This window comes from Chryseobacterium phocaeense, assembly GCF_900169075.1.
Taxonomy (GTDB): domain Bacteria; phylum Bacteroidota; class Bacteroidia; order Flavobacteriales; family Weeksellaceae; genus Chryseobacterium; species Chryseobacterium phocaeense.
The window spans coordinates 346,030-403,700 of sequence record NZ_LT827014.1; the positions used below are offsets into that span (position 1 = coordinate 346,030).

The window sequence follows — 57,671 nt, forward strand, 5'->3', positions numbered from 1 at the left end:
TGCAGATTTACTACAATACCACCATCATCGAAACCGGGGAAAACGGGCAGCACTGTACCGCCATAAGTTCGGAAGGAACTGAATTTACCGCATCGAAGATCATTATCTGTGGTGGTCATGAATTCAAAACATTATATCCTAAAGTATTTGACGAGAGCGATTTAGAAGTGAGTAAGCTGCAGATGCTGCAGACGAAGCCGCAGGGTATTTATTCGCTTCAGGGAAATATCCTTACCGGGCTTTCCATCAGAAGATATGAGTCATTCAGTGAATGTGCTTCCTATCAGAAAATCAAATCATCAGAAGACCCGAAATCATTTGAGAAAAAGTTCGGGGTACATATTTTATTCAAACAGGCCCTTGACGGCTCTGTTATCCTGGGAGATTCCCATGAATATGCGGATGCTAAAAATGCAGATGATCTGGGCTATGACCTGAATATGGAAATCGATGAATTCATGATCCATGAAGCTAAGAAAATCATTGATCTTCCAACCTATGAAATCCAGAGAAGATGGTTCGGGGTGTATTCCCAGTGCAAAACGAAAGATATTTTTGAGCACAGCCCTTCCGCGAATATCCACATTGTAACGGGTATCGGAGGGAAAGGAATGACGGGAAGCGGTGGCTTTTCAAAATTTAATATAGATAAAATTTACGCATAAAAATTCAATGAAGAATATAGAATTACTGGTTCTGGATATGGCCGGAACAACAATTAATGAAGATAATGTAGTGTATAAAACTTTAACGGCTGCTGTTAATAACCACGGCTACCAGGTGACGTTGGATAAGGTTCTTTCCAGCTGTGCGGGGATGGAGAAGCTGGAAGCCATCACCAGCCTGCTGAAGGAAATCAACGGCAATGAAGCAGATGCTCCCGTTATTTTCCAAGACTTTTCAGAACAGCTAAAGGAAGCTTACCGGGGTCTTGATGTAAAACCTATCAATGGGACTGAAAATTTTCTGCTGAAAATGAAATCCATGAACAAAATAGTGGTCCTGAATACTGGTTATACATCCGAAATCGCCCGTCAGCTTTTAGATAAATTACAGTGGAAGGAATCTATCCATTTTGATGCACTGATTACGGCTGATGATGTTTCTGAAAGCCGTCCAAGTCCTGAAATGATCTATCTTGCCATGAAGAAATTCAATATCAGTGAACCTGGTAACGTTTTAAAAGCCGGTGATTCTGTTATAGATATTGAAGAGGGAAAAAATGCAGGCTGCGGACTTACGGTTGCGGTTCTTTCCGGCGCACAAAACAGGACTGAACTGGAAACCGCACATCCGGATTATATTTTTAATACAATTTCTGAGGCTGAAGATATACTTTAAACTCTTCTTTCAAATTATACTTACTTTATTTCAGCCTCATTTTTTAATTTTTAAAAATCAGTCACCTTAATGTCGTGATGTTTAGTTCTACTGTAAATTAAGACTGCAAATGAACCACTAATGGCACTAATATATTCACAAATATCACCAATATTAGTCGTGTAATTCGTGAATACATTAGTGCTATTTGTTTTTTAAAACATATAATGATTTAATTATCAATTAATTAACTTTAAATTCACATATGTTTACAAATAGTAAATTAATTTTACAACAGTTAAAAATAAATTACTATTTGTAAATATTCTTTTTTAAATCATTTATCCCCATGAAAACAAAACTCTTCTCAATGGCCGTTCTTGTGAGCTGTTTATTTAGTGCTCAGAAGAAAAAAGTTCTTTTTATCGGTATCGACGGATGCCGGGCAGATGTTATGATGTCCAGCAACATTCCAAACATCCAAAGTCTTGTTAACCAATCCATTTACTCGATAGATGGACTCTGTGCAGCCACTACATGGAGCGGAAACGGATGGAGCACCATGCTTACAGGCGTATGGCATACCAAGCACAACGTTCAGGACAATAGCTTTACGAGTCCGAACTATGCAAACTATCCTGATTTTTTAACCCGGGCAGAAACGTACAACCCGAACTTAAAGACCATTTCTCTGGCTCACTGGGCACCCATTAACGACAAAATAGTACAGAATGCAGATGTGCAAACCAACCTGGATTCAGACCTGGCGGTTAAAAATGCAGCCGTTTCTGCGCTCCAGACTGACAATCCTGATATTCTTTTTGTAGATTTTGATGATGTAGACCACGCCGGACATTCCTACGGCTTTGCCTCTACTGTTCCGCAGTATGTTTCTGCGATCCAGACAACCGATTCATATATTGGTGCAATCGTGTCTGCCATGAAAAACAGACCAACCTATAACAATGAAGACTGGCTTGTGGTTTTAACGACGGATCATGGTGCCATTCAAAGTTCCCATGGCGGCGGAAACCTTTCTGAACGTAATATTTTCACAGTATATTCCAATCCGGGATTCACGCCACAGCAAATCAGCAAAACGGTTCTGGAATCCAGTAAAACCTTTAACCAGCTGAGCTTTCCGGCAGGCACTTACGCAAAACCGGCCAACCAGACGCCATTCAATTTCGGAGCCAATCAGGACTTCACCGTTGAATTCTGGGTGAAACCTAATGCCTCCTACTCCAGCGACCCCGTAATGATCAGCAATAAGAACTGGGCCAACGGAAAAAATAAAGGTTTTGTGATTTCTGGATATTCCGGGCAGACTTTTAAACTGAATATCGGAGATGGAACCAACAGAATTGATCTTGTTGGCGGAAAAGTGGAAACCAATAAATGGAAGCATATTGCGGTGAGCTTCGATCGTGATGGGCTTGTTACCTTGTATGAAGACGGAGTTCCGGTAACATTCGCTAAAATGAATACGATCGGAAACATTGACTCCGGCCTGCCTCTGACGATCAACCAGGATGGAACCAATACCTACGGTGAAAATCTTGCGGCAGCATACAAAGACATCAGGATCTGGAAATCCTCCCTTCCTAATTCTGTAATTGTGAACTGGGCGAATCAAAATATTACTTCTTCACATCCATATTATGCGCAGCTACTGGCTGACTGGAAATGTAATGGAACCTCAGGAAACACGGTAGCAGATTCAGGCCCGAATGCGAATAACCTTGCAATAACTGGATCTCCTGCTTATGCTGCCGGAACAACGAACACATTTAAAATTTATGATTATACCTCAACCACAAGAGAAACGGACCATCTTCCGACGGTTCTCAACTGGATGTGTATTCCTGTACAGGCATCATGGGGTATTGACGGGGTAAACAGAATTCCTGTATGTACCAACGGAAGCTTATCTGCCAAAGAAACCATTAAAACAGCTGATGATTTTAAGATTTATCCCAATCCGGCTTCTGAGACTTTACATATACAGTATCAGTCTGATGAAAAGGAAGTTAAAGCAGAAATCATTGATGGTAAGGGACTCACGGTTTCAGTAAAGAATCTAAAATCAGGTAACGGATCATTTAACGAAAAAATGGATATCCGCGGGCTTCCGGCAGGAGTGTATTTCCTTAAAATGACGGGAAGTAATAAGTCTCAGACTAAATCCTTCATCAGGAAATAAGACAGTAAAGCAATTAGATTTAATTTTTTGATATTAGAACAAGGATATTTTCATCCGAGTTCTAATATCTTTTTTTTTAACCATTAAGTTCCAGGAGCATTTGTGTATCACAGCGGGCATACGCTGAATCTGAAACGGGCATATGCTTAAAACCTAATTTTTCATACAGTTTAATTGCAGGAACCAGTACGGAATTGGCTTCCAGGAAAATGCTTTCCGCCTCTAATTCCCGGGCTTTATCTACCAGCGCCTGCCCTACCAGATAACCAATCTTCTTTCCCTGCGCCTTAGGACTTACCGCCATTTTTGACAGTTCAAACTTCAGAGGTTCATCAGACAGTTTCACCAAAGCGCAGGTTCCTACGGGCTCATTATTTAAAAGGGCAAAGACAATGTGTCCTCCTTTATGGATAATATGTTCTTCCGGGTGGTCCAGCAGTTTATAATCACCTTCCTCCATCCTGAAAAAAGTTTTGATCCATTCCTCATTTAATGCTTTGAAAGCTTCTTTATACTGGGGATCATAGTTTATAATTTGTACTTCATTATTCATTTCATTCATCCTTATAAGGTTTAATTTACGTTACTATATATTTTCCAGAGGTTTCTCCACGTTCTTCATGTTCTCCACTTAAAGCGAAGCTCATCTTAATATTCTTAAAACCTTAAAACTCCTTAATGTTTCAAAACCAAATAAATAATATTAAGACTAAAGTGCCCTTCTGTTTTCAATATGAGCCTCCTAAAATCATTAAAGTGTTCAAAATTTTTGCAATTTTCAGGTCAATTCCCCGAAATCCTGTTTTTCACCAGTTTTGCTAATTTTTCAAGATCACTTTCCACCCTGTCCGTCCATTCCAGGGCATAATTCAACCGCATACAGTTCTGGTACTGGTTATACTGTGAAAACATTCTCCCCGGCGCAAAACTTATGTTGTGGCTCATCGCCTCGTCATACAGGTCTTCCGTACAGATCCTTTTATCCAGTTCCAGCCAGAGCATAAATCCTCCTTTGGGTTCTGAAATTTTGGTATTATCCGGGAAATACTGGGTAACCGACTTCTGGATCTGGAGATAATTGGCATACAGCTTTTTCCGGAATGTCCTCAGGTGATGGTCATAGCGCCCGTGCTCAAGAAAATCCGCAATCACATCTGAATACAGTGAAGGGCTGCAGACGGTCTGTACCAGCTTCTGCCGGATCACTTTTTCCTTGAACTTTCCGGGAGCCACCCATCCTACACGGTAACCCGGCGCCAGTGCTTTTGACACAGATCCTATCCACATTACAAGCCCGGCTTCATCATAGAATTTACACGGTTTAGGTCTTTCCGCTCCGAAATACAGGTTGCCATAAATATCATCCTCAATCAGAGGAACATTGTATTCAGTGATCAGTCTTACCAGTTCTTTTTTCTTATCATCCGGCATCTGGAATCCCAGCGGGTTATTGAAATTCGTTACAAAACAGCAGGCAGAAAGAGAGGGCAGCGCTTTTTTCAGTGCGTCAAGATCTACCCCGTAAATAGGGTGGGTGGGAATTTCCACCACTTTCAGCCCCAATTGCTGGATGGCCTGAAGTACTCCAAAATAAACAGGGCTTTCCACTGCTACGGAATCTCCGGGTTTCGTTACCGCCATAAGGCAGGTATACACCGCATTCATCGCTCCTGAGGTGATCACCAGATCATCTTCTGAGATTTTTCCTTCCAGCACCATAGCCCATTTGGCCGCTTCCCGGCGGAGGTACTCATTTCCCTGTACCGGCTCATAATCTGTGCCGCTGTCATTTTTTCTTTTGATCACATTGATCATGCATTTCTTCAGCTTAGCGAGAGGAAGGAAACTCTTTCCCGGAATTCCCAGTGCAAACTGGGTAACATCCGTCCCGTCAATGGTTCCGAATACTTTAGTGATGAGATCTTCAGGGGTATTTTTCTTTTCCGCCAGTTTGATCTGGGCTACAGATGGCAGGGCCAGTTTTCTTTGTGAGGTCTGACTTACAAAATACCCGTATTTCGGGCGTGATTCCACCAGAGAACGGCTTTCCAGCTCCATATAGGCCTGCTTTACCGTGTTCAGGCTTACATTGTACAGTTTCTGGGCACTTCTCAACGATGGCAGCCTGTCGCCAAACTGCAGCGTATCGCTTTTAATCTGTTCTGTAACAGATTTTGCTATTTTAAGGTAGAGAACATCTTTTGACATACAGCATTGGTTTTAAGTAAATGTACAATTTTATGGAGACCTTATCCAATAGTCTGCCAGCCTACCATTCTGCTGATACTGCTTTTCAGCTGCTCTGTATTCCGGAAATTGGCGGTATTGTTTTTTCTGAAATATTTTTCTGCCTGAAAAGTAAAATTCTGTTTTTCAGTATCTGTCAGTCTGTTTTTTCCATGGATTTTAAATGAAATTTCTCCCTTTTCATTAATTACCAGGCTGGCAAAAGCCAAGACTTTATTTTTCTTTTTAGCCAATAAGAAAGGCAGACCGAAATCCTGGTTTAATCCCGACAGATTCTGAGACTGCAGAAAGATGTTTTTTAAGGACAGCATATCTGAAATATAAACTTCAGCATATTGAAGCTGTTCGTGGTTTTGAACGGTAGTTTCCATAATACTCTGTTTTAGCAGAACAAAATTATGGAGTATTCCGGTCAGGATACAGATACAGAAGTTATATTTATTATGGGTACAGGGAAACTATTCCATCCCTAAAAAGATTTATCTATCAATTTCACCATGCAGAATTTTGAATGTATTAAATTCTCTACATCTGAATTATTAGCAAAAAAAATTCTTTTAGTTCTGGTAAGACATATTTTCAGTAATATTTTAAAGTATGTATAAACCGTCAATAGCGATAAGTAACACTTTTGGAAATTTAAGTTTCTGAATAATAATGTAAAAACAAAATTAAACTTAACAAAAAAGTATATGAAATCAATTTTCAATTAACAAAAATTTAACAGAAAAATTATCCGGACAGTTTTCTTACCTCTACTTTTATACAAAACTCACAAAAACATGAAATACATCGATTCATTATCCGCTTAAATTAAGATAATTACGATCAATTCATTTGTTTTAAAATCATTCCAAAGTAATAAAAAAGTACTGATCCTGTTTTATAAAAATTTTTCCAGTCCATCTTTCTTTGTATTAATCTAACTAAACATTTTTTTTAATCAGGCTAAAGATACCCACCCCAGAAACAAAAATTAAAAGTAACAATTATAAAAAATCCGAAATCTATGAGAAAACATTTTACTACGATCAGTATGCTTATTTTATCCTCCTGGGGCTATTCACAGGTAGGAATAAATAACTCAAATCCGCACGCTACTTTTGATATTACCGCCAAAACAACGGACGGAAGTAAGCCAGAAGGATTCTTACCTCCCCGTTTAAGCGGAGATGAGATTAAAGCAGGAGATGCCTTATATACCTCACAGCAGACCGGCACAATAGTGTATGCTACGGCTGCCGTTTCTGCTTCTTCCACAAAGACGGTCAATATAACCAGTGCAGGATATTATTATTACGACGGAAATCTATGGCAGAAAATATCAACAGGAGGCGCCTATACTGCGAATAACGGATTAACATTATCCGGAGCCAGTCTTTCATTGGGAGGACAACTGACCGGAAATACAACTATTAATCAGAATGGCAGCCAGATTATTTTTTCCGGACAGGGCAGTATGGGTATTGGAGCTACTAGTCCGGATAATTCTGCAAGATTGGATGTTTCCAGCACAACGCAGGGGTTTTTGCCTCCAAGAATGACTACCACAGAGCGGGATGCTATTTCCAGCCCGGCTGCCGGACTGATTGTTTATAATACCACGGAGAACTGTATTAATTACAGAGGAAGTAATAACTGGCAGAGTTTATGCGGAGTGCAGCCGGTAGTGGTGACTGCTCTTACCTGTGGTTCTGCTGTAACATCCGGAACTTTAACCTCAGGATCTCCGGCTTCAGGGGTTTCGTCTTCGGTTCCCTACACCGGTGGAAATGGAGCCGCTTATGCAAGTCAGTCTGTTACTTCAACAGGCGTAACAGGTTTAACCGCAACACTTTCAGCCGGAACTCTGAATAATGGTAACGGAAATGTGACCTATACAATAACCGGGACAGCTGCGTCATCAGGAACTGCAAGTTTTGCCATCAGCCTAGGAGGCCAAGGCTGTACGCTGAATATTCCAGTCAGTGAATCGGCACCAGTTGTAACAAATCTTAATTGTGGATCTGCTACAACAACCGGAACTTTAACATCTGGATCTGCAGCTTCGGGTGTTTCCTCTTCGGTTCCCTACACAGGAGGGAACACAGGCACCTACACAAGCCAATCCTTCAGCTCAACAGGAGTAACAGGTTTAACCGCAACACTTTCAGCTGGAAATCTGAATAACGGTAATGGAAATGTGACCTACAGCATTACGGGAATACCTGCTTCGGCTGGAACCGCAGCTTTTGTTATTAGTTTAGGAGGAAAAAGCTGCACTCTGAATATCCCTGTAAATGCCGCACCACATGTAACAGCTCTTAATTGCGGTTCTGCAACAAGATCGGGAACTTTAACATCTGGATCTGCAGCTTCGGGTGTTTCCTCTTCGGTTCCCTACACAGGAGGAAATGGAATTGCCTATGCGGGACAATCTTTCAACTCAACAGGAGTAACAGGCTTAACAGCTACGCTTTCAGCTGGAACTCTGAATAACGGTAACGGAAATGTAAACTATATCATAAGCGGAACACCCACTTCGTCAGGAACTGCAAGTTTTGTAATTAGCTTAGGCGGACAAAACTGTCAATTGAATATTCCTGTAAATGCACCATCTCCGCTTGTAACGGCTCTTAATTGTGGATCTGCAATAACATCAGGAACTCTAACATCTGGATCTGCAGCTTCAGGAGTTTCTTCTTCAGTTCCTTACACAGGAGGAAATGGAATTGCCTATGCGGGACAGTCTGTCAACTCAACAGGGATAACAGGCTTAACAGCTACAATTTCAGCTGGAACTCTGAATAACGGTAACGGAAATGTAACTTATACCATAACCGGAACACCATCCTCTTCGGGAACCGCTCATTTTCAAATAAGTTTAGGTGGTAAAAGCTGCCAACTGGACGTTCCTGTAAATGCTCCGCCACGTGTAACAGCTTTTAATTGTGGATCTGCAATAACATCAGGAACGTTAACATCAGGATCAGACGCTTCAGGAGTGTCATCCACTGTTTCTTATACAGGAGGAAACGGCGCTCCATATGTAGGACAGTCCATCAATTCAACGGGGGTAACAGGTTTGACAGCAGTACTTTCAGGAGGAACTTTAAATAGCGGTAACGGAAATGTAAGCTATATTATAACCGGAACTCCAACCTCTTCAGGAACTGCTCATTTTCAAATAAGCTTAGGTGGACAAAGCTGCCAACTGAATATACCTGTAAATATGCCACCACCTTTTGTAACAGCTCTTAATTGCGATTCTGCTACAACAACTGGACAGCTACACACTAACTCGCAATACAATGCTTCTTCCGGAATGACATTTACAGTTCCGTATACGGGAGGTAATACTGGTGCTTATGGAAGTGAATCCGTTTCTGCTTATGGAGCTGATTCGACTTTAATAGCAACACGACCAGCAGGTACACTTGCAAATGGTAACGGAAGTGTAACTTACACGATAACAGGGCAAACTTATAATGTCGGAGGAACCCTAGCTTTTAATATTAATTTAGGAGGGAAATCATGTACTGTATCATTGTTTGTTAGCCCTTTTTAACAATTTCATTTATTTTAAAATTTCCCTTTAAACAATTTTACCTCGTGCGCTAGCCACGAGGTAATATAATTAAATAACATTGCTTGTTTCTTTTATACTGTTTGGAAAATAACCGATGATTTCCAGGCATAAAACAAAAAACTCTCCATTGAATTCAATAGAGAGTTTTTTTCGCAAAGTGCGGATGAAGGGACTCGAACCCCCACGCCTCGCGGCACCAGATCCTAAGTCTGGCGTGGCTACCAATTACACCACATCCGCAGAATTTTAATAAAAGAACTGTTTTCTTTTTGTGGCTACAAATATATAACTTTTCGCCGGAAAACAAAATAAATCTCAGCAAACATGCCTTAATAAACAAATTTAAACCTTTTAAACTAAAAAACTCTCTATTTAAAAAACAGAGAGTTTTAGTACCCCAGACGGGACTTGAACCCGTACGTCCTTACGGACACAGGATTTTAAGTCCTGCGTGTCTACCAGTTCCACCACCAGGGCATGGTGTGGAGCGAAAAACGGGATTCGAACCCGCGACCCCAACCTTGGCAAGGTTGTGCTCTACCAGCTGAGCTATTTTCGCATAGTGCGGATGAAGGGACTCGAACCCCCACGCCTCACGGCACCAGATCCTAAGTCTGGCGTGGCTACCAATTACACCACATCCGCTGGTTTGTTTATTTTAAAGATCTCGCTTCGTTTTTGTGAGTGCAAATATAGGACTTTTTCCCTTCTCTCCAAACTTTTCAGAGAAAAAAATTAAAATTGTCACATTTTTTTTCCGCCCGCCCTGATATTACATTTCATTTTCTTACTTTTACAACGTTAATAATTACAATATGGAATTACAAGGAACGGTAAAGAAACTTTTTGATGCTCAGACATTTGCAAGCGGCTTTCAAAAAAGAGAAATGGTTATTCTAACTCAGGAACAGTATCCACAGCCTATAAACATAGAATTTTTGTCTGATAAAATCAGTTTATTAGATAATCTTAAAGAAGGTGAAACGGTAAAAGTAGGCATCAACATCAGAGGAAGAGAATGGGTGTCTCCACAGGGCGAAACCAAATATTTTAACTCTATTACAGGATGGAGAATAGAAAAAGTTTCAGATATGGCATCTGAGCCTACACAGGCTTCTCCTTCCCAATCTGCATCACCGGTTTCCAATGAAAATCCTTTTGCGGGTGACGATGATGATGATTTGCCTTTCTAATTAAACAATAAGATCAAATATAAATCCTGCTTATTCAAGTGGGATTTTTTTTCAAAAAATGGTCCGATTAGACGAAAACGAGATTTCATTTCCCGATCCTGAGCTTTACGATGGGCATGACGGTCTGATTGCATTCGGAGGCGATCTGTCTGTAGAACGGATCTGGTTCGCTTATCAGCTGGGTATTTTTCCGTGGTTTAATCCCGGAGAAGAAATATTATGGTGGTCACCGGACCCCAGATTTGTTCTGTTTCCTGATGAGCTGAAAGTTTCAAAATCGATGCGTAAAATTCTGAATAAAGGAATTTTCACTTTTTCAGAGAACAAAAGCTTTAGGGAAGTGATCCTGAACTGTCAGCAGACCAGCAGAAAAGGACAGACGGGAACGTGGCTTTCCGATGAACTCATGGAATCTTTTATCAGGCTTCACGAATACGGTCTGGCCAAAAGTATTGAAGTATGGCAGAACGGTGAACTGGTCGGCGGTTTTTATGGGCTGATGATCGGGAATGTATTCTGCGGCGAAAGCATGTTTGCAAAAGTGAGCAATGCTTCCAAAGCAGGTTTTATTCATTTCGTGGAAACCAACAGAGAAAACCTGAATCTTATTGACTGCCAGTCGCATACGGAGCATCTTGAAAGCCTAGGGGCAAAAATGATTCCTAAAAAAGAATTTTTAAAAATCTTACACCAAAACAATGAACGCAGATAAAGAAAAATGGATCCTCCTGATTGTCCTGACTGTAATTTGGGGATCTTCATTTATTTTAATCAAAAAATCGCTGGAGCATTTTAATCCCTATCAGGTGGGAGCCCTCCGGGTTTTGATTGCCGGAATTATTCTGATGCCGGTTGCCATTTCAAAATATAAACTGTTTCCGAAAGAACACCTGAAGTGGCTTATCCTGGCTGCTTTTACAGGAAATTTCATTCCTATGTTCCTGTTTCCAATTGCGGAAACCGAAGTGAGCAGCAGTATTGCGGGAATCATTAACTCTATGATGCCTATTTTCGTGATTATTGTGGGGGCGCTGGTCTGGAAATTTGATACAACAAAGAAACAGATCATTGGAACGATGATCAGCTTTGCAGGGGTCTGCCTGCTGGCTTTCGGGGGCGACGGTGAAGGAGGAAAATTCAAGCTGATCCCGATCCTGCTTCTGTTACTGGCCACATTATGCTATGCCGTGAGTACCACCACCGTAAAATCAAAGCTGATGGGAGTTTCCTCTACCATTTTATCCGCGTTTGTATTTTCTTTTGTCCTGTTTCTCCCGTCTATTATCTCTTTGGCTTTTACCGGTTTTTTTTCAACCTTCAGTTTTAATGAAGACCATATGATGGGACTGATGTTTGTAAGCCTTTTATCAATTTTCGGAACGGGGCTGGCGATGACGCTAAATTACAGGCTTCTGAAGGTCTCTACTCCTTTATTCGCTTCTACCGTAACCCTTTTGATGCCGATTGTGGCTATTATCTGGGGCTTTCTGGATGGTGAAAAACTGAGCATTATGCAGTTTGTGGGGGCGGCTGTTATAATCGGCGGGCTGATCTTTTTGAGATCTAAACCGAACGCTGTTAAAAAATAAACCCTTTTTTTTGAGGTTAAAATAAAAATCCTGCATAATTATTTAAACCATTAAGAATTTTTAAGGGGATAAGAAAAGTTAAGATGAATCTTTGATTGTAAGACTTTCTGAAACTTCTTTCTTATTCTTTTTTTGACGCAAAGTTTTATTGAAAAAACCTTTTATTGGAGGCAGCAAAGGTACGGCTTAGCCGTTACTAAGCTTATGGAAAAAACAGACACCTCATCAAATCAATGAAATTTCTTCTTTGCCTCCTTAAAATTTCCGGGATCAAAGTTAGACTTTGTGTCAAAATAAATATGCTTTGAGCTTAAAAATAAAATCCTGCATGGCTGCAGGATTTATTATTATGATTGTTAATTATTTTAAAACCATTAAGAATTTTTAAGAGGATAAGGAAAGTTAAGACTAATCTTCGATTGTAAGACTTTCTGGAAACTTCGTTCTTCCAGCTTCCCTCTTCCAGCTCCTTAAGAATTCTTCTTTTTCACTTTTGCTTTGACTTTTTTCACCTCATCTTTAATGAACGGATACTTTTTCTGCATATCTGTGGCCAGTGATGAATCAATACTTAAGGCTTTCTGAAGGGATTCGGTTCCTTTTTCCTGGTTTCTCAGGTTAAAATAGCAATTGCTCAGCTGATAATACAGCTCCGCCCTGTCGTGTACCTTAATGGCTTTATCCAGAATAGTCACCGCTTCTTCATATTCCCCGAGAAGCATCAATACTTCCGAGTAGGCATACCAGTTATAAAATCTTGAAGGTTCAGCATCTACCAGCTTTTTCAGGCAGCCTAAGCTTTCTTCAAATTTCCCTGAATCTATGAAGAGAAACGCCAGTCTTTTCTGATAGTCAAGATTGCTGTCATTCAGCTGGGTGGCTTCTTTTGCAAAATGCAGGGCCTCTTTCATACCTCCCATTTCTTCATACAGATAAGACTGCTCCATCATGGCCAGATAAAACTGAGGATCTTCCCGCAGCGATTTCTGGAATGAATTGAGTGCCATAATCGACTGTTTCTGCGCTTTATAGCATAATCCTATTTTATAAAATGTAAATGCTTTGGTATATTCCAGCTCCAGCATTTCCTCATATACTTCCACCGCCTTCTGATATTGGCCCAGGGCTTCATAACAGGCCGCTTTATTGGCATATACGCCTACTGATTTTGAATTGATGGCCAAAAGATAGTCATATCCTTTGATGGCTTCTTCAAAATTCTTTCTGTTGAAATAAAACTGTCCATACTCAAACCATGCGGTTTCGGAGTAGGCAAATTCATCCAGGTATTCATTAAGAAAGGCAATAGCCTCCTCGCTCTTATTCAGATCGCTGAAGCATATCATACAGTTTTCCAGTGAATATTCGTCTGTAGGATCTTCTTTCAGGGCTTTTCTGTAGTGTTTAAGAGCGTTAAATGGGTCTCCCAGGTTGACAAATTCGTCCGCAATAAAGTTGTGAAGGAAGTTTTCTTCTTCTTTCAGTTCCAGGGCTTTTTTGCAGATGTCAATGGCTTTTCTGGGGTTTCCCAGGTTCGAATAATACTTCGCATAGCAGACCAGAAAGTCTGTGTTTTCCATGGATGAACCTTTGAGTTCGTCTATGAGTTCTTTTGCGGTATTATAGTCTTCCCATTCCAGCAGGATTTCAAGTCTTTTGATTTTGATATCCAGTGAATTGGGATGGAGCTTCAGGCCATAATTAACAGCATTGTCTGCGTAGTTAAAATCTCCCAGCTCCAGATAATAAACAATAATGTCTTCCAGCTCTTCGGTATCGAAGTAGAATTCATCATTATTTTCCATCATTTCCTCGAACTTTTTTACAAGTTCATTTCCAAAATACTCTTCCAATAGTGTCTTCTCTGTCAGCCTGATGTCTGAATATGCTTTACAAACCCCGGCAAACTTTTTAATTAATAATAACTTCTGAAACTGAAATTCAAATGTTTATGCAAAGTTGCAACTTTTTTTTGAATTAATTTTTCATAATTTTCTATATTAAAGATAGTAAAAAAAGAAAACAGATAAAAGAATTGTGGATAAAAACCCGGAATTGTGGTTAAATTGTTATGATAAGTCTTTTTAAGCCGGAAATTCATCATTCCTGAACGGTTCTGTTTCTTTATTATTTTTATGTTAAAATTCATTCATCTTTATTTCACAAAAAAAGAACGGAGCATTTCTGTTCCGTTCCTATATATTTAGATTAAGCTTTTAATTTTTGCGATGATATCGTCTCCAAGCTGATCTGCTTCTTCCTGTGAATGGGCTTCGGTATAGATCCTGATGATGGGCTCCGTATTGGATTTTCTAAGGTGGACCCAGTTCTTTTCAAAATCTATTTTCACTCCATCAACGGTAGAAACCTGCTCGCTCCGGTATTCCTGTTCCATTCTGGCTAAAATAGCATCCACATCAATCTCGGGAGTGAGTTCTATTTTCTTTTTTCCCATAAAGTATTCCGGATATCCGGCTCTTAATTCGGATACGGTTTTGTTTTCTTTGGCCAGATGCGTTAAAAACAGGGCAGCCCCTACTAAAGAATCTCTTCCGTAGTGAAGGTCAGGATAGATGATTCCTCCGTTTCCTTCCCCTCCGATCACTACATTTTTCTCTTTCATTAAATTTACCACATTCACCTCTCCTACAGCGCTTGCAAAATACTCTGAACCATGGCTCTGTGCCACATCTCTCAGGGCACGGCTTGAGGAGAGATTGGAAACTGCCGCTCCTTTTTTATGCTTTAACAGATAATCTGCCACGGCAACCAGTGTATATTCTTCCCCGAACATTTCTCCTTTCTCGTCAATCAGGGCCAGTCTGTCCACATCCGGATCTACCACGATTCCCAGGTCTGCATTTTCTTTTTTCACCAGTTCACAGATATCACCCAGATGCTCTTTTAAAGGCTCAGGGTTGTGCGGGAAGTGTCCGTTCGGTTCACAGTATAATTTTACGGTTTCGCAGCCTAGTTTATCCAGAAGCATCGGAATTGCGATTCCTCCTGTAGAATTTACCGCATCCAGAACCACTTTAAATTTTTTAGCTTTAATGGCATCCACATCCACCATCGGCAGGTCAAGAATCTGCTGAATATGAATATCGAATGCGTCATTTCTGGTTTCATATGTTCCAAGATCATCAACCTCTGCGTAGTTGAAGTCTTCACTTTCAGCAAGAGCCAATACTTTTGCCCCGTCCTCTCCATTGATAAATTCTCCTTTACCATTCAATAATTTCAGAGCATTCCACTGTTTTGGATTGTGAGAAGCAGTAAGGATAATTCCTCCGTCTGCGTTGAGTTCCGGAACCATCACTTCCACGGTTGGAGTTGTGGAAAGTCCTAAATCTACTACATTAATTCCCAGTCCCTGTAAAGTAGCGGTAACCAGAGAAGATACCATTTCGCCTGAAATTCTGGCATCTCTTCCTATAACAAGGGTTAAATTCTTTTTATTTTGTGTATTCTGTAGCCAGGTTCCAAATGCGGATGCGAATTTCACCACATCCAGAGGGGTCAGGTTATCATTTACTTTTCCCCCGATAGTTCCTCTGATCCCGGAAATTGATTTAATTAACGACATTCTATACTATATTTTAAATTGGTTGTATTCCGGGCAAAGATACTTAAAAGACTTTATACCCTGATGCGGGCTTTAGGAAATTAAGGCGAAGTCCGGAAGATGGAAGAATGGAGATGGAAGTTACTATCAGTCTGATTATTTCTTCTGGTTATTGTAAATTAATTGATCAATCAAGGTTATAAAAGATATAGAATATGCCTTTTTACAACGACAATATCTTCCCTCTTCCCACCTCAGGCTTCCCTACTTTTACAATATGGGAATTTTTTTCTGCACCCTGTCATAATTCCTTTCCACCACTTTTGGAGGCGGAAAACGGTAGCCTATATAAAGCAGCCCGTAGATATTGTTATTCTGGACCGTCTGGTTTCTTGTTTCGTTATAGGTGGTGGCATTGACGTTGAATTTTCCTCCAAACAGAATCCTGTCTGTATTATATCCGATGTGAAGTCCTGTTGTAAACCTGAAGGTGAAATACTGAGTATTTTCTTTGTTCATTTTTGAACCATCCCTGCTAATATCCCAGCTGCTGGAAAACAGTCCTCCAACTCCCAGCGATACATTGGGAGCAATATTTACTCTCTTTTTGGCACCAATTACCCAATTGTAAAAATAGCCCATGCTACCTGCGAAACTGTATTGGGTTTCCTTGCTTTTCTGTCCGTTCAGCATATCCCTGAATATGGAAAGGTCATAATCTAAAATTGGCACCCAACTTCCCCGGCTTTGTTTCTGCCACTCCCCCTGGGTGTAAATACTTTTGAGGGAGAAATTATCTTTCAGCACATAAGCGGTAGATCCACCGAAACTTTGTATCCTGAGATCAGGAAACTGAAGATACGGATCTATTCCCTCTCTCCAGCCCGGATAGAGTTCGCTCATATTTTCCACATAAAACCCTTTTACATTTTTGTAGTAAACGGTCTGGATAAATTTTTTAGGAAAAAAACGGAATCTCAGGTCTGTGTAAGAACTGCTGCCCTTCAGTGCATCGTCATTATTCCCCGGAAGAAAGCTCGGAGTAAATGAAAGGGTGGCACTTATGATCCTGTAATCTATAGAAAAAGAAGCCCTGGTTTTGTTGTTGATGGTAAAAATGGTTTCCAGTGGTTTGTCTTCCGGGCCTTCTGTATATATATAATTTTCAATATTGGTATCCAGATTCACCCGGACCATAACCTGATCTGCGTAAGATTTGATTTTGGCGGAATCAGTCTGGGCTTTTACCAGAACGGCTGTAAGAGAACACAAAAAGACGATGGCGGATTTCGGTCTCAATTGAAGTAGTTTTAGTTTTCAGGGATGAAATTACTACAATTTTTCCAATTATAAGCCTAAAAAAGGATCATGAGCAGCCGCAATCTTTGTCGCAGTTGGTTCTTTTCGAACTGAATTTTTTCGGTGCAAAATTCTTCCTGAGCACTTTAAACAAAGAGTAGCAGGCAAATGCAACGATCAGCACAATGATGACGTACTGAAAAATCAATGAAGTATCCATTATTTTAAAATCTGATAAGCTATCAACGACACAAAATATGCCAAACCGGTCATCATTACTACCTGAAAGCCGGTCCATTTCCAGCTTTTGGTTTCTCTGTAGACTACTGCCAGTGTGGAAACACACTGCATTGCAAATGCGTAAAATAAAAGTACTGAAATCCCGGTAGCAAAGCTGAACACCTTTTCACCGTTGGGCTTCACATCTCTTCTCATTTTGTCAATCACTTTCACTTCCGGAGCATCATCTTCCAGGCTGTACAGGGTAGACATGGTTCCTACAAAAACTTCTCTCGCCACAAAGCTGGTTAGGATTCCCACTCCCATTTTCCAATCGTAACCCAGAGGTTCGATAAGAGGCTCTATTCCTTTACCCATCTTAGCGAGATAAGAATGATCCAGCTCCACATTGGTAGCTACAAACTGATCCGGGTTCTGTTTAGGCCCGAAATAGCTCAGAAACCAGATGATGATACTTACGATAAAAATAATCTTTCCTGCTCCTGTAATGAAATCCCAGACTTTCCCCAGAACCATCTTCAGATCATATCCGAAAAGCGGCTTTTTATAGGTTGGAAGGTCCATTACCAGATAGGTTTTTCCTTCATTTTTGATAAATCTTTTCAGAATAGCTGCTGAAAATAATGCGACAAGGAAACCGAGAAGATACATTCCCATCAGCACCAGTGCTTTATATTTAATTCCAAGGAAGGTTCCTTCTGAAATAATAAGCCCGATAATGATGCTGTACACCGGAAGCCTTGCCGAGCAGGTCATAAAAGGGGTTACAAGTATCGTCAGAAGCCTTTCTCTTAAGTTCTCAATATTTCTTGTGGAAATCACGGCTGGAATAGCACAGGCCGTTCCTGATACCAGCGGCACAATACTTTTTCCATTCAGTCCGAACGGGCGCAGCAGCCTGTCCATGAGGAAAACAACCCTTGCCATATATCCTGAATCCTCCAATAAATAAAGGAAATATAATAAAATCCCGATCTGCGGTGCAAAGACTACAATTCCCCCGACACCGGGAACAATTCCATTCGAGATCAAAGAATTGATGGGTCCTTCCGGCAAATGTTCCGCAGTAAATGCTGCCAGCCATGAGAAAAGGTCTTCAATCCAGGTCATCGGATATTCTGCCAGGAAGAATACACTCTGGAAAATAACCAGTAGAATAGCCAGGAACACCACGTAGCCCCAGAATTTGTGAACCAGGACTTTGTCCAGCTTTTCGGTCAGAAGTTCCTTAAACTGGGCTTTTTTAGAGATCACATCTGCCAGTATTTTATCTACTTTCTGGTATCTTCTTACGGTTTCCTGCACCTGAAGTCTTTTGGGAACCAGACTTTTGGAATCCGGTTCATTCATCATATCCTTAATGGATTCTATCCTTCCCAGGTCTGTTCCCAGAGAAAGGCTCATCCAGGCTTTATATTCATTGTCCAGACCTTTATGGGCCGCCAATTTCTGAATAAAATCTTTATGTTCGTTCGGAGTTTCGAAAGAGTTTTTGTCTGCCTTCACAAAACTGTTCTTGAGGACAGCTTCTTTGATCTGATCTATTCCCACATGCTCTTTGGCATTGGTTTGAATGATCTGAATTCCCAAGGCATCAGAAAACTTCTGAATATCAATAGTGATTCCGCGTCTTTCTGCCTGGTCGATCTGGTTCACCACCAGAATCATTGGAACTCCCAGATCCTGTATCTGCTGAAACAAAAGCAATCCTCTCTTTAAACTGAGAGCTTCCAGAATATAGATGACGCCGGCATAATTTTTTTGTTCGTCAATAAGAAATTTAGAAAAAATAGCTTCATCCTCAGAGCTTGGGTATACGCTGTATGAACCCGGAAGATCGATCACCTCAACCTCTTCGTTCTTATAGGTATAATTCCCGGAATGGCTGGCAACGGTAACTCCTGCATAATTTCCGGTTTTCTGCTTTTTGTTGCACAGTGCATTGAAAACCGTAGACTTTCCTACATTAGGATTTCCGACTAAAAGGACCTGTTTTTTCTTATTTTCCTGCATTAATTCAATTCTTCAACAATGATATAATTTCCTTCTTCTTCACGTAAAGCAATGCGGCTTTTTTCCTCCCCAAACTCTACATACATAGGACCATTGAACGGGGCCTGGTATAAGATCCTGAAAATGGTTTCCGGCAGAAGCCCCATTTCAATAATCTTATTGGGCATTTTAAGGTGATCATTATCATAACCCAAAATTTTCCCCATTTTGTTTTTTGGGAATCCGCTTAATTTATGTAAGTCCTTCTCTTTCAAAGCCTGCTTTTTTTTGTAAACGCAAATATACGCTATTTAAATTTAATCTAAATAACAACAGGTATGAAAGAAATCAACCCGAATACATGTCTGTATCCGGGTTGATTCTGAATATAATTTAGTAGATATGAATGCTTATTTTTTCTTTTTGTCCTGACTGGTTTCTGCCGAAATTTCTATCGGGTTGTCATTGGCACTGTAAAAGTCTTTGTATTGTTTTTCCTGTTTTTTAACCATATCTCCTACGGTACCATCCATTCCAGGAACTGTTTTAGAGAGCATTTCCTGCGTCATCATGGGTCTGATAGAAGCGAAAGGATCTTTTTTGAAATCATTGAATGTTCTTTCGAATTTCTCTCTTGGAAGTTCATTTACTTTTCCTCCTTTTGCCTGCATCAGGTTTTCGATATAAGAATATTCTGTATAATCTTTTACTTTTTTATTCCCCTGCAGCACCCATGAATAGTTCTTCTGGTCATCTTCAATTTTCACGATCAGCCCCGGAAGTCCAAAGAATTTGTACGGTCCATCCTGAAACGGAAGGTCTGTACTGAACCATGCAGTCCATTTTCTTCCTCCAAATTCAGTGGTTGCCTTTTGGGTGTTATATTCTCCTATCTTTTGCTTGTCGTTAAGGATATTCCAGTTAAATTTCAGGTCTTCGCTGTAGCCAATATTGCTTGGGGTAAAACCGTTTGCGATTTTATCTACATACTGAACTTTCATACCTGGATACGACTTGTAGATTCTGGCAGAAATTTTCGGGCTTTTCAATGTTTTTGAAAGGTCTTTCATCATTCCCGCCTTCTGCATGGCTTCTATTTCAATTTTCATGATAGAATCCTGTGCAATGACCGTATAATCCTGGTACACAGATCTGTTTTTGTCTGTAATATCAAGAATGGTAATTACTTTATCTAGTTTGGTAGAATCTTTTTTCGGTTTAAAAGTCAATTCGTAAAAGAAACGGTTTGCTGTTTCTTTTGAATCTTTAGAATCCTGCGCCGATGCAAAGGCAAAAAGGGCGATAAAGAATACAGAAAATAGTTTTTTCATTGTAATACTGTTTATATAATTAGTTCCTGATTGATGAAATATGTTACAGTTTTTTTTCAAAATTTTATTTATTCGTTTATAAACTACTGATGATCAGGATTCTATTTTATTTCAATCGTTAAGAGGATGGGAGATGGAGACTGGAAGTTACCAGCCCCACTACTATCAAATATTGTCTCAGAGTTTTGATAAACTTTTTTATACCGTTAAAGTTCTTCCTGAACAACTATAACTTCCATCTTCGTACTTCACACTTCCCGACTATATCCTTCTCCCGGATTCAGATTAATTTATGATTCTCTTAAAACATTTTCTTTTGTAAAAGGCTTACCTTTAAGTGCTAAAAAACAAAAATAATATGGACACTTTATCACAATTCAAAGATGAACTTGAAACGGAGTACCAGACGACCCGAAAGTTTTTCGAAATCTATCCGGATGGACTGAACGACTATGCTCCTCACGAAAAAAGCATGAAAATGATGCATCTTGCGACCCACATTGCGGAGATCTTCGGGTGGGCGGATACGATGCTGAAAACTTCCGACCTTGATTTTGCCAAAGGGGATTTCCAGCCCAAGCATCTTTCTACGAAAGAAGATCTTCTTGGGGTGCTTGATGAAAATTACAAAAACTCACAGCTGGCACTTGATCATGCGAAGGAAGAGAACCTTAACGATTTCTGGGCGTTAAAGAACGATGGTCATGAATTGGCCAAATGGACCAAATACGGCTCTATCCGCCATTCATTAAACCAGATCACGCATCACCGCGCACAGCTTGGGGTTTATTACAGAATAAACGATATTCCGCTTCCCGGAAGCTATGGCCCTTCTGCAGACCATCAGGGCTTTTAGAGAAACAGATTATTCCTAAAATAAAAAAACCAATCCGCGGATTGGTTTTTTTATTTTATTTAAAGTTGAATTTTACGGTAAACATCACTTGGCTTGGGCGGAGCTGATATCTTGTATAGGTTATGTTGGTCGTATTGATATCATAGGTTTCGAATACCTTCTTATTGGCAATGTTCATCCATTTAAGCTCGAAATCAATTTTCTTCTTAGCCCATGTAAACTGATAGGAAACGTCATAGAAGCCGTTGTGATATTTCTGATCTCCTGCATTGGTATTCACCTGATCCCAGTTGAATCCAATGGTGTGGTCTTCCACAGGATAGAAGAATGCAGCCAGATTATGGGTAAATCCTGTTCTCACAGCATTGGAGTTAATACCTCCGGTACTGGTTTGCTTTGTTCTGGAAATACTTGCATTATAATCTATACTCATCCAGCTGAAATAAGAGTTGTTCAGTTTAATTCCATAAGACTGGCCAATGTTCTTGTTGGTGTAAGCGTCATTATTCAGGAATGCATCAGATTTTGTTGTATTGTTGCTATAGCTAAGGGAAGCATTGGTTTTAAGTTTTGGGAAATATTTTCCGACTTCCATACTATAGCCATTACTTAAAATGTGGTTATCCTTTTCTATATATTTCATGATGCTGTACCCCGGTCCGTTGATGGTAGGATTAGCGATCAGGTTTCTTTTAGCATCGGAAAATCTGTAGTTGATATTAAAGAACAGATTATTCAGCGGGTTTCTGTATTCTATTCTTGTCCCTGCAGATTTGTTATTATTCTGAGGAATAGGATTGTTGATATCCATTGCATTAATTCCGCTTGGAGAAGTCATCAAGAATCCTGAATACGCTGTATTGATTTCCCCGAAGTTGTTATTAATATTCGCGTTTACCGAAGCTTTCCAGAAAGAGGCAAACGTGTACTGTGCAAAAACACTCGGTTCAAAAGTAACTTTATTGACTGTTTTCGATACATTTCTCAATGGATCCTCCGCTTTAATATTGTTCGAATTCACAGGGAAATTGGCATATAACATCCAGGCATCACTCTTATAGTTTACCCCTAAGCTTCCATAAGGAGTAGCTGTGGTATATCTTAAGTCATTGCTATACGCTGAAGGAGACACCCCTGTTGTGGTGATATTGTACAGATCTGTAACCAGATCCGTTGTTTTAAAATTAAATCCAATTTCCGGTGTAAAGGTCCAGTTCTTTTTAGAAAAACCAATATTGGCAGAATGATTGGCTTCCAAAGTTTTAAGTCTTAAATTCTGGCGGACAAAATCTCCTGATCCGGGAGTGAATCCAGGAATCCCAAGATAAGATGACGGTGAGACCTCAAGGTTCTGTTTGTCGGTCTGGTAACTCACAAAAGATAACAGATTCACCATTTTTTCTTTCCATGGGATGATGGTACTTAATGAGTTCTGAAATGATGTGGTGGGAGATTCTACAGCTTCTTCCGCTTGTCTCAGTTTTCCGTCCTTCACATCAATCCTGTCAACCATTCCTCTGTCTGCATTCCAGTATTGGGAAAAGCTTGTTGTATTTTTAAAGAATCCTTTTTTAGCGTTCTTGGTGAATATCAATTCTCCTTTTGCTTTATCCGTATAGAAGTTGTTAAAAATATTCGTGTAGTTGGAACTTCCTCCAAAATAATCGGTCTGGCTGTAGGATTCTCTTTCAACGGCATTATTGGTATAATTGGCATTGGCTTTAAGCTCCCATTCTTTCTTTTTATCAATGTTCGTCAGGTAATTGGCAGAAAGATAATGCACGTTGTTCATCAGGTATCTTTTTACCGGCAGATTCGGTGTACTTGCATTTTCCACATTCAGCCAGTCATTTTGGGAGGCATTAATTCTTCTTCCTTCATATCTGCTTCCGAACGCGAGAATATTTCCCTCATTTTCCACCTGCTCACCCATATTGTTTGTTTTATAATTGACTACCCACTGGCTTTTCTGTCCGAAGAACATCGGGGTCAATTTCACATTCCATAACCATGGATCTCCAAATCCTGATCCTACTTCACCCCTTCCGGTCATGGTTACGGATTTTTTCAGTTTGATATTGATGGCCGCCTGCTCCGAAGGGACCTTGTCCTGAAGTATTTTTACCGGCTGGTGGTTTTCAAGAACCTCTACTTTCTGTACCGCATCTTTTGGAAGGGAATTATTGATGGTTCCGTAACCTCCTTCCATCAGGTCTTTTCCGTTGACATAAAATTTATTGATCGCATTTCCCTGATACAGGATGCTTCCGTCTTTATTCACCTCAATACCGGGGATTTTTCGCATGACATCGGCAAGCGTTCGGTCACTTTTACTGTCAAAAGCTTTAAGGTCATAGGCAATGGTATCCCCTCTGGCTGTGATCATCTTGGTTTTTAGCTGCACTTCTTTGATTTCTGTAGCCTCAGACTGCATTTTAAACGTCAGGGTCTGATCGCTGTTGCTGATCTGCTGAATCAGAGGTTTCTGATTGAAGGCTTTTACTTTCAGGTCTACGGCAGGTACCGAAGAAGTGAAGGTTACTTTATATTCTCCTTTGGAATTGGTAATGCCGTACGCAAGGATAGCATCCTTTCCCGGTTCCTCTATAGTTACACTCGCACTTGGGATAGGGGATCCATCTTCATCGGTAATTTTCCCGGATACTGTTTTCTGTGCGAATGTAAGAACCGTAAAAAAGAGCATCATAAATAAGGAGATCTTTCTTTTCATAATTTATTATTTGAATAATTAGTTCGTAGGTTGCGATTTTTGTTACACTTTTTTAAAGATGCATTTTTAAGAAAAAGGTTAAACACCTTTTAACACTATAAAAATAGTGATAAAAATTTTTAATATTTTTTTCCTCTCCAAAATTTTATGAGCATTTATTATCCGAATCGCAGAAATTGGGATACCGTTGAGTTGATGCTCTGTCAATTTTATTTTAAATCTTGGTTTGGTATGAAGATTCATTAAATCTATTTCCGAATTTTGACGATCATTGATTGGCTCTTTTTATCCGCATGTAACGTTTGCCGATAAAATACTGTCTTATTTAAAGCAAATAGTACTTCACTTATGCATAAAGACTTACTTTTTTAAATTCTTATTTAGTCTAAATAGTTAAAAGTGATTTGAATCATAGATTAAAAAAAAATTAAACACTGATTCATATATATTTATTTAATAATTTTGTAACATAAAATTTATAGAATGGGAATTATTTTAAAGCCTATAGATGTTGTAGATGATATTACTCAGAAGGAGTTTACAGAAAAATATCTAAAGCCCAGAAGGCCCGTTGTCATCAAAAATATGGCAAGAAACTGGCCTGCTTACCAGAAATGGACGATGGATTATGTGAAGGAAGTGGTAGGTAATGTGGAAGTTCCTCTTTATGATTCTAAAAAAGCAGATCCTGCGGCTCCCATTAATACGCCTACTACGAAAATGAAGTTTGCAGATTATATAGACCTCATCCAAAGAGAGCCTACTGATTTGAGAATTTTCTTTTTTGACCCAATAAAGCATGCCGGGAAGCTACTGGAAGATTATATCTCTCCTAAAGAACTTATGGGAGGCTTTCTGGATAAATATCCTTCTATGTTTTTTGGAGGAAAAGGATCTGTGACGTTCCTTCATTATGATATTGATATGGCTCACATTTTCCATACCCATTTCAACGGAAGAAAGCATGTAAAGCTTTTTGAATATAAATGGAAAGAAAGGCTGTATCAGCTTCCTTATGCGACCTATGCTCTGGAAGATTATGATATTGATAATCCTGATTTCGAAAAATTTCCGGCCCTTGACGGGGTAGAAGGAATTGAATGTTTCCTGGAACATGGAGATACCCTTTTCATGCCTACCGGATGGTGGCACTGGATGAAATACCTGGACGGAAGCTTCTCCATTTCTCTGAGAGCGTGGGACAAGTCCTGGGCGGTGAAAGCACACTCTTTGTGGAACCTTACCGTACAGCGTAAATTCGACGATATTATGAAGTCCAATTTCAAAAAGAAATACATGGACTGGAAGGAAAAAGTAGCCATAAAAAGAGCAGAAATTGCTTTAAAAAGAGGCTTACCAAGATAAAACAAAAAGACGTTTCAGCTGAAGCGTCTTTTTTTATGATTTTAAATTCAAAAGAAGTTCTTCCATATTCCTTGTTATCTCATTGCACGAAAAGCAGGCTTCTTTACCATCCTGCGAAAACCATCTGCAGTGTTCGCGGATCGGACAAAACATAAGCTCTGTTTCTTTATCGCTGTCTAAATTCTGAACCTTCCGGGACAGGGAGCATTTAGATTCTTCTTTATCCCATTGGGCACAGCCCTTTTCAACACATTTCCCTGTAAAACGGAACCTCTGCTCAAGACCGTTTTTATCATGATTCTGCTCCAGGAAATCTTCTGTAACGGTAAGGGGTGTGATAAAACTGACCTTACCGTCTTTTCCAACCACTCCAAAAAGCTGTGCCCCAACTTTTCCAAGATAACTGGGACACATCTTTTTTGAAGCAAAAGAATCAGCCTCCATATCTTTTTATCTGGGACTGAATGTTCTGGATCTGGCTCTGGATATCAATTCCTGGTTTGAAAATAATGATTCCCCATGGAAACCAATCTTTTATTTTCATTGGTTTTAACAGTCCTTTGAAGTCTCTGTGCGCTCCGAAAGCCTGTGTATTGTCAATCTTTGAAAGTTCAGCAAGAACTACGCTCTGTATTCCCCTGTCGATGTTTTTCAGTTGTTCATCGGTAAGATCTACCCCTTCCAATGAAACGAAAAATTGCTTTTTAGTGGCCATAACTATGGTTTTTATTGGTTTTATTAAGCAAAGTTCGCGGGAAATATTGTTGAAAATTTAAGGAAAAACACCTTTATTGCATAAGTGGAAATCCGGGAAATTGATTTCTGGTTATCAGTATTTTAAATCATATTTCATGTAAGGAAGCACGAAGCTGGAAGATGGAAGTTATTGAACCCTTAAGAAGAGTTTTGTTCCTTTCTTATTCTTTTTTGACAAGAAATAATTAATCTAATATTAACTTCCGGCCTCCCTCTTCCAGCTTCAGTCCAATCTTAAATCATAATATCCTGTAAATCGGGTACTGTCTGAATGTTTTTTCTTCGAAATAAGGAGAATTCCTGTAAATCCAGTCCAGCTGGGCCGTTCCGTCCTCCGAAAACTTTTTATCTGCTGATTTTTTAGCCTCAAAAGCGTCTTTCAGTTTTTTATCATTCTTCAGTAATTCTGAAGCGGTATCTTCAAAAATATAAGCTGAATAATATTCTTTCTGGGCTAAAATTCCATCAAAAAAATTCCAGTTGAAAAATGAGTCTAATGCTTCAGGTTCAAGTGTTTCCACGATATACTTTACACCAGGCTGATCGGTTGAAACCAGATAATCTCCTGCCTGAAAAGCCATTTCCTTTTTTGCTGTGTCCACCGTGGTTTCATAATGAAGGTAATGCCCTTCGTAAGGGTTTTTTACCGTTTTAAAATCTTTGATCTTATAGGATTCCACATGAGCAGTACTGTCTTTTTTAAGGACCGTTATCCTGATCCGGTTCCTTTTCAGTTCTTCAATAACACGGTATTGAGATTGAGGAACCACATAGTATTTAGGAATGGTAATATATCCTGTAGGCACCGCTGTGGTAAAGAGTTTGATCTTTTTCGTAAAAGGCTTATTCCTGTCGTAATACAACCTCGGTTTCCCGGAAATCTCACTGGGCTTATATTTTCCTTCATAGCCCTTGAAATCCATGGTAGAAAACTGTGTGGAATCTATTTTCCAACGAATTCCGTACTGCATCCCGACTTTGTATTGTTTTAAATTTTCAAGGCGAAGCTCTTTTACTTTTTTATAATCTTTATCTAGTTTCTTAAGGTTGACCAGCATGTATCTGTAGGTAGCGTCCACCCTTTTGTCATAAGGCTTCAGCATGTGCGTTTCCGGAACCGTTCCAAGGGAATTGAACAGTGAAGTATAGCCGGTAGAGTATCTGGGAGAATCCTCAAAAGCAGCAAATCCCTCATCCGGAACATCCCCGTGGATATTGACGTAAGGTGTGCTTTCATAGCCCAGCTTTTTCATTTCTTCCAGATTCTGAGCCTGATAATCATTATAGAAATAATTCCCCAATGTTTTCCCAAGGCGTTCTTTAAAAGTTGAAATATAGGTAAAAGTATACTGATAATCAGCGCCGTTGCTTACATGATTGTCTATAAAAACATCCGGCTGCAGCCACTGATAAATTTCCTGAAAACTGCGGGCATTTTTAGAATCTGCTTTGATAAAATCCCGGTTCAGATCATAGTTTCTGAGATTCCCCCTGAAACCGTACTGCTCCGGGCCGTTCTGATTGGCCCTTGAGTGGGAACCTCTGTTCAGCATTCCGCTGACATTATATGCAGAAATAGCTGCGATGATGAAGTTCTGTGGTGTTTTTATTTTCTTTGCCGCCAGATCCCGCATAAGCATCATCGTGGCATCTATTCCGTCCGGTTCTCCGGGATGAATGCCGTTATTGACAAAAAGAACCGCCTTATTCTTCCTCAGTTTTTCTATATCCTTCTCAGGAAAAGGATTGTAAACTACCACGTAAATGGGCTTTCCATTATCATCCTCTCCTTTTTTAAGGTATTGAATGGTATTGAAATTTTTAGCCAGATCCTGGTAATAGGCATTCATTTCTTCATACGTAACCGTCTGGTTTTTATTTCCTTTTTCAAAAGGGGTCTGGAATGAATTCTGAGCCATAAGTAACGAAGAACTCAGGAGTATCAGGAGGTATTTTAGTTTCATTGAAGCAGTTTTGATGTTCAAAAATACTAATATTCCCGGGAAAGAGCTAAAGGGCGAAAAGGCAAAATTGCTAAAAAGCAAAATGGCTAAGGTTGTGTGGGGTGATGTAAAAGGGGTTGGGATAACGCAAGGGCGCAAGGTTGTTATCTTTTTGCTGTTTTAAGGCGCGAGAAAATCAAAGATTTTCATTTGAGTTTTGATATTAAAATCTGCAGAATTTGCTCAATCTGCGTGAGCCTCTCATATCCGCTTATTTTAAAACCTCACAGGGTTGAACTCTATGAGGCTTGAAATGATTCTGTATCTGTTATTTTACAGGTTCCTGATCTTTTAAATATCATTGTTTCTTCCTCTTTCCTTAGGATAAAGGGCTGGAAGCGGCTCACTCTGCCAGAATTCTTTAGTGTTGATATCCATTAGTGACAAAGCACCTGTAAAAGCGGCTCCGGTATCCATATTCCAAACGTTGGCTTTATTTACAGGATGGCTGATTCCTATATCCAAAGTCGGGGTATGTCCAATAAATATTTCATTATACAGCAGCAGTCTTTTCGGGTAGAGCTCTGAACTTTTCTGCAGTTTTTTATCCATGGCTACCGCGGTTTCCCAGAGGGTTCTGTCCCAGCGGTAGTTGCTGGAATAGACTTCCTTTTCAGGGCCGTGCATAGAGGAATAGCCTGCATGGATAAACAGGCGGTTGTTTTCATCAACATAATAATTTTTCATCCTCTGAAAAAATTCAAGATGGAGATCCAGATCTTCTGGTGAATAGCCGTTATAACTTTCAACGGTGCTTTTTCCTCCATTGAAAAGCCAGACATCGGGACTTCCTCCAAACGATAGCCAATCTTCGCACCAGGCATCATGGTTTCCTTTGATAAAGATGCAGGCCTGTTTTTCTGAAAGTTCCATCAGGAACCGGATGATCTGAGAAGATTCGCTCCAGCCGTCTACATAATCACCGAGAAAAATAAGCTGATCGTCCCCTGTAACTTCTGCTCTTTCAAGAACCTGTTTTAAGGCTTTAAAACCACCGTGAATATCACCAATAACTAATGTTCTGCCCATTTCTTATTTTGAAATTTATTTTTTAGATATTCTGATTTTTTTGTTGGATAACGCAAAGACGCTAATTTTTTCAAATGTTGCGTTTTAAGGCGCAAGGATTTTATCTGCGATAAAATTGACGGAGCCCTATCCTGCATCTTTATCCTTTATTCTTTATTCTTTGTTCTTTGTTCTTTGTTCTTTACTTACTAATATATTGGGGTTCAACAAAATCTGTCAGCCAGACTCCATTGGCTGAGAGGAAAAATATAATTCCGGCCTCATGCATTGCTTTTGTTCTGATGGTCAGAATCACAGGCTTTCCATGGCGCATTCCCACCTTTGTCGCAGTTTCTTTGTCTGCACTGAGGTGAACATGCTGGCGGGTCCTTTTTTCAATTCCATTTTCGAGGATGGAAGAAATATTGGCTTCTGCTGTTCCATGATAGAGGAAATCAGGAGGCTGAGCAGCTTTCAGGTCCAGATCTATAGCTATGGAATGTCCCTGACTGGCTCTGATCCTCGTTTTATCCTCATTAAAAGCGAACCGTTTTTTATTATTGGTTTCCACCACTTCTTCAAGGTCTTCAAAACTAAAATGCATTCTTCCTTTTGCAGATTTTGTAATAAGTTCACTGACGTCCGCCCATCCGTTTTCATCCAGTTTCAGCTGAATGTTTTCGGGCTGATGCCTGAGAATAAGGCTTAGAAATTTGCTTATTCTTTTGTTTTCTATTTCGGTCATTGTTTTTTTATTTCATTAATTTTTTTTGGAGCTTTTCACATAAAACCCCGATGTCATCTTTCCTGACAAGTTCATTAATCCATTCTTCCGGAATATTTTCAAAACCATAGTAGATTCCGGCAATTCCTCCGGTAATGGCTCCTGTGGTATCGGTATCTTCTCCTAAATTTACCGCTTTTAAAACCGCTTCTGAATAACTTTCTGAGTTTAAAAAGCACCATAGGGACGCTTCCAGACTGTGGAGAACGTAACCGCTGCTGTAAATCTTTTCTTCCGGAAATTCATTCAATTTATTGTTTAGGATTCGAGTAAATTTATCCATTTCATTTTGGGAGCAAACCGGATTATGATCTAAAAAATGTTTTACAGAAAGTTTCATCTCGCCATAAGCTTCAAATTTATCCTTACCTTTTATAATTTCCCTCAGCAATTCCAAATAAATAAAACAGGCTATAACTGAACGAATGTGGCCATGAGTAACTGACGACACATCTTTTACAATATCAAACCGCTTTGTAATTTCAAAATCTTTAATATAAAATAAAAGAGGCAATATTCTCATTAATGACCCGTTTCCATTGTCAAATTCACTAGTTCCACCACAAACTTGAGGAGTATAACCTTTACTGATTTTATAAATTGCCTGCCTGGTAGCAATACCTATGTCGAAAACTCTTCCATGCGGTGTCCATATTTCCGCATTATACCATTGAAGAAATTTCAACGCTATATTTTCCAGATCATATCCATTGCAAAGGCTGTCTGTAAGGCACAGTGTTAAAGAACCATCATCACTCCACGTACCTGCTGGCTGGTGATGGGTTCCCAATCCTCGCATTTTTGTTACCGGCGACCGCTTAAGCTGTTCTCTGCTTCTAAATTCCACCGGCACACCCAGTGCATCGCCGATGCATACTCCAAAAATCCCAGCTTTTACCATATTTTCCATCAGGCAAGTTCTATCAGTTTATCATACAGGAGTTTCATGCCTCTTGTTGCCGATTCTTTCATGACCACTGCTCTTTTTCCATAACCGAAGCCCGTTTCATTGGGATTGATCACGACCAGCAGACAATCGTCTTTGATCTCATGGATCAATCCAGCCGCCGGATATACCTGCAATGAAGTCCCGATTACCACCAGAATATCCGCTTCTTTTACTTTTTCCTGTGCCGTTTTATACAATGGAACATCTTCGCCAAACCAGACGATAAAAGGTCTGAGCTGAGCCCCATCTTCCGCCTTATCTCCAATTTGGATATCACCTTTTTGTTCGTAGATCAGGTTTTTATTATTGCATGAACATGATTTGAACAATTCCCCGTGAATATGCAGGATATTCGTAGATCCGGCTCTTTCATGCAGGTCATCTATATTTTGGGTAATGATCTGAACTTCGAAATGTTTTTCTAATTCTGCCAACAGTCTGTGGGCTTCATTGGGCTGTACTTCATGAAGCTGTCTCCTTCGCTGATTATAAAATTCCAGAACCAATCCTCTGTCTTTTCTCCACCCTTCCGGGCTGGCCACCTCTGTGATGCTATGATTTTCCCAGAGACCGTCTCCGTCCCTGAATGTTTTTATTCCGCTTTCGGCACTGATTCCGGCGCCACTTAATATGGTTAGTTTTTTCATTGGTTTTTTAAAATTTCATTGTAATAAAAATCTTTATAAGGATTATTAATTGCTGCTTCTTCCCAATCGTCACAAACGGTGATTATTGAGTTAGCATATTCAATATATTCCCTATCACTTTTGGGATAAACATTTATTAATGATTTAACTTCTTTATTGTTAAAAACATACAAGCTATTTTCTTTAATACAGAATGCTTCTCTAAATGCTAAAATAAATTCTTTTACTTTAGATTCATCCATAGAATCTTTATAATGAATATAATAAGACTTATGAAGAACGTTACTGCGATGTTCAAGTATATCAAATTCAAAAGTACTTACTTCATATTTTAGTTTACGTTTTGTTTCATTAATCAGTTTAAAGTCTAATTTAAAATTCGATGGAAATACTTCATAAAATCTCACATCCATCTTTTTGAAAAGTTCATAAAAAGACTCTTTAATTATTTCTGGTGTTTTAATTCCAAAATAAATTCCTGTAATCGCAGACGGATGAAATTTTTTCATTCCAAAATTATCAAAAATCAACCTTATTTCTTCTTCATGCTGCCATGTAGACTTTTTAGTAGCAAACATTTTTTTAATAAACTCATCTTTCAAATTTATAAGATCATTAATATCTAATGTTGGAATGTTATCTTTATAATCAATTTTGAATTTATATTGAAAATCAAAGTTTTGCCCCCTATCAATTAATTTTTCTAAATCATACTCTACACAGTATCCCGAATAAGAACTTGCATAATAAGCCCACAATTGCTCATTCAAAAAATCTGTACTTAAACAATATACTCCAATTTTTTCCTTGAAGTTTAAAACTTCTTTAAATTGCTTTTCAAAATTATTTAACTCTTTATATGGAAATAAAGTTTTCAAAAGTTCTATAACTTGGGATATTTCTTCATTAAAATAAATGTCAAACGGGTCATTCAACATGTTATAATTAGATGAGTAAAAAGAATTATTTTTAATCGTTTCAAAATCTCTTTTAAAAACGTCCTCCTCTATTGATCTGTATTTATAAACTTTCATAATAATTCGTATTATTTAAAAAAATCTTCAAACGGCTTTATCATTTCTTCTTTCTTCGTCAAAACGGCAAAAACCACTCTTTTAAATTTATTTTTATATTTTCCGTGAAGATGTTTTTTGAATAAATCCGCAATCTCCTGTGGATCATTTTTAAAAACTCCGCAACCCCAGGCACCTAAAATCAGTGTTTCATTTCCCTGATTCAAGGCAAGAGCAAACATTTTCTTCATCCTGATATCCATAGCTCCATATATTTCCCCTTCTCTTTCCGGCTCCTGTCTTTTTACAACTCCGGCGTTCACAGCTGGTGATGTGATAAAGTTACATAGAACTGGTTTAGATAATAGTTCTCCTTTATCCTTCCTGAAGACAGGAACTTTTGGACTGTAAATCATCATATCCGTGTAAAAGCAGGATTCCATATTTCTATGAATCTTGTAATAGTCCCCGGCTTGTAACTGAGTTTCATACAGAGCTGAAGTTCTTGCCAGGCTTTCTTCCTGAGCTTCTGCTCCACTGATAAAGCCTCCTCCCGGATTTTTGGCTGATGCAAAATTCAAGCACATTATTTTCTCCTGGTTTTCTTCCTCAGCTAATTTTAAAATTGCTTTTAGCGAGCTGAAATTCCATACTTCAAATTGGGTTTCAAAATTGGTTTCAGGAAGTTCAGATTTTGATATTTCAGCCAAATCTTCCGATGAAAATAAAACGGTTCCTTTCTTACAATCTTCCAGTTCTTTTTCTATTGAAATTTTTTCGTTCTCTTTGTTTATATAATATTTTTTGGCTAAGATGTCCAATGTATCTTTTGCCATTCCTTTATTGGTCATGGTTAGTTTTTAATTTTAATATTAAGCTTTCTATTTCCTTGTTCATCGTTTTTTCAAATTCATCACCTACAAAAACCTTAATCACCTCAATTTCCCCTACAATTCCATCATTAAAATAATCCAGCTCTTCAGACGGCACCCAGAGCTCATTGTGATTTCTGGCTCCTACATTCTGTGCTGGATATTGATTGATAATCTCTTCCTTTACCCTGAACATGGTAACAAAACCCAGATAATTTCCGGCCTCATCCCTGGTATTCCACTTTTCAGCAATTTCTGATGCATACTCTTCATTCAGAACCGGATAGAAAATGGGCTGCCAATCCAGTCTTGGAGGGAATTTTTTATATCCGTTTTCCGCGATCAGTATCATTTCCTTTTCTCCAACCGGTCTGTATAATATCTGTGTCTTCATGGTCTTTTTTTGGCTTTATTCTGTCATTAAATATAAGCCATTATTTAGTTAAAAAATTCTTTAAAATCTTTTGAATAAGGTGAATATGATCCGTAAATTTTATCAATCCTTACCTTTAAATTCTCTGGTTTAAACTGTTCATCAGTCTGATCCAGGCAAGTGATCACCAAATTCTTTTTTGTGGTCTTTACATAAGCTCCGTCTACAATAAGCGCATAATTCAATAATTCATAATCCAGATTTCCAAACCGGAGTTCTTTCTGATATTCATTAAATACGCAGGTCTCCTCTTCATTATTTTTCAGGCTTAATTCCTTTTCATTGCTCATCCAGCCGCTTCCATGCCGGGTAGAATAGATTCTGGTAACATAATACATTTCGATATCTTCTATGTTCAGCCGCCTGCAGATTTCATACGCATTTTTTGAGGTAGTGTTTGCATAGGTAACATTCGGAAATACACCGTGATCCATATCCAGCAAAACTCCCTGGCTTCCCTCGAAAATGAGGTTTTCAAATGAATTCAGGTAGGAATAATCATCAATTTTCCATTCAATTTCATCTATCGCATTCAGGAAATCGTTTATAGCTTCTTCTACCTGTTTTTCATCCATATAGCCATAGTAATAAGCAATTCCATTCAGTTTTTCGATCAGCATGCCTCTCGGTGCCATTAAATCGGCGCCAAATAGTTTATAAGGGCTTTCATGTCTTTTCATGGTTGCTCCAATGCCTTTTCCACAGGTTCCGTGCTCCAGATTTTTTGTACTGGTCCTGTTCTGCCAGACATCAAACGGAGTGGTTACTTTGGCCAGTGGGTGAATGTGCAGTTCAATATTTCCGCCTTTTTCCAATAACTCTTTTCTTTCATTCAGGAGAAAAACCGGATGAACGGTACAGTGTTCTGTAAAATAAGACGGTAACCCACGAAGCGCACCGCTCGCATAGCTGGAATGGATATGTTTTTTATCTCCAATCATCACCGTATGCGCTGCCTGCTGTCCTCCGGAAAACCTGATGGCTACTGACTCCGGGTTCTGTCGGGCAAGAAAATCAGTCGTAATTCCCTTGCCTTCATCACCAAAACCCAGTCCTATAACTATTTGTGCCTTTTTCATGACTTAATACATCTGAATATTATCAAATCCTCCGTTACCTGCAGTTCCGGTTGTTTTATTTTTAAATGTTTTGCAGACCACATTTTTAATAACATCCGGAATTTCCCTGTGATCTCTTACAGACAGACAGTTTTCTCCCAACAGCTCTATCCAGCCTCTGCTTGCTCTTAATGCCTGATCAGAGTGTAAAACATTAATGTGGTAGACTTCGTAGCGTTTTTGAGCTTCTTTCAGTAGCTCAAAGTGGCTGTAGGTCTGCTGGCCTGCTCCCATAATTTCTCTGACAGCTAATGCAGGAAGTGTTCTCAGAAAAGGTTCATCTCCTATTGTAAACAGGATTCCTTTCTGGTTTCTCTTCTCAAAAGCATCTGTTCTGGTATGGAAAGCCGCAAAATACCAGGCCAGAAGGTAGCTCTCACCGCCATTTCCTCCTCCTCCGGATTCAATGTAGGTTCGGGTAAGCCACATGTCCAGCTCCTCATCTCCGGATTCGAACTGCCCTACCTGTAAGGGATAAGCGTCACATTCATGATCCCCTATTCCCAGGAATAAAAGGGCCGGATCGGGAACTCCTCCCTGCATAATTCCGCCCATTAATCTGGGAAGTCCTTCTTTAATCAACTCATGAGGGATGTGTCCCATACTGCCCGTTACGTCCAGTCCCAGAATGATGGGAACCGTATCCGGATGTACATCAGAATCCCTGGATTCCCTGAAAGAAATTCCTTTTGGATTCATAGATTCATGGGCTCTTCCCAATGCGTTCTGAGTGAAAATTTCTCCTGCGGATTTATATCCGTAACCTGCTTTTCTTGCTCTGTTTAAACGAGCGTCCATATCGTATCTTGTACTTCCCATAACTATAATGTTTTACCGAATAAATATTCAAATCTCTTTACAGCAATTTCCAGCTGAATATTTAAATTTCTGATTGTTAATGATAATTCTATGTCTTTCTGAACAAATGCCTCCGGCTGAAAATCTTCAAACGTAAGGCTGTTTCTGTCTAAAGGGCTGATATCAATAAGTCCTTCCCTTTCCCGTTCCAGCCGTTTTATTTTAAGCTCGATGTCTTCCACTCTGCGCCTGTAGATCAATTCGGAGTCTGCTCCGATAATTTGGGCCCGGTCTTCTCTGATCTGGTCATTATTTCTCTGTAACAACCCGATAAATCTTGGTTTTAATTCGTCCTCCATCTTTTAACTATTTTGTGTTATTTTTACACTAATTGGAATTGACATAACAATGTCTTTTCCTGCAAAGCTTATTTACTTCTTGGAATACATGACATCTGTTCTCAAAACATATTTCAATCCGCTGATCAGGGTTTTTCCTTCATGTCTTAAAGGATGATAAAATACCAGTGCCGAACCTTTCTTCGGAGCTACCGTAAACAGATTTTCAAATTCTGTTTCCCCTCCTTCAAAATCATCATTCAGATAGATCAGAAAAGTGTAGAAACTTTTTTCATTTTCATTGCGTATATAGCTTCCGTCCCGGTGCATTTTGAACCGTTGTCCGGGAGAATATTTATACACCCTGAACATTTCATTAAAATCCTTAAGTGTATAATTCTCATGATTTCCGGGAAGGAATGTTGCGGCCATTTCAAAAAGCTCATCAGCCAGTAGATTATCAAAAATCATCAGTCGGTCGTTGTTTCTGATTCCTTTACTCATCATCTGTCTCCCGTTCATATTGATTTTCGCTTCTTCAAATACTTTTCCCCGCGCCATGGTTATATATTCATCGCAGGCTTCCGAAGAAAGGAAATCTTCAATCAGAAATATCTGTGGATGCAGTACTGTTTTTTCCATGGATCATATTCTGTGTTTGGTGATTGTGTGTTTTTATCTTCTTAACTCATCTCTGACTTCCATTAAAGCAAATCCCAGCAGATTTTCCCCGTCCCATAGAAGCGGATTTTGTGCTCTTGGATCTGATTCCAGCATTCCGATTCCCCAGATCCGGTCATACGGACTGGCCTCTATCAGAATCTTGTTATCTGTTGACAATAAAAATGCTTCCAGCCTGGGGCTTTGTGAAAATTTCAGCAGGTTGGCTTTCTTTACAATTTCATATTTGTGTGCATCCCAAAGTTTTGCTTCAAAATGCTTCACTTTTCTTCCCAGACTTTTAGCATCGTTAGGTGTTTCAGATTTTAAAACTTTTTCCAAAATTTCCTCATCCTTGAATAATCTGGCTTTTCCTGCCATCATATAATGCTCAGCAGTTTTATAAACGATTCCATTTTCTTCGAACTCAACCGGAAGCCATTGGCTGAAACAGGATTTTGTAACCGCATCTTTTACAGTATGACCCCAGAAAAACATGAAATCGAGTTCTTTGTTTTCCTGATATCCTTCTCTAATATTTTGTAAAGTGTATTTCATGATTGCGTTATTATTACACAAATGTAAAACAATATTACTTTATAAACAAAATATATTTGTGTTATTTTGACACTAAAAATTTAACTGTCTGATTATCAGAAAATAATTTTGAAATTCTTAAGTACATTTAAAACACGGATAGCACTAATCCTTTCACAAATAGCACAAATACAATAACAACTAAAATTTTAGTTCAATTATTCAAAATGATAATCTCTGGGATTTTTGATGGAAATTAAGGTTAGATAAGGGTTGAAAGAAATTATTTGATTTCGAAATAAAACCCTTCTTTCTCAAGCTCCTCGTACTTCTGCTGATTGAAGGTAAAGAGTTTTCCGGGTCTTCCGCTGCCTTCTTTTTTTACATTATTGGTTTCATTTAGAAGACCGTAGCTCATGATCTTTTTGCGGAAATTCCTGCGGTCTATTTCCCGGCCGACAATGGTTCTGTAAAGATTTTCAAGGTCTGAAAAAGGAAATTCTTCGTTAAGAAGATTAAAACCAATCGGCTGATATTGGATTTTAGTACGAAGCCTGTTTAACGCAATATCGATAATATTTTTATGGTCAAAAGCTAATGACGGCAGCTTATTGACACTGAACCATTGGGCGTCTTCTGCATCTGAATCTGCAAAGAGCTCATGATAAGAAGGGTTCACAAGGCCCAGATAAGCCACAGAAACCACTCTGTTCCGGGGATCCCGGCCTACGTTACCAAAAGTATAGAGTTGTTCCAAAAAATCGGGCTTTATGCCTGCCTCTTCGTAAAGTTCTCTTTTCACTGCATCATCAAGGTTCTCATCATCAAGAACCAGACCTCCGGGAAGCGCCCAGCCCCCTTTGAACGGATCGATCTTTCTTTTGATTAAAAGAAGCTGAAGATCCTGCTTGTCAAAGTACCCGAAAATAACGGCATCTACGGCCACTTTGATATCCTGAATTTTTTTTGGAGACCCCATAAATCTAGTTTGCGTTGTGAATACACAAAGGTACAATTAATAAATGAAATCAAAAAAACAATTGACCGCATAATAAAATTAACTACCTTTATTTCACATTAATACACTTAAAATTAACTAATTATGAAAAATCTATTGTTATTATTCTCAGTCGTTTTTCTGGCAACCGCTTGCGAGAAAGGAAAACCAGCAACAGAAAAAGGTTCTTCCGGAACAGATTCGGCTTCGGCCAAAGAATGGAAACCTGTGGACTCTGCCACTGCTATGAAAGCCTGGATGGAATACTCCACACCGGGAGAAATGCAGAAAACATTAGCCGCCTCGGATGGAAACTGGACCGGGACCACAACAACCTGGATGGAAAACGGCGGGAATCCTGTCACCAGCCAATCTGAATGTACCAATAAAATGATCCTTGGTGGAAGATATCAGCAAAGTACCTACAAAGGAAACTTTATGGGTATGCCGTTTGAAGGAATGAGCCTTATGGGTTATGATAATACCAAGAAGAAATTTGTAAGTACCTGGGTAGATAATATGGGAACCGGAATTATGCATGCGGAAGGAGACTGGAACCCTTCTAAAAAATCCATAGAACTTAAAGGTAAAATGACAGATCCTGCGAGACCGGGAGAAGAATGTGATTTCCGCGAAGTGTATACTTTTACGGACGCAAACAATCACATGATGGAAATGTACGGTCCTGATTCCAAAACAGGAAAAGAATACAAAACCATGGAAATAAAATTCACCAGAAAGAAGTAAAACAGGTGAATCACCACAGCGAAAACAGTGATTTTCATTAGAGGTTGTATGACAGATATGCTCAACTTTGGGATAAGAATTAAAAATTATACCATCATGAAAACATTATTAAGAGCCTTTATCGTGGTTATTATCATCATAGGAGGAGTACTGATCATTGTTGTGGGGAAAAAACCTTTCCCGGAACCCGAATGCATTGTTTGCGGGATTAATCTTATAAGAACATTGGGAATAGCTGAAGTCATTCTCGGTCTCGGAGCCCTGGTGATCCAGGCCAACCTGATTGAGAAGCAGCGTAATTTCTGAAAAATAAAAGACCGGTAATTTTCTACCGGTCTTTTTTATATTAATCGTTCAGTTTCAGTACGGCCATAAATGCGGATTGAGGCACTTCTACCCTACCGATCTGCTTCATTTTTTTCTTACCTTCTTTCTGCTTTTCAAGAAGTTTACGCTTTCTGGAGATGTCACCTCCGTAACATTTTGCCGTAACGTCTTTTCTTAAAGCTTTTATGGTTTCCCTTGCGATAACCTTCGTTCCCAATGCAGCCTGAACTGCAATATCGAACTGCTGTCTCGGGATCAGCTCACGAAGCTTTTCACACATCTTTTTCCCGATGTAGTAGGCATTGCTGTCGTGGATCAGTGAGGAAAGGGCATCTACCATGTCTCCGTTGATCAGGATGTCCATTTTTACAAGCTTGGAAGCTCTGAATCCAATCGGATGGTAATCAAATGACGCATACCCTTTTGAGATGGATTTCAGTCGGTCATAGAAGTCGAAAACCACTTCAGCCAAAGGCATATTGAATACCAGCTCTACTCTTTCTGAAGTTAAATAGCTCTGATTAACAATTTCACCTCGTTTTTCAATACATAATGTCATTACAGAACCTACAAAATCAGATTTTGTAATAATAGAAGCTTTGATGAAAGGCTCTTCTACCCTGTCCATGATCGAAGGATCCATCATTTCAGAAGGGTTGTTGATCAGGATCGGTGTTTCAGGGTCTTTTTTAGAATATCCAAAATACGATACGTTCGGTACCGTAGTAATCACGTTCATATTGAACTCCCTGTCCAGACGTTCCTGAACGATCTCCATGTGAAGCATTCCCAGGAATCCGCAACGGAAACCAAATCCTAAAGCTGCAGAACTTTCCGGTTCAAATACCAAAGAGGCATCATTCAGCCTCAGTTTTTCAAGGGAAAATCTCAATTCTTCAAAATCTTCGGAATCAATAGGATAAATTCCCGCGAATACCATCGGTTTTACTTCTTCAAATCCTTCAATAGGTCCTGAAGCAGGCTTTTCAAATGAAGTAATGGTATCTCCTACTTTTACTTCCCGCGCATCTTTAATTCCGGAAACCAGATATCCCACATCTCCGCAGCCAATAGTCTTTTTAGGAACCTGCTTTAATTTCAGGGTCCCCACCTCATCCGCTCCATACTCTTTTCCGGTAGCAAAGAATTTGATTTTTTCATTTTTGGAAATGCTTCCGTTTACCACTTTGAAATAGGCTTCAATTCCTCTGAAAGGATTGTAAACCGAGTCAAAAACCAAAGCCTGAAGCGGTGCATCAGGATCTCCTACAGGGGCAGGAATTCTTTCAACAATTTTTTCAAGAAGGTCATGAACGCCTTCTCCTGTTTTTCCTGAAACTCTTAAAACATCTTCATATTCGCATCCGATCAGATTCATGATCTCATCGGTTACTTCTTCAGGATTGGCAGACGGAAGGTCAATTTTATTAAGAATCGGAATAATGGTAAGATCATTTTCCAATGCCAGATACAGGTTACTGATGGTTTGAGCCTGGATACTCTGTGCAGCATCTACAATCAGAAGCGCACCTTCACAGGCTGCAATAGAACGGGAAACCTCGTAAGAAAAGTCTACGTGTCCCGGGGTGTCAATAAGGTTTAAAATATATTTTTCTCCTTTATACTCATAATCCATCTGGATGGCGTGAGATTTAATGGTAATCCCGCGTTCTTTTTCCAGATCCATATCATCCAGCGTCTGAGATTGAAGCTCCCTCTGGGAAACGGTATTGGTATACTCCAGAAGACGGTCCGCCAAAGTACTTTTACCATGGTCAATATGGGCAATTATGCAAAAATTTCGTATGTTTTTCATTTAAGAATGTTGTAGTTTGCAAAGATAAAAAAAAGCGAGACATAATTTCTGCTTAATTCTTTCTTTTAACTGAAACACAGACAAGAATAAGGGAGGAATCTGATTTTTTCCGGTTTTTTAAAATTATTATTTCGTTTTCCCAAAGTCTTCAGGTAACAAATAATTTCCTGTAAAAGGATCAAGATACACTTTAGGGCCTAACGTATTATTCTTTCTACCTGACACGCTGGCATCTATTACTGCTCCAATAATACCTCCAATCAAGCCACCTGCAGCAGAACCAATTGTAACACCATTTCCAGCCGTTTCAGGAAATAAGTCTTCTTTTGTTACCTCAATAAAAAGACCGTTCTCATCTTTATAAATCTCAGTATAACCAACAGGAATATTTTTGTAGGCTATTCCTTCATGGACAAAAGCATAAAAATGTCTTATTGCGGTTTTTTCCTCACCTTTTATGGCTTTTGTAACGACTCCTTTATCATTAGTCTGTAAGGTAAACCCCGGTTCAGGATTGTGGGTAAAAAAGCTGTAATAATCTTTGTAAACTCCGTCTTTCAGTTCATCGGCCTTTAGAATACCCAGTTTTTCTTTTAATAAAGAGGTATAATTGGGAAGATCACTTTCTGAGATACTCAATTCCCATGGTGCTCCTCTATAAGATTCTTTAAACAGATCTGTAAGAATTGAAGTTACTTTTTTTGCAAGGCTCTGGGCCAAATAAGGTGTTGTACGTGATGAAACGGTTGCTACCGTATCTTTTCTGTCAATAAAATGATATCCATCTTCTTTCTTTATAAAGGTACTTGCCCTTAATTCAAGCTTCCCGACAGAATACTTTTCTTTTTTGTCTTCTGAAATATTCAAGCTTTCCAGCAAAAAGACCATGTCGTTGTTCCCTCTTACCGGATTGTATTTATAAAACCAGTCTTGTATGTCTTTGCCGGCATCATTTTCGAAAATAATTTTCACCTCGTCCTTGTGGTACATAACCATTCCAACTTCCTTATTTGCTCTCATATCAATGACCGTAAGACTTTTGACAGAATTTTTGCTGTCTTTAATTGATTTTGAAAGATCGATAGTTTCTACTTTCTGGCCCATTAATACTATCGAAAATAATAAAAAGAAAAGTGTTTTTTTCATAGATAAACTTTCCTGTAAAAGTAATTTTTTTTTAGTATAAAAATTAAACGGCTCTCACAGAAAAATCTGTAAGAGCCGTCCAACATTAAAAAAATAAACTATTATGGGTTCTGTTTGGGTTTAGCCGTGCCGTTGTTATGACCGTGAGGTTTTCTTTCGTTCATTTTATCTCTCATCATTCCTTCGGTCTGGAACAGCTTTAATACTTTCTGGCAAGGGATCACCTGCTGCATCTTGTCTGCATATTTCTTCCTGTTATCCAGAAGTTTCTGACCCACCTCGAAACTCTGCTGAAGTTTTGCTTTGGCTTCATCATCAGATAATGTTTCGGGGTTAAAATTTGGGTCAAACTGGCTTTTTATCTGTTTCTGATTATCTAAATACTCGTTATAGAGCTGTGTAAATTCTGTTTTGTCGCTTGCATCAATATTAAGGTTTTCCAAAACCATATTATTCCTAAATTTCTTAAGAAGCTCTTTTCTTTCTTCGGGAGAAAGATTGTTGATCACTTCTTTTCTCTGCTTAGGATCCATTTTTTTCCAGTCGTAGTCGTTCAGCTGCGCATTTTGTGCATTCAGACCAAAACCGTACATAATAAAAAGCGTGAATAATATCTTTTTCATTTTTCTTTTAATTGTATAGATCTAAATAAACGTCCTGCGTTGAATTGCTTGCCAGTTCTGAGATTTCAGAATTGGAAAACGAATCCAGATATTCATTCATTTTTGTTTCCTCTTTTTTGTTAGCCGCTTTTACCGGCTGGGTAGCTGCAGTTTTCTCACTTCTGGTATCAGGAGTATAAGAAACTGTTTTAGCACCCTGATTTGCAACTGTTTGATTGTTATTTTCAACAGAAGTTAAATCTGCTTCCAGCGTTTCGTAGGCACGCTGACTTTCTGTTTTAGGTTCCTGCCCGTTGGCGGCATAAGCTTTGGAATTCAACACATCTTTTGCCGGATCGTTATCAGAATTAAAAACATATGTAGCTCCGAATATCAAAGCCAGTGATGCCGCAGCGGCATACATCCAGTTCAGTTTGAAAACCGGTGCTTTTTTATTCGCTTTCACTTCGTTCATTACATTATGCTGGATGTTTTGAAACAAATCATCCGGAACTTTGTAAATATTCTTTCGTTCTAGTTTTTCTATGTCGAACTCTTTCATCTCTGTTGGGTCAAAAAATTATCTCTCGTAATTTTCTTTAATAAATTCTTCTATTTTTTGTTTGGCATAATGATAATTGGTCTTTAAAGTCCCTACGGACATATCTACAATTTTAGATATTTCTTCGTAGGGCAGATCATCATAATACCTCATCATAAATACCAGTTTCTGCTTTTCAGGCAGGCTTTGTATAGCGTTCTGGAGCAGCAGCTGTATTTCTTCCGCATCTCCGTCTGTATTGTCAGCCACCAGGTTCTGCATATAATATTCAGGATCTTCATCCGTTTTCTGCATTTTCTTCATCTTATTGACTTGCTGTAATGCTTCGTTGGTAGCGATCCTGTACAACCAGGTGTACAGCTGGCTGTCATTTTTGAACTGGTGAAAATTCTGATAGGCCTTAATAAAAGTCTCCTGCAGCGTGTCCTGAGCAAGGTCTCCATCCACAATAATCCTTCTGATATGCCAGTACAATCTGCTTTGATAAGCATCCATCAAGGCACGGACACCTTTCTCCTGGGTCCGTGGATTCTGCATCAACGAAATAATTTCCGCGTCCTTAATCTTCATAAGATGCTTTCACTGTTTTGGATTACAAAAATAGCCGAAAGTTAAATTACTTCTTCAATTTTCAGTCCAAATATTTAAAATAATATCAGATCGTTACGTGGTGACCCTTAAGCAGTAGGCATTAAACGCGTTCTCAATAAAACTTCCTGCGTCCTGTTTTTCGTCTTCCTTTAAAATCTTATCTTTGTTAGATGCAAATTGTAATTATAGGTTCAGGAAATGTGGCTTACCACATGGCAAAAGCTTTCAGTCTGAAAAAGATTCCGCTGATGCAGATTTTCGGAAGGAACGGTGAAGAATTGAAAAAAATCTCTGAAGAACTGAATGTTCCTTATTCTACGGAGCATCTGGAGGATGCAGATCTGTACATCATCTGTGTAAGTGACCATTCTGTAGAAGGTGTTTCCAAAATAATCACAAAAAAAGACTGCTTGGTTGCCCACACTTCAGGATCTCTTCCCAAAGAAATTCTGGCAGGGGAGTACAGAAAATCAAGTTTTTATCCGTTACAGACATTTTCAAAATCAAAACATCTGGAATACGAGAAAATTCCGTTCTTCATTGAAACCGAAAATGAATCTGATCAGAAACTTCTTTTTGATCTTGCTTCCCGGATTTCAGAAAATGTCATGGAAAGTAATCACGAAAAGAGAAAATACATTCACCTGACTGCTGTTTTTGCCTGTAATTTTGTGAACCATCTTTTTGCAAGAGCCAAAGAAATCTCGGATTCGCAACAAATCCCATTCGATTATTTTTTCCCGCTGATTGATGAAACGGTGAAAAAGATTTACGAAATGGAGCCGAAAGCGGCACAGACCGGACCGGCCGTAAGAAATGACAAAAGGGTCCTGGAATTACATGAGCAGCTTTTAAAAGACGAAAGTCTTGAAATTTATAAGACAATGAATCATTCTATTCAGAAAATGTATGAGCTATAAACAGAAATTAAAAGATATAAAAGCGTTTGTATTTGATGTAGACGGTGTATTTACGGACGGAAGTGTTTATCTGCTTCCCGGAGGGAATATGTGCAGGGTAATGAACGTCCTGGACGGCTATGCAGTAGTTAAAGCTTTAAAAAACAATTATTTAATCGGTGTGATCACCGGCGGGAACGATGAAATGGTGAAGCACAGGATCAATTATCTCGGAATACAGGACTACTATCCGAAATCACACGACAAAATGGCTGATTTTGAAGAATTTAAAAAGAAGCACAACCTTAAGAATGATGATATTCTGACGATGGGAGACGACCTTCCGGATATCCACATCATGGAAAATTCTGCCATCGCAGCCTGCCCTGAAAATGCCGTTCCTGAAGTAAAAGGCATCTCCGATTATATCTCTGAAAAAAAAGGGGGAAGCGGAGCTGTACGTGACGTGATAGAGCAGGTAATGAAGGTTCAGGGAAAGTGGCATGATGATAATACCCAATCCGTATAATTCAGTTTTATGAAATTACTTTTAGCCTCCCAGTCGCCGAGAAGAAAAGAGCTTTTATCCAGCTTAGGTTTTGATTTCGAAGTGGTCAGAATAGATTGCGAAGAAATTCTTCCTGAGAATATCAGGATAGAAGATGCCGCTGCTTATCTCTCAGAATTAAAGGCAGGTGCATTCCGGGAATTAACTGATGATGAAGTATTATTAACGGCGGATACTGTAGTTGCCATAGATCATCAGATTCTTGGAAAACCAAAAGATGAAAAAGAAGCCGCATCCATGCTCAGAATGCTTTCGGGGAAAACCCATCAGGTATATACGGGAATCAGCATAAAATCCGTTGATACCCTATACACAGAAACCGATGTGGCGGATGTGGAGTTTGATGAAATTACAGATGATGAAATAGCGTATTATATTCAAAATTACAAGCCTTTTGATAAGGCGGGCAGCTATGGCATCCAGGAATGGCTGGGCATGGCAAAGATCAGGAAGATGAATGGAAGCTTTTATACGATCATGGGACTTCCTACCCATTTGGTTTACAAAATTTTGAACAAAATATAAATATTATTCATTATAAAATTTTATTATTTTTACAAAATCATCAGCTGCTGATAATAAAAAGCAGATAAGAGAGTTATATTGAATAATGAAAAAGAATATTTTATTCCTTTTAATCATGTGTATTGTTGCTTCCTGTGCTACCAAAGTAAAGAAGCCGGAGCAGCGATCCAAATTTCTGAAAGGATTTAACACCTATTATAATACCCTTTTTAATGCAAAAGATGCGTTAAACAGTGAGTTTACAAGCAGAGACAAGGGGCATAAGGACAATTTTTACGCACCATATATCCCTATTCTCACCTATGAAGATCAGCCTTTGGGAAGTGACCTGGGACAATCTGCTGCATTCGCTGAGAACTCCATGAAAATGTCGGAAGTGAACAAACCTTCTCAAAGAGGTGTTCCTGAAATGCCACCCGGGATGCCTAACGCTCAGGGGGCTAACAATAGCGGTACACCAGACGATCTTCAAAACGCAGGAGCTACCACTCTGGAAATTGCCGAAGCAAAAGCTCTGAAAGCGATCAACAAATACTCTGTTATCAGAAACGGGGAAGAAAAAAATAAGAAAATTTTTGATGCCTACATGATCCTCGTACAGTCAAGGATTTACCAGAATAAAGCGGTACAGGCCCTGGATGCATTGAATTACGTTTTTACCCATATGAAGGAAGATAAAAGGCTTCCATTGGCAAGAATTTATCAGGGGGTAGCGTATGCGAAGATCAATGATTTTCACAAAGCCAATGAAGCTTTTGCGAAACTGAAAGGGGAGGACATCAATAAAACCTATTCAAAACTCCTGAGTATTTATTATTCTGAAGCTCTTCTGGATGCAGGAAAACTGGAGGAAGCCGGAGCTGAACTGGACCGGGCATTTGAACTGAACTCCAACAGAAAGCTGAAAAGCAGGATTGCTTATCTAAAAGGTCAGGTTTCCGAAAATCTTGGACAGAATGACAAGGCCCGCGAAAGCTTTACACAGGCTTACAAATACGCCAACGACTTTGAATTTGAAGTGAAATCCCAAATTGCCATTGCCAAAACATTCAACGGAAAAGGGGATTACAACGGGGCTAAAAATTATCTGGAAGGAATCAGTAAAAAAGGAACTTACACTTCCCGTAAAAATGAATTCTACTATGCTTTGGGACTCATGGCCAATAAAGCCGGTAAAAAGGATGAAGCCCAGCAGTTTTTCAGAAAATCCCTTTTTGAAAAGGTATCTGATCCGCAGGTAAGAGGGCTTACGTATTACGAGATAGGAAAGAGCTACCTGGAAAAGAATGATTATATTGGTGCAGGAACCTATTATGACTCCGCTCTTACGGTGATGACTTATGAGCCTTCCAAGATTCTTTTAAAGGACCAGTCTGAATACATTAAAAAGATTTCCAGAAACTACTATCTGATCAAAAAGAATGACAGTATTCTTGCTTTGGCAAAAATGACTGATGCTCAGAAAACTGACTTTTTTTCAAAATATATCGCGAAATTAAAAGCCAAGGAAGAAAAAGAAGAGCAGGAGAGGATCCGTGCAGAAAGAAGCAAAGGCTTTGATACCGGAGATTATAACGCGAATTCAATTTTCGCCAATAATACCAATTCTTTTGAAGATTTTGGAGTGACTACCAAAGGCTTTTATTTCAGCAATACCGGAACAGTCAGTAAAGGATCCTCTTCCTTTAAGCAGGTGTGGGGTGACAGAGCACTGGCCGACAACTGGAGGTATTCCAAAAAAATGGCCTCTATTGAAGATATGAAAAATGAGGCACTGGGCGTAACTTCAGCACCGAACCCAAGACGTTTTGAACCTACGTTTTATATTGAGCAGATCCCTACAGATCAGGCAAAACTGGGACAGTTGAAGAAAGACCGTGATACTGCTTCTTTAGGTCTAGGTGTGATGTACCAGAATTACTTTACCAATACTCCTTTGGCAACAAAAACCCTGTACGACCTGGTGGATGTGAAGCCTGAGGAAAAAGTAATGCTTCAGGCGCTGTATGAAATATTTGCTATGAATTATCAAAAGAATCCACAGGCTGCAGAAAGAGCAAAACAGATTCTTCTGACCGATTATCCTTATACTTCCTATGCAGAATTTGCAAGGAATCCTAAGAACGTTTCATTCGTGAAATCCTCTGTAGATGTAGAAAATGAATACAAAAAAGCATATGCCCTGTATGAATCTGAGAAATTTGGAGAGAGCAGGGATGTTATAGACCAGACGATCCAGAAGTTTCCCAAAGATGCCCTGGTTCCGAAGTTCCATCTGCTGAATGCTTTCAACACCGGAAAAACAAGCGGAAAAGAAGTGATGATTCTTCAGCTGGAGCAGATTGCGTTGAATTATTCCAAAACTCCTGAAGGGATCAAGGCCAAAGAAATGCTGAACTATCTGAAAAGCGAGTTGTCCTTCCAGGCCACGGACAATAAAGGAAATGCACTTCCACAACAGCCCGGAACACCGGTACAGCCCGGTCAGAACCAAAATACTGGCATTCCTCAGAACCCTCCCGCAAACGATAAGAGCGGTCAGTTGCAGCAGTTTATACAAGATGCCCAACCTGACAAAAAATCTGATACCAAGCAGCAGAGGCTGAAAAAACCGAAGGAAAGAATTCCTGATGCACCTCCAGGCAACTAAATAACAAAAAAGCGAAGATCTATTCTTCGCTTTTCTTTTTCTTTACCCCGTGGAAATCCTTGAGATAGAATGGCTCAAAATACGCAATGTCTTCGAATTCTTCCCTGTTGATCTTTTCAAGGGTCTTTTTAATGAGATGCTGGGCGGAAGGGTAGATGTCATCCCTGAAATCTGCATCCGGAAGATTCAGGATGTCTTTTGCCTTCCTGGCGCCGTCTCCCACAAAAATTACTTTTTTATCTTTAAATTCTTCAAAAGAAGTTTCATCTAAAATTTTAGCTTCGGTTTCAGATTGCTCTTCTCCCGTTTGACCGTCATAAACGGCTGTATAAACCTCCATTCTCCTTGCATCGATCAGCGGCACTATAAAATCATAGTTCATGCCTAAAAAAGGCTCTATCATGCTTTCCAGAGAATTAACAGCAGTGAGCGGCACTTTAAGGCCATAACAGAAACCTTTTGCTGATGCAGCACCAATTCTCAATCCCGTATAAGATCCGGGACCCTTGCCCAAAGAAACAGCCTCAATATCTTTCATCGTAAGACCTGCTCCTTCCAATGCCCATTCTACATAAGTATGAAGACTTTCGGACTGTTTATAATTGTCAGAAACCTCTTCACACAGGCATAGGAGTTTTTCGCCGTCTGATACCGCTACTGAACAGTTTTTGGAGGAAGTTTCAAGATATAATATTTTCATTTTCTTACTTTAGGCTAATCTGCAAAATCGTGAAAAGGCGAAATTGCATTAAATTCATGCAAATTTAGGGCTTTATTTCGACACTCTGCCGGCTCCATAATTTCCATTCTGCATCTTTTTTTATCCAGATTTCGAGCAAAGCCAGTTTCATTTCAAAATCCTGGTTTTTATAGGTGCCCAGCACTTTTATTTTTCTCCTGATACTTGCTGTTCTTTTATATTTCTTGATCTCGGAAAGCCCTGTCTGCTGAATATCTTTGTAGATTACTTTTTTTGATGAAAAATCTTTTTTGAAATCATCAAAGCCCTGCACCCATCCGTTGGAATGACCAAAAGACACATCCCTGTCCAAAAGGTCAACTATTTTTTCATCATTATTCTGCAGGTATTGATCCAGTAGTTTAATATTCTCAAACAGCTTCAGCTCTTTCTGAAAAGCTTCAATATTCTGACCTTTCCAGAAAACGAATGAAAAAATCAGGATAAAAAGTAATATTCTTTTCACCTTATTTCCTGTAAATCGTTCGCGGTTCGCTCTGTGCACTCGGATAAATGGTCATATCTGAAACCATCACATGTTTTGGAGCATTGATGCAATAGGCGATGGCATCTGCGATATCTTCGGCCCTTAAAGCTTCATATCCGGCATATACCGTAGCGGCTCTTTCACTGTCTCCTTTGAATCTTACAAGTGAGAAATCAGTTTCCACCGCACCAGGCTGGATATTGGTCACTTTGATTCCAAATTCTGTAAGTTCCAGGCGCATTCCGTCTGAAATAACATCAACTGCTTTTTTAGTCGCACAATATACCGTTCCGTTCGCATAGGTCTGCCTTGCAGCCACCGAACTAATATTTACAATATGTCCGCCTTGCCGGTCTTTCATGATAGGAATAATCATCTTGGAAACATAAAGCAGTCCCTTCACATTTCCGTCAATCATAGAATCCCAATCATCTGTCTTTCCGGAAGAAAGGGGATCCAACCCGTGAGCATTTCCGGCATTATTGATTAAAACATCAATGTCCTTCCATCCGTCCGGAAGGGAATTGATCGCGTTTTCCACCTCTTCTAAATTTCTCACATCAAATATTAAACTAAATATTTCGGTATATTGAGATAATTCAGATTTAAGGGCTTCCAGAACTTCATTCCTTCTCCCACAGATGATCACTCTGTTTCCCTGCCTGGCCAGAAGCTCTGCCGTAGATTTTCCTATTCCGGAGGTGGCTCCGGTGATGAGTATTGTTTTCATAATTTCTTTAATTTCAATGTAGCAATGTAGCAGTGTAGCAATGTAGCAATGAACAGAAGATTGACATTACTATTGTTACACTGGTACATTATTAAATTGGTACATTATCTAGATCGGTACATTTTCTAATTCGCGTCTAAGGCTTCAAAAGCATTGATAATATGTTCAATAATCAGATTCTTTTTTTCATCGGGAAGAACCGAAATAATATCAAATCTTACTTCCTGATTTTTATTAAATTCCTCCATAAAATAATTCGCTGCGGAAACAATAGATTTAATCTTTGCTTTGGTTACCGCTTCCTGTGGCAGCATAAAAGCATCGGTAGACCGGGCTTTTACCTCTACAATAATAATCAAGCTCTCCTTCTCTGCAATAATATCGATCTCAGATTTTTGAAATCGGAAATTCCTGACTAAGATTGTATAGCCGTTTTTCAGTAAGAATTCTGCTGCGAGATCTTCTGCTATTTTCCCGAAATCGCTATGAGTCGCCATGTTTTTGAGGTTTGAGAGTGGGAGAGCGTTGTGATATTACTTTTAAAATTCGATCTTAACCTTATCCTTAACCTGTACTTTCACTGTTCCGCCGATGATCAAAGGTCTGTTGTCCTTAATATGGCCATTCGGGAATCCGAAAACAGTGGGAAACCGGTATTTGGAAACACGGTCTGAAATAAGCTTATAAGCAAATTCATCGAAGCTTTCTTCGAAACTTTTATTGTCTTTTTCATCACCCATATTGGTCATTCCCCCGATAATCAATCCTTTTATTTTTTTGAAAACACCGGCTAATTCCAGGCTCATAATCATCCGGTCTAAGGCATAGAAATTTTCTCCTATATCTTCAATAAATAAGATTTTATCCTTGAAATCAAACGAGAACGGGGTTCCCAGAAGGGCATAGATCAGCGCTAAATTACCGCCAACCAATTCGCCTTCTATATTCCCTTTTTTATTCAATTCATGGGATTTTAAAGCATATTTTGGAGATTTTCCTTTTAAAACATCAAAAATCAGATCATAGCTTTCATCGGTCACACCGAAACTGGATGTTTTAATAGTTTGGCCGTGAATAGATGCGAAACCTTTCTTCAGTAAATAGCTTTGAATAACGGTATTATCTGAGTAGCCGATATACCATTTCGGATTTTGTGTAAAGTTTTTCAGTTTTAAATGCTGAACAAGATGCTGACAACCGTAGCCTCCTCTTGAAGCCCAGACTGCTGAAATTTCGTTATCATTCAGAGCCCAGTTGATATCCTGCAATCTCTCTTCTTCTGTTCCGGCGTAATTATATCCGTTTGCGTATCTGGTATAGAGGTGTTCACCTAGTACAGGCTCAAAACCTCTGTTTCTAATCATTTCTATTCCCTTTTCCAATTGAGGAGCATCTACAGCTCCGGCAGGGGAAATAACGGCTATTTTGGCTCCTTTTTTAAGGGCTTTCGGAAAGATTATTTTTTTCATTCTGTTTTCTGATACTTGATTTCTTTTTTCTCAGCTTCTTCCAGACGCCTGTCGAACTGGTTAAATTTCTTATAGCTCTGCAGGAAAATAAAGAAACTGAAAACAATAAGAATCCCGCCTACGACCCTTCTGATCTGGTTGGCGAGTTTCTGGGTAAGTTTATCGTGAAATTGTTTTGCAAGGAAAATTTTGGCAAGATCAATACACAGATACGTAGCGATTACAATACCTATGTAGAGGAGAAAACTGCTGGTATCAGGATACTGGTTCCGTACAGAGATTACCGTTACGAGCCAGAAAAGAATCACGCCTACATTGAGAAGATTGAAGAAAAAACCATTAAAAAACGTTTTGATATAGTTTTGGCCAATGATTCTTTCTTCACCAGGCATATGCATTTTGGTCCTGGTAACCATCATGACGATCCCGTACACAAAAATAAGAATAGAGGTGATCCTGTAAAAGCCGGGATGTTTATCTATTAACGTTACAATATCTGCACTTGCATAATAAGCTGCAACAATGCATAATAAATCTGCTGTAATCACTCCGAGGTCCAGTGCCAGAGCATGTCTCGGGCCGCGTGAGAAGCTGGTTTCAATTAAAAGGAAAAAAATAGGTCCTATAAAAACCAGGCTCAGCATAAACCCTAAAACAATGGCAGAAAGTACAAGTTCAAACATTCAATAGTATTTTAGATGAAAATCATCCCATTTATACAAAGTTAGACTTTATGATTCAATTAATCAACAATCTTAAAGTCCAACTGTTTCTGAATAAGGTTTGCTTTTACTACTTTAATACGGACCTGATCTCCCAGCTGATATTTTTTACCGGTTCTGTTCCCGTACACTGCATGGGTTTTGCCATCATAGGAATAGGAATCATCTACCAGGTCTCTTAATTTAATCAGGCCTTCAGCTCCGTTTTCCGGTATTTCCACCCAGAAACCGAATTCTGCCACTCCTGAAATCACGCCACTGAATGTTTCTCCCAGGTGTTTTTCCATGAATTTCACCTGCATAAACTTAATGGAATCCCTTTCTGCATCGGCTGCCAGCCTTTCCATAGAACTGCAGTGTTTTGCTTTTTCTTCAAGCTCTGCTTTGCTCGGAGATTTTCCTCCATCCAGATAATGCTGCAGCAAACGGTGGGCAAGAAGATCGGGATAACGCCTGATAGGAGAGGTGAAATGGCTGTAATACTCAAAACCTAAACCGTAGTGACCGATCGGTTCCGTAGAATATACCGCTTTGCTCATACTCCGCATGGCCAGGGTTTCAATCATATTTTCTTCTCCTTTACCTTTCACGTCATGAAGAAGGTTATTTAATGATTCTGCTACTTTTTTGGTATTATCAAGATTCATTTTATATCCGAATGTGGATACAAAATCTCTCAAAGCTTCCAGTTTTGCCGGATCCGGATCATCGTGTACCCTGTAGATAAAGGTATTATTGGTAATACCTCCTTTGTGGGTGAGTGATACGAATTCGGACACTTTTTTATTGGCTAAAAGCATGAATTCTTCAATCAGGTGATTGGAATCTTTGCTTATTTTAAAATAAACCCCTACAGGCTCGTTATTTTCATCCAGATTGAATCTTACTTCACTTCTGTCAAAAGTAATTGCTCCGTTTTTAATACGCTGATCACGCATAATTTTAGCCAGCTTATCCAGTATGTTGATTTCTTCAGCAAGATCTCCCTGTCCCGTTTCTATACGTTCCTGGGCTTCTTCATAGGTAAATCTTCTGTCTGAATGAATCACCGTTCTTCCGAACCACTGCTTCTGGATCTCCGCTTTATCATTCAGCTGGAAAACTGCTGAGAAGGTATATTTATCCTCATTCGGGCGAAGGGAACATACATCATTACTCAAAACTTCCGGAAGCATAGGAACCACGCGGTCTACAAGGTAAACGGAGGTTGCTCTTTTGTAGGCTTCGTCATCAAGGATCGTTCCCGGCACTACATAATGGGAAACGTCAGCAATGTGAACCCCGATTTCCCAGAATCCGTTTTCCAGTTTTCTGATGGAAAGGGCGTCATCAAAATCTTTAGCGTCCTTCGGGTCAATAGTGAAGGTACAGATATCCCGCATATCCCATCTTTTGGCTGCTTCTTCATCTGTAATTCTTCTGTCAATTTTATCTGCATCCAGCTCAACTTCCTGAGGAAATTCATAAGGAAGGCCATATTCTGCAAGAATTGAGTGGATCTCAGTTTCATGTTCACCGGGAGCACCCAGTACCTGGATAATTTCTCCTTCAGGATTTTTATCACCCGGTTTCCATTCTGTCATTTTAACGATTACTTTATCACCGTTTTCAGCACCTCCGAATTTTGTTTTCGGAATGAAAATATCTGTATTAATCGTTTTTTTATCACAAACTACGAACCCAAAATCTTTGTGGGTAACGAGCTGGAACGTCCCGACAAACTCAGTTCTGGTTCTTTCCAATACTTCCAGTACGGAGCCTTCCAGTTTTTTTCCTTTGAAATGGTAGGTAATGATCAGAACCTTATCGCCCTGTAATGCATCTTTTACATTTTTGGAGTGGATAAAGATATCATCTTCTACACCTTCCACATTGACGTAAGCATTACCGGACTGGTTGAAATCAATGATCCCGGTTAAAGTTCCCGCAATTTTCAGGTTAATGATATACTTTCCTTTTTCCACTTCCTTAATCTTTTCAGAACCCTGAAGCCTGTGAAGAGCCTGGATCACCTGTTCTCTCTGGCGTGGGTTTTTATAATCTATTCCGTCTGCAATCTGCTTATAATTGTAGATTTTAGACGAATTGGCGTTCATGAAACGCAGGATCTGTCTTCCGATCTCTATCAATTTCTGATCGTTTTTATGACTTATATATTTGCTTTTTTTTCTTGGCATTTTTAATATTATTTAATTATTAGTATGGTAATAATCCTGTTTTGAAATTTCTTTGACTTTAAAATCTTTGAATTCAAAATAGTAGATAAAATCTCCTAAAAGTACATCTGATTTATTATCTTTTTCTTCCATGTTAAGAGATAACTTAATAAAATCACTTTCAGAAATTATTACTTCTTTAGTTTTTGCAAAGTTTCCTTTGAATTGGAATGTCTAATAGCAGGCGGGCAGCCATTCATTTCAATCTTTCCTGCAACGGTAGGACATACATCATCTTTGTCCCATACACCGTCTCCATCCGTATCCGCCCACGGACAGCCATTGTTTTCAGATGGTCCGTTGACTGCCGGACAGGCATCATCATTATCAGGGATCTCGTCACCATCAGCATCCGGCCACGGACAGCCTTTATTTTCTATAGGTCCTGCCACTTCAAAACACTGGTCATTCTTATCTGGAATTCCATCTCCGTCTGTATCCAGATACCCTTTCTGTTCCATCCATCCCTTAACATCCGGACATTCATCCAGATAAAATAAGACACGATCTTTATCTTTATCGGACAAACAAGTTCTCCGGCTGTTTTCCTTTCTGCATCTTTCAAAAGCATCTTTATCCGTTATTTCATGAGCATGGAAACAGGGTATGGCAAAAAGTAATACAACAGATACTTTGATATTCATTCAGTCTGACGTTTTCTTTATTATCAACATCATCAATTTTCCTTCCAATTTTTTAACAATGGAAATCTTAGTTGCATAAAATTACTACAAATATGGAGAAGAGGAGAGAAAAACCTTTGATTAAATATTTTTTAATATTTCAGGCCTTGTATGGAAATAATAGACGGGTAATTTTCTATCACCAGCTGCAAATATACAACATAAAAAATAAATAAGGCCTGTAGTTTGATTTACAGGCCTTTATATTTTTAGCAGAAAGCAATTTTATCTACTCGGTTCTGGTGTCTTCCACCTTCAAAATCAGTGGACAGAAACTTTTCTGCAATTTCAATGGCTACTTCCTTCGATATAAATCTCGCCGGCATAGAGATCATATTGGCATCATTATGCTGTCTCGCAAGCACGGCAATCTCCGGCATCCAGCAAAGCGCACATCTGATCTTTTGGTGCTTGTTCGCTGTGATCTGAACTCCGTTTCCGCTTCCGCAGATCAAAATTCCCAGTTCATTTTCTCCGTTTTCTACTGAAGTGGCTGCAGGATGAACAAAGTCTGGATAATCCACACTGTCTGTGGAAAACGTGCCAAAATCCTGAACTTCAAAACGTTCTGAAAGATAGTTTTTAACAATCTCTTTATACTCATAGCCTGCATGGTCTGCAGCGATAGCTATTTTTCTTTTCATAATACTTCTATTAAGTCTTTTTAGATTTTATTTCATGACAAAGGTAAGAATAATAACAAAGCCTGTGAATTCTCCGGGAGTAAATTGTGAAAAGCAATGTGAATAAGTGTGGAAAAGTTTTTTCAACTTTCTATTTTTAAAGATGAATTTATTTTGTAATGGGAAATCTGTTTAAAAATTTTAATCACAATTTTCAAAATCTTTTCTCCACTTAATCCGAAGTTTTTCCGGAATAAAATAATTAACACCGGATCTGTGGGCAAATTATCAACATCTGTTGGTAAGTCTGTGAAAATTCAGATTTTCAATATTTTATAATGTGAATTAAATATGAATTGAATTGAAATTAATTGTTACCAATTATTCTGGTAAAACTTATCCCCGAAACTAACAATACTCAACAACAACTACATTATTCTTTTTTTTTAAGAGAGAAAAAATGTTGATTAGTGGGTGAATGGGGATGGGGAAAGTTTTCCAAAAACTTTTGTTTCATTGGTTCCGCTCAAAATGTTTAAAAGCTTACATTTGTGAAAAGAAAATTCAACGATACTTATGAAAACAATCAATGATTTCAATTTTAAAGACAAGAAGGCTCTGGTAAGAGTGGATTTTAATGTTCCGCAGGATGATCAGCTGAAGGTGACAGATAATACGAGAATCACCGCTGTGAAACCAACGGTTGAAAAAATTCTTGCAGACGGAGGTTCTGTGATCTTAATGACGCATCTGGGTAGACCGAAAGGAGAGGTGAAAGATGAATTCTCTCTTAAACATATCGCAGATGAAGTTTCCGGCGTTCTTGGGCATGAAGTGAAGTTTGTGGACGAGTGTATTGGAGAAAAGGCAGAAAAGGCTGCTTCTGAGCTTCAGCCGGGTGAAATCCTATTGCTGGAGAATCTTCGTTTTCATAATGAGGAGGAGAAGGGTGATGAAGGATTCGCTGAACAGCTTGCCAAACTTGGTGATGCTTACGTGAACGATGCTTTCGGAACTGCGCACAGAGCTCACGCTTCTACAGCTGTTATTGCTAAGTTTTTTAAATCAACTAAATTTTTCGGTTTATTGATGGCTAAGGAACTTCAGGCAATTGATAAAGTGTTGAGGAAAGGGGAGAAGCCTGTAACTGCGATACT

The 57,671-nt window shown here is 39.1% G+C and carries 55 protein-coding genes, 4 tRNA genes and 1 pseudogene (2 of these 60 only partly in view); 16 read left to right on the plus strand and 44 right to left on the minus strand.

Annotation, left to right across the window (positions count from 1 at the left end; all coding sequences use genetic code 11):
• The 3 genes from B7E04_RS03015 to B7E04_RS03025 form a co-directional block, all read left to right on the plus strand.
• Nucleotides 1–665, plus strand: the 3' portion of a protein-coding gene (locus B7E04_RS03015; protein ID WP_080777314.1) for a TIGR03364 family FAD-dependent oxidoreductase. It extends 490 nt beyond the left edge of the window; only the last 665 of its 1,155 coding nucleotides appear in the window; its start codon lies off the left edge, out of view; the stop codon is at nt 663–665.
• Between the two features lie 7 nt (nt 666–672).
• Nucleotides 673–1,341: an HAD-IA family hydrolase gene (locus B7E04_RS03020; protein WP_080777315.1), complete on the plus strand. Its 669-nt coding sequence runs from the start codon at nt 673–675 to the stop codon at nt 1,339–1,341.
• 328 nt (nt 1,342–1,669) lie between these two features.
• On the plus strand, nt 1,670–3,523 hold the full coding sequence (locus B7E04_RS03025; protein ID WP_080777316.1) for a LamG-like jellyroll fold domain-containing protein: 1,854 nt from the start codon (nt 1,670–1,672) through the stop codon (nt 3,521–3,523).
• Between the two features lie 76 nt (nt 3,524–3,599).
• Here B7E04_RS03025 and B7E04_RS03030 read toward each other — a convergent pair whose 3' ends face one another.
• The 3 genes from B7E04_RS03030 to B7E04_RS03040 all read right to left on the minus strand — a co-directional run bounded on the left by B7E04_RS03030 (nt 3,600) and on the right by B7E04_RS03040 (nt 6,141).
• The gene (locus B7E04_RS03030; RefSeq protein WP_080777317.1) at nt 3,600–4,085 is read right to left on the minus strand and encodes a GNAT family N-acetyltransferase; all 486 of its coding nucleotides are present in this window, start codon (nt 4,083–4,085) and stop codon (nt 3,600–3,602) included.
• A gap of 221 nt (nt 4,086–4,306) precedes the next feature.
• On the minus strand, nt 4,307–5,731 hold the full coding sequence (locus B7E04_RS03035) for an aminotransferase-like domain-containing protein (RefSeq protein ID WP_080777318.1): 1,425 nt from the start codon (nt 5,729–5,731) through the stop codon (nt 4,307–4,309).
• 41 nt (nt 5,732–5,772) lie between these two features.
• The gene (locus tag B7E04_RS03040) at nt 5,773–6,141 is read right to left on the minus strand and encodes a hypothetical protein (protein ID WP_080777319.1); all 369 of its coding nucleotides are present in this window, start codon (nt 6,139–6,141) and stop codon (nt 5,773–5,775) included.
• 638 nt (nt 6,142–6,779) lie between these two features.
• Here B7E04_RS03040 and B7E04_RS03045 point away from each other — a divergent pair.
• Entirely contained in the window at nt 6,780–9,317 is a 2,538-nt protein-coding gene (locus tag B7E04_RS03045; protein WP_139785323.1) for a beta strand repeat-containing protein, read from the plus strand.
• Between the two features lie 179 nt (nt 9,318–9,496).
• Here B7E04_RS03045 and B7E04_RS03050 read toward each other — a convergent pair.
• From B7E04_RS03050 to B7E04_RS03065, 4 genes are all read right to left on the minus strand, one after another.
• Nucleotides 9,497–9,578, minus strand: a tRNA-Leu gene (locus B7E04_RS03050).
• A gap of 153 nt (nt 9,579–9,731) precedes the next feature.
• Nucleotides 9,732–9,815, minus strand: a tRNA-Leu gene (locus tag B7E04_RS03055).
• 6 nt (nt 9,816–9,821) lie between these two features.
• Nucleotides 9,822–9,897: transfer RNA gene (locus B7E04_RS03060), tRNA-Gly, on the minus strand.
• A gap of 4 nt (nt 9,898–9,901) precedes the next feature.
• A tRNA-Leu gene (locus B7E04_RS03065) sits at nt 9,902–9,983 on the minus strand.
• A gap of 170 nt (nt 9,984–10,153) precedes the next feature.
• On the opposite strand from B7E04_RS03065, the gene B7E04_RS03070 reads away from it, so the two are divergent.
• The 3 genes from B7E04_RS03070 to B7E04_RS03080 are packed head-to-tail and all read left to right on the plus strand — an operon-like array spanning nt 10,154 to nt 12,120.
• The gene (locus B7E04_RS03070; protein WP_062651869.1) at nt 10,154–10,531 is read left to right on the plus strand and encodes a DUF3127 domain-containing protein; all 378 of its coding nucleotides are present in this window, start codon (nt 10,154–10,156) and stop codon (nt 10,529–10,531) included.
• 58 nt (nt 10,532–10,589) lie between these two features.
• Nucleotides 10,590–11,243 carry a leucyl/phenylalanyl-tRNA--protein transferase gene (gene aat / locus B7E04_RS03075; protein ID WP_080777321.1) on the plus strand — a complete coding sequence of 218 codons (654 nt, stop codon included), beginning with the start codon at nt 10,590–10,592 and terminating at the stop codon, nt 11,241–11,243.
• Nucleotides 11,230–12,120 carry a DMT family transporter gene (locus B7E04_RS03080; protein ID WP_080777322.1) on the plus strand — a complete coding sequence of 297 codons (891 nt, stop codon included), beginning with the start codon at nt 11,230–11,232 and terminating at the stop codon, nt 12,118–12,120. The genes aat and B7E04_RS03080 overlap by 14 nt, the downstream gene beginning before the upstream one ends.
• A gap of 470 nt (nt 12,121–12,590) precedes the next feature.
• Here B7E04_RS03080 and B7E04_RS03085 read toward each other — a convergent pair whose 3' ends face one another.
• The 6 genes from B7E04_RS03085 to B7E04_RS03115 form a co-directional block, all read right to left on the minus strand.
• Nucleotides 12,591–13,973, minus strand: a complete 1,383-nt coding sequence (locus tag B7E04_RS03085) for a tetratricopeptide repeat protein (protein ID WP_080777323.1) — start codon at nt 13,971–13,973, stop codon at nt 12,591–12,593.
• A 350-nt stretch (nt 13,974–14,323) separates the two neighbouring features.
• Nucleotides 14,324–15,706 (minus strand): phosphoglucosamine mutase, encoded by a 1,383-nt coding sequence (gene glmM / locus B7E04_RS03095; protein WP_080777325.1) that lies wholly within the window; start codon nt 15,704–15,706, stop codon nt 14,324–14,326.
• Between the two features lie 249 nt (nt 15,707–15,955).
• Nucleotides 15,956–16,984, minus strand: a complete 1,029-nt coding sequence (locus tag B7E04_RS03100; RefSeq protein ID WP_139785324.1) for a DUF4421 family protein — start codon at nt 16,982–16,984, stop codon at nt 15,956–15,958.
• A gap of 219 nt (nt 16,985–17,203) precedes the next feature.
• Nucleotides 17,204–19,237, minus strand: coding sequence for a ferrous iron transport protein B (gene feoB, locus B7E04_RS03105; protein WP_080777327.1), 2,034 nt, complete (start codon nt 19,235–19,237; stop codon nt 17,204–17,206).
• Entirely contained in the window at nt 19,237–19,491 is a 255-nt protein-coding gene (locus B7E04_RS03110; protein WP_076507832.1) for a FeoA family protein, read from the minus strand. The genes feoB and B7E04_RS03110 overlap by 1 nt, the downstream gene beginning before the upstream one ends.
• Before the next feature lie 135 nt (nt 19,492–19,626).
• Entirely contained in the window at nt 19,627–20,547 is a 921-nt protein-coding gene (locus B7E04_RS03115; RefSeq protein ID WP_080777328.1) for a GLPGLI family protein, read from the minus strand.
• A 358-nt stretch (nt 20,548–20,905) separates the two neighbouring features.
• Here B7E04_RS03115 and B7E04_RS03120 point away from each other — a divergent pair, with 358 nt between their 5' ends.
• Nucleotides 20,906–21,403: a DinB family protein gene (locus B7E04_RS03120; protein WP_080777329.1), complete on the plus strand. Its 498-nt coding sequence runs from the start codon at nt 20,906–20,908 to the stop codon at nt 21,401–21,403.
• Nucleotides 21,404–21,458: 55 nt separating this feature from the next.
• Here B7E04_RS03120 and B7E04_RS03125 read toward each other — a convergent pair whose 3' ends face one another.
• On the minus strand, nt 21,459–24,134 hold the full coding sequence (locus B7E04_RS03125; protein WP_080777330.1) for a carboxypeptidase-like regulatory domain-containing protein: 2,676 nt from the start codon (nt 24,132–24,134) through the stop codon (nt 21,459–21,461).
• Between the two features lie 483 nt (nt 24,135–24,617).
• Here B7E04_RS03125 and B7E04_RS03130 point away from each other — a divergent pair, with 483 nt between their 5' ends.
• Nucleotides 24,618–25,499 carry a cupin-like domain-containing protein gene (locus B7E04_RS03130; protein ID WP_080777331.1) on the plus strand — a complete coding sequence of 294 codons (882 nt, stop codon included), beginning with the start codon at nt 24,618–24,620 and terminating at the stop codon, nt 25,497–25,499.
• 33 nt (nt 25,500–25,532) lie between these two features.
• Here B7E04_RS03130 and B7E04_RS03135 read toward each other — a convergent pair whose 3' ends face one another.
• From B7E04_RS03135 to B7E04_RS03210, 16 genes are all read right to left on the minus strand, one after another.
• Nucleotides 25,533–25,913, minus strand: a complete 381-nt coding sequence (locus tag B7E04_RS03135; protein WP_139785325.1) for a hypothetical protein — start codon at nt 25,911–25,913, stop codon at nt 25,533–25,535.
• Between the two features lie 19 nt (nt 25,914–25,932).
• Nucleotides 25,933–26,214, minus strand: coding sequence for a hypothetical protein (locus B7E04_RS03140; RefSeq protein WP_062651856.1), 282 nt, complete (start codon nt 26,212–26,214; stop codon nt 25,933–25,935).
• Nucleotides 26,215–26,494: 280 nt separating this feature from the next.
• The gene (locus B7E04_RS03145; RefSeq protein ID WP_080777333.1) at nt 26,495–28,219 is read right to left on the minus strand and encodes a M14 family metallopeptidase; all 1,725 of its coding nucleotides are present in this window, start codon (nt 28,217–28,219) and stop codon (nt 26,495–26,497) included.
• Nucleotides 28,220–28,549: 330 nt separating this feature from the next.
• A complete protein-coding gene (locus B7E04_RS03150) occupies nt 28,550–29,287 on the minus strand; it encodes a metallophosphoesterase family protein (RefSeq protein ID WP_080777334.1) in 738 nt (245 codons plus the stop codon).
• A gap of 181 nt (nt 29,288–29,468) precedes the next feature.
• Nucleotides 29,469–30,011: an RNA 2'-phosphotransferase gene (locus B7E04_RS03155; protein WP_080777335.1), complete on the minus strand. Its 543-nt coding sequence runs from the start codon at nt 30,009–30,011 to the stop codon at nt 29,469–29,471.
• Between the two features lie 7 nt (nt 30,012–30,018).
• Nucleotides 30,019–30,960: an ADP-ribosylglycohydrolase family protein gene (locus B7E04_RS03160; RefSeq protein WP_080777336.1), complete on the minus strand. Its 942-nt coding sequence runs from the start codon at nt 30,958–30,960 to the stop codon at nt 30,019–30,021.
• Nucleotides 30,960–31,646, minus strand: a complete 687-nt coding sequence (locus tag B7E04_RS03165; protein ID WP_080777337.1) for an SIR2 family NAD-dependent protein deacylase — start codon at nt 31,644–31,646, stop codon at nt 30,960–30,962. The genes B7E04_RS03160 and B7E04_RS03165 overlap by 1 nt, the downstream gene beginning before the upstream one ends.
• The gene (locus tag B7E04_RS03170) at nt 31,643–32,680 is read right to left on the minus strand and encodes a DUF2971 domain-containing protein (RefSeq protein WP_080777338.1); all 1,038 of its coding nucleotides are present in this window, start codon (nt 32,678–32,680) and stop codon (nt 31,643–31,645) included. The genes B7E04_RS03165 and B7E04_RS03170 overlap by 4 nt, the downstream gene beginning before the upstream one ends.
• Nucleotides 32,681–32,691: 11 nt before the next feature.
• Entirely contained in the window at nt 32,692–33,510 is an 819-nt protein-coding gene (locus B7E04_RS03175; RefSeq protein WP_080777339.1) for a TIGR02452 family protein, read from the minus strand.
• On the minus strand, nt 33,500–33,925 hold the full coding sequence (locus B7E04_RS03180) for an ADP-ribosylation/crystallin J1 (RefSeq protein WP_080777340.1): 426 nt from the start codon (nt 33,923–33,925) through the stop codon (nt 33,500–33,502). The genes B7E04_RS03175 and B7E04_RS03180 overlap by 11 nt, the downstream gene beginning before the upstream one ends.
• A gap of 44 nt (nt 33,926–33,969) precedes the next feature.
• Entirely contained in the window at nt 33,970–35,043 is a 1,074-nt protein-coding gene (locus B7E04_RS03185; RefSeq protein WP_080777341.1) for an adenylosuccinate synthetase, read from the minus strand.
• Nucleotides 35,044–35,046: 3 nt separating this feature from the next.
• Nucleotides 35,047–35,901: a hypothetical protein gene (locus B7E04_RS03190; RefSeq protein WP_080777342.1), complete on the minus strand. Its 855-nt coding sequence runs from the start codon at nt 35,899–35,901 to the stop codon at nt 35,047–35,049.
• Between the two features lie 2 nt (nt 35,902–35,903).
• The gene (locus B7E04_RS03195) at nt 35,904–36,239 is read right to left on the minus strand and encodes a hypothetical protein (protein WP_080777343.1); all 336 of its coding nucleotides are present in this window, start codon (nt 36,237–36,239) and stop codon (nt 35,904–35,906) included.
• A 72-nt stretch (nt 36,240–36,311) separates the two neighbouring features.
• On the minus strand, nt 36,312–36,860 hold the full coding sequence (locus B7E04_RS03200; protein ID WP_080777344.1) for a prolyl hydroxylase family protein: 549 nt from the start codon (nt 36,858–36,860) through the stop codon (nt 36,312–36,314).
• A 33-nt stretch (nt 36,861–36,893) separates the two neighbouring features.
• Nucleotides 36,894–37,436: an NADAR family protein gene (locus tag B7E04_RS03205; RefSeq protein ID WP_080777345.1), complete on the minus strand. Its 543-nt coding sequence runs from the start codon at nt 37,434–37,436 to the stop codon at nt 36,894–36,896.
• Nucleotides 37,437–37,698: 262 nt separating this feature from the next.
• Nucleotides 37,699–38,376: an NUDIX hydrolase gene (locus tag B7E04_RS03210; RefSeq protein WP_080777947.1), complete on the minus strand. Its 678-nt coding sequence runs from the start codon at nt 38,374–38,376 to the stop codon at nt 37,699–37,701.
• A gap of 141 nt (nt 38,377–38,517) precedes the next feature.
• On the opposite strand from B7E04_RS03210, the gene B7E04_RS03215 reads away from it, so the two are divergent.
• Nucleotides 38,518–39,159: a DUF1579 domain-containing protein gene (locus B7E04_RS03215; RefSeq protein WP_080777346.1), complete on the plus strand. Its 642-nt coding sequence runs from the start codon at nt 38,518–38,520 to the stop codon at nt 39,157–39,159.
• Between the two features lie 96 nt (nt 39,160–39,255).
• Nucleotides 39,256–39,465 (plus strand): hypothetical protein, encoded by a 210-nt coding sequence (locus B7E04_RS03220; protein WP_139785326.1) that lies wholly within the window; start codon nt 39,256–39,258, stop codon nt 39,463–39,465.
• A gap of 40 nt (nt 39,466–39,505) precedes the next feature.
• On the opposite strand, the gene lepA is transcribed toward B7E04_RS03220, so the two are convergent.
• The 5 genes from lepA to B7E04_RS03245 form a co-directional block, all read right to left on the minus strand.
• Nucleotides 39,506–41,302 carry a translation elongation factor 4 gene (gene lepA / locus B7E04_RS03225; protein ID WP_080777348.1) on the minus strand — a complete coding sequence of 599 codons (1,797 nt, stop codon included), beginning with the start codon at nt 41,300–41,302 and terminating at the stop codon, nt 39,506–39,508.
• A 126-nt stretch (nt 41,303–41,428) separates the two neighbouring features.
• On the minus strand, nt 41,429–42,448 hold the full coding sequence (locus tag B7E04_RS03230; protein ID WP_139785327.1) for a hypothetical protein: 1,020 nt from the start codon (nt 42,446–42,448) through the stop codon (nt 41,429–41,431).
• A 101-nt stretch (nt 42,449–42,549) separates the two neighbouring features.
• Nucleotides 42,550–43,071 (minus strand): hypothetical protein, encoded by a 522-nt coding sequence (locus B7E04_RS03235; RefSeq protein ID WP_080777350.1) that lies wholly within the window; start codon nt 43,069–43,071, stop codon nt 42,550–42,552.
• 7 nt (nt 43,072–43,078) lie between these two features.
• Nucleotides 43,079–43,612, minus strand: a complete 534-nt coding sequence (locus B7E04_RS03240) for a hypothetical protein (RefSeq protein ID WP_080777351.1) — start codon at nt 43,610–43,612, stop codon at nt 43,079–43,081.
• A gap of 18 nt (nt 43,613–43,630) precedes the next feature.
• The gene (locus B7E04_RS03245) at nt 43,631–44,182 is read right to left on the minus strand and encodes an RNA polymerase sigma factor (protein WP_040992957.1); all 552 of its coding nucleotides are present in this window, start codon (nt 44,180–44,182) and stop codon (nt 43,631–43,633) included.
• A 191-nt stretch (nt 44,183–44,373) separates the two neighbouring features.
• Here B7E04_RS03245 and B7E04_RS03250 point away from each other — a divergent pair, with 191 nt between their 5' ends.
• The 4 genes from B7E04_RS03250 to porW all read left to right on the plus strand — a co-directional run bounded on the left by B7E04_RS03250 (nt 44,374) and on the right by porW (nt 48,845).
• The gene (locus B7E04_RS03250; protein WP_080777352.1) at nt 44,374–45,123 is read left to right on the plus strand and encodes a Rossmann-like and DUF2520 domain-containing protein; all 750 of its coding nucleotides are present in this window, start codon (nt 44,374–44,376) and stop codon (nt 45,121–45,123) included.
• A complete protein-coding gene (locus B7E04_RS03255) occupies nt 45,113–45,631 on the plus strand; it encodes a KdsC family phosphatase (protein ID WP_080777353.1) in 519 nt (172 codons plus the stop codon). Before B7E04_RS03250 ends, B7E04_RS03255 begins: the two co-directional genes overlap by 11 nt.
• 9 nt (nt 45,632–45,640) lie before the next feature.
• Nucleotides 45,641–46,195, plus strand: a complete 555-nt coding sequence (locus B7E04_RS03260) for a Maf family protein (protein WP_080777354.1) — start codon at nt 45,641–45,643, stop codon at nt 46,193–46,195.
• An 85-nt stretch (nt 46,196–46,280) separates the two neighbouring features.
• Nucleotides 46,281–48,845, plus strand: coding sequence for a type IX secretion system periplasmic lipoprotein PorW/SprE (porW, locus tag B7E04_RS03265; RefSeq protein WP_080777355.1), 2,565 nt, complete (start codon nt 46,281–46,283; stop codon nt 48,843–48,845).
• A 19-nt stretch (nt 48,846–48,864) separates the two neighbouring features.
• Here the strand turns inward: porW and tsaB are convergent, their stop codons facing one another.
• The 9 genes and pseudogenes from tsaB to rpiB all read right to left on the minus strand — a co-directional run bounded on the left by tsaB (nt 48,865) and on the right by rpiB (nt 56,535).
• Nucleotides 48,865–49,545, minus strand: coding sequence for a tRNA (adenosine(37)-N6)-threonylcarbamoyltransferase complex dimerization subunit type 1 TsaB (gene tsaB / locus B7E04_RS03270; RefSeq protein WP_080777356.1), 681 nt, complete (start codon nt 49,543–49,545; stop codon nt 48,865–48,867).
• Nucleotides 49,546–49,609: 64 nt separating this feature from the next.
• Nucleotides 49,610–50,050: a nuclear transport factor 2 family protein gene (locus tag B7E04_RS03275; RefSeq protein WP_080777357.1), complete on the minus strand. Its 441-nt coding sequence runs from the start codon at nt 50,048–50,050 to the stop codon at nt 49,610–49,612.
• Between the two features lies 1 nt (nt 50,051).
• Complete coding sequence (locus B7E04_RS03280) at nt 50,052–50,801, minus strand: SDR family NAD(P)-dependent oxidoreductase (protein ID WP_080777358.1); 750 nt, start codon at nt 50,799–50,801, stop codon at nt 50,052–50,054.
• A 125-nt stretch (nt 50,802–50,926) separates the two neighbouring features.
• Complete coding sequence (locus tag B7E04_RS03285) at nt 50,927–51,298, minus strand: YraN family protein (protein ID WP_080777359.1); 372 nt, start codon at nt 51,296–51,298, stop codon at nt 50,927–50,929.
• Nucleotides 51,299–51,340: 42 nt separating this feature from the next.
• On the minus strand, nt 51,341–52,270 hold the full coding sequence (locus B7E04_RS03290; RefSeq protein WP_080777360.1) for a S66 peptidase family protein: 930 nt from the start codon (nt 52,268–52,270) through the stop codon (nt 51,341–51,343).
• Nucleotides 52,267–52,953: a LysE family translocator gene (locus B7E04_RS03295; RefSeq protein WP_062651830.1), complete on the minus strand. Its 687-nt coding sequence runs from the start codon at nt 52,951–52,953 to the stop codon at nt 52,267–52,269. Before B7E04_RS03295 ends, B7E04_RS03290 begins: the two co-directional genes overlap by 4 nt.
• 59 nt (nt 52,954–53,012) lie before the next feature.
• Entirely contained in the window at nt 53,013–55,169 is a 2,157-nt protein-coding gene (gene rnr / locus B7E04_RS03300; protein ID WP_080777361.1) for a ribonuclease R, read from the minus strand.
• Between the two features lie 224 nt (nt 55,170–55,393).
• Nucleotides 55,394–55,729, minus strand: a pseudogene (locus tag B7E04_RS22340) (thrombospondin type 3 repeat-containing protein); the annotation flags it as partial.
• Between the two features lie 371 nt (nt 55,730–56,100).
• Nucleotides 56,101–56,535 (minus strand): ribose 5-phosphate isomerase B, encoded by a 435-nt coding sequence (rpiB, locus tag B7E04_RS03310; protein WP_062651826.1) that lies wholly within the window; start codon nt 56,533–56,535, stop codon nt 56,101–56,103.
• Between the two features lie 555 nt (nt 56,536–57,090).
• Here rpiB and B7E04_RS03315 point away from each other — a divergent pair.
• Nucleotides 57,091–57,671 carry the 5' portion of a phosphoglycerate kinase gene (locus B7E04_RS03315; RefSeq protein WP_080777363.1) on the plus strand. Its footprint extends 610 nt past the window's final position, so 581 of the gene's 1,191 nt are visible here — the first part of the coding sequence; the start codon lies at nt 57,091–57,093; the stop codon falls past the right edge of the window.

Coding starts and splice junctions, on each gene's coding strand:
- B7E04_RS03255 (WP_080777353.1), top strand. CDS start 45,113: ATGAGCTATAAACAGAAATTAAAAGATATAAAAGCGTTTGTATTTGAT.
- B7E04_RS03130 (WP_080777331.1), top strand. CDS start 24,618: ATGGGAATTATTTTAAAGCCTATAGATGTTGTAGATGATATTACTCAG.
- B7E04_RS03185 (WP_080777341.1), bottom strand. CDS start 35,043: ATGAAAAAGGCACAAATAGTTATAGGACTGGGTTTTGGTGATGAAGGC.
- B7E04_RS03025 (WP_080777316.1), top strand. CDS start 1,670: ATGAAAACAAAACTCTTCTCAATGGCCGTTCTTGTGAGCTGTTTATTT.
- B7E04_RS03230 (WP_139785327.1), bottom strand. CDS start 42,448: ATGAAAAAAACACTTTTCTTTTTATTATTTTCGATAGTATTAATGGGC.
- B7E04_RS03170 (WP_080777338.1), bottom strand. CDS start 32,680: ATGAAAGTTTATAAATACAGATCAATAGAGGAGGACGTTTTTAAAAGA.
- B7E04_RS03160 (WP_080777336.1), bottom strand. CDS start 30,960: ATGGAAAATATGGTAAAAGCTGGGATTTTTGGAGTATGCATCGGCGAT.
- rpiB (WP_062651826.1), bottom strand. CDS start 56,535: ATGAAAAGAAAAATAGCTATCGCTGCAGACCATGCAGGCTATGAGTAT.
- B7E04_RS03240 (WP_080777351.1), bottom strand. CDS start 43,612: ATGAAAGAGTTCGACATAGAAAAACTAGAACGAAAGAATATTTACAAA.
- B7E04_RS03235 (WP_080777350.1), bottom strand. CDS start 43,071: ATGAAAAAGATATTATTCACGCTTTTTATTATGTACGGTTTTGGTCTG.
- B7E04_RS03215 (WP_080777346.1), top strand. CDS start 38,518: ATGAAAAATCTATTGTTATTATTCTCAGTCGTTTTTCTGGCAACCGCT.
- B7E04_RS03285 (WP_080777359.1), bottom strand. CDS start 51,298: ATGGCGACTCATAGCGATTTCGGGAAAATAGCAGAAGATCTCGCAGCA.
- B7E04_RS03080 (WP_080777322.1), top strand. CDS start 11,230: ATGAACGCAGATAAAGAAAAATGGATCCTCCTGATTGTCCTGACTGTA.
- B7E04_RS03070 (WP_062651869.1), top strand. CDS start 10,154: ATGGAATTACAAGGAACGGTAAAGAAACTTTTTGATGCTCAGACATTT.
- B7E04_RS03145 (WP_080777333.1), bottom strand. CDS start 28,219: ATGAAACTAAAATACCTCCTGATACTCCTGAGTTCTTCGTTACTTATG.
- B7E04_RS03155 (WP_080777335.1), bottom strand. CDS start 30,011: ATGACCGAAATAGAAAACAAAAGAATAAGCAAATTTCTAAGCCTTATT.
- B7E04_RS03190 (WP_080777342.1), bottom strand. CDS start 35,901: ATGGGAAGTACAAGATACGATATGGACGCTCGTTTAAACAGAGCAAGA.
- tsaB (WP_080777356.1), bottom strand. CDS start 49,545: ATGAAAATATTATATCTTGAAACTTCCTCCAAAAACTGTTCAGTAGCG.
- feoB (WP_080777327.1), bottom strand. CDS start 19,237: ATGCAGGAAAATAAGAAAAAACAGGTCCTTTTAGTCGGAAATCCTAAT.
- B7E04_RS03245 (WP_040992957.1), bottom strand. CDS start 44,182: ATGAAGATTAAGGACGCGGAAATTATTTCGTTGATGCAGAATCCACGG.
- B7E04_RS03020 (WP_080777315.1), top strand. CDS start 673: ATGAAGAATATAGAATTACTGGTTCTGGATATGGCCGGAACAACAATT.
- B7E04_RS03030 (WP_080777317.1), bottom strand. CDS start 4,085: ATGAATGAAATGAATAATGAAGTACAAATTATAAACTATGATCCCCAG.
- B7E04_RS03125 (WP_080777330.1), bottom strand. CDS start 24,134: ATGAAAAGAAAGATCTCCTTATTTATGATGCTCTTTTTTACGGTTCTT.
- B7E04_RS03290 (WP_080777360.1), bottom strand. CDS start 52,270: ATGAAAAAAATAATCTTTCCGAAAGCCCTTAAAAAAGGAGCCAAAATA.
- B7E04_RS03150 (WP_080777334.1), bottom strand. CDS start 29,287: ATGGGCAGAACATTAGTTATTGGTGATATTCACGGTGGTTTTAAAGCC.
- B7E04_RS03195 (WP_080777343.1), bottom strand. CDS start 36,239: ATGGAGGACGAATTAAAACCAAGATTTATCGGGTTGTTACAGAGAAAT.
- B7E04_RS03035 (WP_080777318.1), bottom strand. CDS start 5,731: ATGTCAAAAGATGTTCTCTACCTTAAAATAGCAAAATCTGTTACAGAA.
- B7E04_RS03280 (WP_080777358.1), bottom strand. CDS start 50,801: ATGAAAACAATACTCATCACCGGAGCCACCTCCGGAATAGGAAAATCT.
- B7E04_RS03135 (WP_139785325.1), bottom strand. CDS start 25,913: ATGTGTCCCAGTTATCTTGGAAAAGTTGGGGCACAGCTTTTTGGAGTG.
- B7E04_RS03250 (WP_080777352.1), top strand. CDS start 44,374: ATGCAAATTGTAATTATAGGTTCAGGAAATGTGGCTTACCACATGGCA.
- B7E04_RS03140 (WP_062651856.1), bottom strand. CDS start 26,214: ATGGCCACTAAAAAGCAATTTTTCGTTTCATTGGAAGGGGTAGATCTT.
- B7E04_RS03200 (WP_080777344.1), bottom strand. CDS start 36,860: ATGGAAAAAACAGTACTGCATCCACAGATATTTCTGATTGAAGATTTC.
- B7E04_RS03040 (WP_080777319.1), bottom strand. CDS start 6,141: ATGGAAACTACCGTTCAAAACCACGAACAGCTTCAATATGCTGAAGTT.
- B7E04_RS03165 (WP_080777337.1), bottom strand. CDS start 31,646: ATGAAAAAACTAACCATATTAAGTGGCGCCGGAATCAGTGCCGAAAGC.
- B7E04_RS03180 (WP_080777340.1), bottom strand. CDS start 33,925: ATGAAGACACAGATATTATACAGACCGGTTGGAGAAAAGGAAATGATA.
- B7E04_RS03220 (WP_139785326.1), top strand. CDS start 39,256: ATGAAAACATTATTAAGAGCCTTTATCGTGGTTATTATCATCATAGGA.
- B7E04_RS03295 (WP_062651830.1), bottom strand. CDS start 52,953: ATGTTTGAACTTGTACTTTCTGCCATTGTTTTAGGGTTTATGCTGAGC.
- B7E04_RS03260 (WP_080777354.1), top strand. CDS start 45,641: ATGAAATTACTTTTAGCCTCCCAGTCGCCGAGAAGAAAAGAGCTTTTA.
- B7E04_RS03120 (WP_080777329.1), top strand. CDS start 20,906: ATGGACACTTTATCACAATTCAAAGATGAACTTGAAACGGAGTACCAG.
- B7E04_RS03115 (WP_080777328.1), bottom strand. CDS start 20,547: ATGAAAAAACTATTTTCTGTATTCTTTATCGCCCTTTTTGCCTTTGCA.
- rnr (WP_080777361.1), bottom strand. CDS start 55,169: ATGCCAAGAAAAAAAAGCAAATATATAAGTCATAAAAACGATCAGAAA.
- aat (WP_080777321.1), top strand. CDS start 10,590: ATGGTCCGATTAGACGAAAACGAGATTTCATTTCCCGATCCTGAGCTT.
- glmM (WP_080777325.1), bottom strand. CDS start 15,706: ATGTCGTTAATTAAATCAATTTCCGGGATCAGAGGAACTATCGGGGGA.
- B7E04_RS03045 (WP_139785323.1), top strand. CDS start 6,780: ATGAGAAAACATTTTACTACGATCAGTATGCTTATTTTATCCTCCTGG.
- B7E04_RS03175 (WP_080777339.1), bottom strand. CDS start 33,510: ATGACCAATAAAGGAATGGCAAAAGATACATTGGACATCTTAGCCAAA.
- lepA (WP_080777348.1), bottom strand. CDS start 41,302: ATGAAAAACATACGAAATTTTTGCATAATTGCCCATATTGACCATGGT.
- B7E04_RS03205 (WP_080777345.1), bottom strand. CDS start 37,436: ATGAAATACACTTTACAAAATATTAGAGAAGGATATCAGGAAAACAAA.
- porW (WP_080777355.1), top strand. CDS start 46,281: ATGAAAAAGAATATTTTATTCCTTTTAATCATGTGTATTGTTGCTTCC.